The sequence below is a fragment of the Ekhidna sp. genome (assembly GCF_965228795.1).
Lineage (GTDB): Bacteria > Bacteroidota > Bacteroidia > Cytophagales > Cyclobacteriaceae > Ekhidna.
This window is the reverse complement of sequence record NZ_OZ245839.1, coordinates 2,939,204-2,996,874: the sequence shown is the minus strand read 5'-3', so window position 1 is coordinate 2,996,874 and position 57,671 is coordinate 2,939,204. Positions and strand designations below refer to the sequence as shown.

Sequence of the window (57,671 nt, the reverse complement as noted above, 5' to 3'; positions counted from 1 at the left end):
CTAGTTTCTTTTTGTTAACTAGGAAATTATCATAGATCAGAGCATAAAGAAAAAAAATGCAAGCTCCTATTAAAGCTGCATATATGCCAAACTTGATTGTCCGTTTAATGTAGGCTTCTAAATCGTTTTTTAATTCATTGAAATCCTTAGCTTCAAATAGATTGATAAGGAAAGTTTTTATCCGTTTGACTTTGTGTTGACCAGCTACTTCAATAGTTCTGTTCTCTACTTTATTAATTTGTTCATATGATGTGTCGTTGTTGTTAGAGACATTCTCTTCGACATCAATTTTATTGGAAATTAATTCAGTGAAGTTGAAGCCCCTCAGGATTTCTTCAACCATGCCAGGAAGTGCTCGATTGTGCATGCTAAATCGCATACTAACATGATCTTTATATTCAGAATTCGATTGAACTCCCTTCTGATTTGTCAATATTGCTTGTTCGTGACTTAGTATTATTTTGGTCAACTTCGCTATCTCTGCTGATTGATAATCGAGTATCTCCTTTGTTTGAGCTTTGGTCAAGTTGATGGTGTTGTTCATAACTTAGTTTTCTTTTTAATGTATTGGTATCGATTTGTTTAAAACTTCCTGTTCCGAAAGAGGCTCCATTGGATTTGTTTCTGAAATATTTGAATCGCTTTTTCTTTTTATCAAATTTCATTTCAATGCCGAACCGTAATAATTGATTTCTTATATCTGTAGCATTATCATTTTCTAAAAGCACATCAGAGATAATTTTCACGTACTGGTTTTCTTGATCCTTTGCTGGTACCAAAGAATATCTCTGCTCCAGTGAATCAGATAGTTTATTTGCATGGATCCCTGAGTATTGCTCATTAATTACTTCTCTTTTTTTTGTTAGCCCAGCCGTCATACATATCATATGATAATGCTTAACTAAACTATCATTATGTTCCCATACAGCTGCCTGCGAATCTCTATAGCCCATTTCATGACAAACCTCCTTACAAATTTTCTTAACCAATTGATCATCGATCTCATCTAATGGCGAAGGAGAGATTTTGATAAAAATGAGAGGTTTGCTAACATTCGGTTTGGATTTTTGAATCATTTGCATCTCTTGTGCTATACCTTCTGGATCCGAATGAAAAAGATGTTGCTTCCAAACTAATCTAGATTGGTTGTTTTCTTTATTACCGGCATAATCTAAGGATTTCGGTATATTGGATCCACCATATTCAACTTTTATTCGCACGATTGATAAAGAGTTTTATTGCAGATTCTAATTCTTTTTTAACCTGGTTATAATCTCTATTGTCACAAGCCTCATTGGCATTGACTAAATGTCTATACAGTAGTACCATCACACCAGTAAGAGCTGGTTTAATATGATGTTTTAAGCCAGCCTTAAGCAAATAGGTGCTTACCGAGAGTGACGCATTGCTTGCGTATTTTTTAATTAAATCTTTCTGTGAGGCTGATGCCATCACTGAAATTTTTTTATCTCTCATAGCCCAAGTCCTTTATTTTTTGTTTTATCATTTTCAGTATCGATATCTCGAGATGACTCATTATTATAATTTTCGGATGAGTCATTTCTTCGTGCTTCTTCAAGTTTTTCTTTCATACTATCAAGACTGGTCTTTTTAATTTCCTGGTTTGCTTCTCGATGAAGTTCTAGACCTTTTTGTAAAGCTTGATCTTCTTTAAGCTTGACATCAATACCTACTACTAAAGATTGGAGGTAGGGAGTAAGCTTGCCACTTTCACCTGCTTCTATTATTAAGTTCACCAAGTCGGGTCGTTTTCCGCTCTTTGCTAGAACGTATCCATCATTAATTCCCTCTAAAGACAATTTATTTTCCATGCTATCTTTATTTTGCTGTTCTCTTTATATAGTCAAGGAGACTTGGTTTTGATATCAATATGAATCGTCCACCATCCTCTTGATATGTTAGAATTTGCTTCTCTTTCCTGAGCTTGTTTATAAGACTATCACTAGTGCGCCTCAGCAATTGATTTGCTTCATCCTTTGAAATCCAAACATCATCCTGATCGCTATTGCAGATATCTTTCATTTGCTTAATGGTTGTCATAATGGTTAATTCTAAAGCCTCCGCAGTTGTGCAGAGTAAATTTTGATTATTCATAACTGAATTATTTAGTCAATAATAAATTACTCACCAGATTCTCTGGTGTTGATATTAAATCGAAAATGGTTTTGGATAAGTACCCAAAACACTTTTCAAGCAAGTGCCATATAAGCAAATGCCAATAGGTGTATTAGACCTATTAAAAATACCCTTATGGTATTTTTTGTGTGGTGTTCACTGGGCAGTGAATTCGGTCACTATTTAGTAACCTACTCGTTTTCACCACACTTTTATTGAAAAGTGTTTCGGTTTAGAAAGCCTTGAGATCAGCTTTCTGGATGCAATTATAAAAATTCTGAATTATAAATGAAATACTTTCAAAGATTTCTACTTTTGTTTAGTGTTCAGCAGTTTCATCTCGATTTCATCCATATCAGCAGTGGCATAGTATCTTAGAATTGTCTCAACATTAGTGCCTGTGATTTTAGAAACTTGGATTGGACTTAAATTTTTGGAGTTTAGGCAATAGCTAATAAATGATTTTTTAGCTAAGTGACTTGAAGCAATCTGATGGATAGGTTGGTAGTCATGTTGCTCAAGCTTTCGGTTTACTTTTAACTTTTCTAGAACCTTTTTAATTCCTTTATTGTAATTCTGCTCTGATATTTTCGGGAGCTCATAATCATATTTCTTTAAAACTTTCATGGCTTCAGGTAGGATTGGCACCTCGATCAATGAATTCGTTTTCTCTGATCTAGTTCTGATTCGATTCTTGTTGGTAATCATGTTTTTATGAAATCGCATGAGGTCTCCAACTCTTAAACCAGTAAAGCAATGGAATGTAAATAATTCTTTAATTTGATTTAAATGTTCATTTTCTAAGTCCTTTGGCTGACTAAGAAGTTTCATCTCTTTATCATTGAGAGCAATGATGTCACTATCAATGACTGATTTACTAGCTCTTTTAAATGACTTGATGGTAGGATTGACCTTAATTCCAAGTTTTGATAATTTGTTGCATAGGCTTTTTAGGTACTTGATGTTATTATCAACTGAGGATTCGGATAGAGATTCATTACTTCTCAAAAAGGATTTGAATGACAGTTCAAACTCATGGTTCAAATCAATCAATGTATGATCTCTATTTTTAAACTTGTTGAAGTTTGTGATATGTAGTCTTAAGTTCTTGTCATAGTTAGTGATGGACCTAGGTCGATGTTCTGTTTCATAAAGTGAAACATATTTATCAATCCCTTCTAATATGGTTTTCACATCTCCAAGCTTATTTGACTGACCATTATATATTTCCTTGACTTTAGAGCAAGTTTGGTCTCCCAACTCTTTAGCATCACAAAGTGCCGCAAATAGATTTTCATAAAGTCTTTTTAGCTCAGCATTTGCTTTAAGGTAGCCATGGAAAGTCTTCTTTAATGGTTGATTGATTTTTATTTTATCATGTCCTCGGTCTTTAATCCAGTTGAGCTGATTAACAGACGCCCGGATATTTGTTGAGATTAAAGTCTTCTTCCTGTTGTGATCGTATCTTAAGTAGATCAGGCAAGGTTGGTCTTTATTTGTTACTCTATTTTTTTCTATGAAAAAGTTAATTGTTGCCATATACTGTCGTCATTACTGTCGCTAATTAAGATAAATTACAATTAATTAAGGCTCAAAATTTACGAAAATATCCGTTCTAGTATAACTAAGGAGTATTTATAAGAACTAAGGAGTAATTGATGTATTCCCCTACGGACTGCATTTTAAAAGCCACTCATTTGAGTGGCTTTTTTCATTTTGTCCGTAGGGGACTTGCGCGCGACCTGGCTCCTCACTAAAATGACCCACCGGGTCATTTCTTAACGCTCGGTCCTCCTACGGACTGCAAAAAGGCTCGAGCACTTTATGGTGTGAGAGCCTTTTTTGTTTTCATTCAACCCACTTTAAAATCTATTCGCCTTAAATAGTGTTTTTAGAACCGTTTATCACAAATACGCATTGGAGAATGAACAATATTAGACGTTCTGTAGTCTTTTAATAGACTTAAATTCAGCAACCTTGAAACAACTTCATAACCTCGCACTTCTTATACTAATCATCGGAAGTGCGCAAACAGCAGTCCAAGCCCAACGACCTACCGGCCCACCATCATCTTATGGTGGTGGCTCAGCCTCAAAAGTTGGGTACGGGAAATTAGGAGGAACTGTAGTAGATGAAAGTAATGAGCCTGTCCCATACGCCACCGTACGTATGCTCAATGTGGCAGATGAGAAACTCGTGGACGGTACAATAGCGGAAGAAGATGGAAAGTGGGTGATTAAAAATGTAATCGAAGGAGAATTTAATATCGTCATTTCATTCATGGGCTATGAAACGATCACTAAAGGTCCTTTTGAAGTGACAGGAAAAGGAGAGTCATACGATTTAGGGCAGATTGTGCTTACTTCCTCTACAACAGAATTGGATCAGGTTGTGGTAGAAGGGCAAAGGGAATTGATTGAAGATCGGGTAGACAGGGTTGTGTATAATGCCAGTCAGGATAACACCACAGCTGGTGGCGATGCTTCAGACGTTTTAAGAAGAGTTCCTCTATTATCTGTGGATTTGGAAGGCAATGTTTCGTTACGTGGTAGCAGTAACATTACAGTATTAATAGACGGGAAACCATCAACCATCACTGCTGGTAATCTTGCTGATGCGCTTAAGCAAATTCCGGCAGATGAAATTGAATCAGTGGAAGTCATCACTTCGCCTTCCGCAAGGTATGATGCGGAGGGCACAGGAGGTATTATCAATATCATTACCAAGAAGAATAATCTTCAGGGTGGTACACTCTCAATTAATTCCGGAGTAGGATACCGAGGTTCAAATCTTGGGCTTAATGCAGGTTATAGAACCGGAAAGCTGGGTCTTTCTTTGGGTGGAAATGGATTTGCTGGATACAATATCATTGGATCAATAGATAATGAACAGATAGTAACGGATGAATTTGGCAATGAATTGTCTCGAACGAACCAGTTTGCAGAGACGGTTAGCTCCAGGATATCTGGTCGCTACAATTTTGGTTGGGACTATACATTCAATAAATACCATTTCATTGGGGGAGGGATAAACTACAGGATTTTTGATGCAAGAACTGACCAGGATGATAGGTTGACTGAAACAACCGATTCTAATGGAACGAGATCTTTAGTACAGGATGTATTCACGCTAACAAATTCTAACAGTGTTGATATCAACTTCAATTATATCAGGTCGTTTGAGAAAAAAGGCAAAGAGATAAGCCTGATCTCACTTTACAGTGAGGATAGACGAAATAATGATTTTACCATTGAAAATTTGTCCGGAGGTAATCCATCTGATACAAAAAATGAAAATATTAGCTTTAATAAAGAGTTCACCCTTCAACTGGATTATGTAGAACCGATAGGCGATAAAGCGAGGTTTGAGACAGGGGCAAAAAATATTTCAAGAACGGTAACGAGTGATTTTCAGCTTTTCCAGCGTCAGAATGATGAACCTTACACAGAAATCCAGGGCGCTAGCTTTAGCAATTTCTTCAGTTATAATCAGAATGTTACTGCCGGATTTGTTTCAGGGCTGATGGAGCTACCATCAGATTTTACCATTCAGGCGGGAGGGCGATATGAGTATACTACGATCACAGCAAATTTTTCTGATGGGGTAAATCTTGACATTGCAGATTATGGAACATTTGTTCCAAGCATCAACATGTCTAGAAAACTTAAAAACAACCTCACGCTAAAATTTGGTTATTCCAGAAGAATAGCCCGCCCAAGTTTACAGTTTTTAAATCCCAATATAGATGCAGCTAACCCTTTGGATATATCACAAGGTAATCCGGATTTGCTTCCTGAATTCACGGATCAGTTTGAGCTTTCTTTTAGCAGATTCAAACGAACTACTTCATTGAATATCTCAGCATTTGTAAGATCTACAAACGGGAGTATTCAGGCTGTAAGAGAAACCATCGGTCAGGATACCGTATATACAACTTATCAAAACATAGGAGAGGAGGATGCCTATGGAATCAATGCTTTTGGAAGTATAAGAAAAGGTAAACTAACACTGAATGGAGGAATAGATGCCTTTTATTCTGTATTGACTAACAACATCGATGATCCACTATTCAATGCTCAAAATGAGGGTTTTGTATTTAATACGAGGTTGTTTGGAAGTTATAAATTGACCGATCGCTGGGTTTTACAGATGTTTGGATTCTATAGAAGTTCAAGGGTTCAGCTACAAGGATTCACCAATCCTTTTTATATCTATAGCCTGAGCATAAATCGTAATTTTAAAAACGATAAGGGAAGCATAGGTATAGGTGCAAATAATTTTGCAACACCCAGAAGTTTTCTGGATTCGGAAGTCACTACTCCATTCCTTACTCAGAGAAGTACCAGGGAGCTTCAACTCCTGAATTTTAGAGTCAATTTTAGCTACCGTATAGGTAAACTCACACAACGAGCTTCTAAGAAAGTAAGAAAAGTCTCAAATGATGATCTCAAAGAGGCAAGTGGTAATGATGACGGGAATCAATAGATAGGAAAGAGAGCGATTTATAAATATGTGAATTATTCTATTGGGAGTTATCTACTAGTAGACCTATTACCTATATTCTTATTATTTTTCTGTTGTATTTAGTCACCAACAATTATTGCAAATGGCTGGATTTGCAATAATTACAGCCTACATGTAAATGAAAATATTCGCCAATATTCCTGTGGCTATATGTTTGTTAGTTGCACTGCAAACACACGCTCAGAGTGATTCTACTAAAATAGAACTGACCGGTTATATAGATACCTATTATGCTTCATATAGCAATAAACTATCTGCTGATGAACTACAACCTTATATTACTGTAGCTCCTAGGGACAATCAATTCGGGTTAAACATAGCCGAAATAGGAGCTACTTATAATACTGGCGAAGTGCGTGGTACTTTCGTTATTCAATATGGTGACATAGCAGAAGCTACCTGGTCAGATAGGTTTAAAACCATACAAGAAGCCTGGGTTGGTATAGAAGTGACCGAGGGGCTCTGGCTCGACGGTGGTTTTTTTACCACCCATATTGGAGCGGAAAGTTTTTTACCCAAAAACAACTGGCTAAGTTCTACCGACATAGGAACTTTCAATGAACCATTTTACCAAAGTGGTGCACGTCTTTCTTATGAGAAGTCTGAAAAATTTGAAGCGCAACTGCACCTTGTCAGTGGTTACAATCTTTTCCTTGATAATAACGATGCGAAATCAATTGGGATGCTTTTCAGCTATAAGGTTAACGATGCAATATCTTTATCATATACCAATCTTTTTGGAAGGGAATCGCCGGAAGGTTCCCCCAGCCAATATCGCTTTTACAATAATATTTACTTAACCTGGGATCCCACGGATAAGATATCTGCAATAGTGGGAGGAGATATGAGTACCCAGTCGAATTCTGAATTAGAAAATCCTACTGAGACGGCTTTAATGTACAATGCAGTAGCCATTGCCAGGTATCAATTTACTAAACGATATAGTGCTACGAGTAGGTTAGAGTTATTCAATGATAGAGATGGATTTATTTCGGGTGTTCTGGTAAATCAAAATGGGAATCAGCAAGGGCTTAAAGCAACTGCCTTTACAATGGGGTTTGAATACGCACCTACTAAACAATCCTACCTTAGAGCGGAAACCCGATGGACCTGGGCTGATAGAGATCTGCTAATATTTAATAAAGGAGGAAACGCATCGAATGTCCGTGCTGAATTCCTGATCAACATGGGATTCTACTTTAATAAAAGGCTTAAGTAGATTTTGTTCTTATAATTTTAGAGAATAAGTAAAACTTTCTCTTGAAGTAATCTTTACAGGTACATTATCTGTAATCGTATATTAACATTTCATCTTCATCCAGTTGCTTAAGCGATTGCTTGCTATATTGTCTGATGAATGGTTTTGTGAGTTAAGAGAGTGATTAAGCGCTTAGTATTTCAACCAGTATTTTTATTAGTTTTTCTTTTTGGTCTTTCAGCTCAGCAGACCATTTTGTTCCAGGGAGGTACAGAAAATCGGATAAACCACCATGCGCAAGTTTACCTATCTCAAGATACGATCAACGGGCAAGAGGCATGGAATAGAATTCAGTCTGACCTTCTTGGAAAATTACAAGAAAAAATAAACCCGGGGATTACCACATCAGCATTTTGGATTCACTTCCAAATAAAGAATCTTAGTGAAGAAGAGCTGTTGTATCTGGAAGTGGACTATGCACAGCTTGACTATCTACAGCTTTATCAAGTCAATAATGATTCCGCTAAGTTATTATTCGAGACAGGTGATCGATACACTTTCGATAAAAGACCTGTTCAATATAGAAACTTTGCTTTTCCTCTTCAATTATCTCAGGATTCTACCAGTCAATACCTGCTGAATATTGATAAACGGCTTTCAGCGGCTCGATTTCCATTGAATCTATATGCTAATTCATCATTCTGGGGTATGTATAATAGTGAGACTATCTTTTATGGGTTTTGCTTTGGCTTCTTAGCATTGGTCATACTGATCTCATTGATTGTTGGAATTCGTCTCAAAAGGTCAATCTTTATCTGGTATTCGCTATATGTTTTAACCTTCGGTTTGCGATGCTTTGCCAAGCTTGGGTATGGCTATCAATTCATTACATCGGATTACCCGAATCTCAATACCCACTTCTTCCCGCTTACCACTCAATTCGCGATGTTCTTTTTGATTCTATATGTTCAAAATTATTTTGATACGAAGGAAACCATGCCTCGCTTTAATAAAATAATGAATGGATGGCTGGTACTATTTGTCATTAGCACATTAATATGGGCATTGGCTCCTTCTTTTATTGTTTCTACTGGCCCTATTCTTATCTCGATACGGTATGCTGTTGTGGTAAGTATTATCATTTTTGCTTACTCAAGTGGGATTAATTATCTAAAGATAGATGCGTTTAAAGCACAAATTTTCTTAGTCGGTTATTCGCTTTTTTTTCTCGGGGTTTTAAGTCAAATCCTTATAGAATACGGGGTAATCAATAGTTCCCTGGTTCCGGGCGATCCTTTATTCGCCGGATTCTTTTTTGAGGTAGCTGTGCTTTCCTATGCCATGATCATACTGCTGGTAAAAGTCATAAACGATAAAGAAGGGTTGGTGGCATCTAACCTCAGGCTTAAGCAAATGCTTGAAAGCCTGGAGAAGCAATACAAACAAGAAGAGCCATCTTATGTAATTCTAAAAAGCAAAGCAGTTGTAGATCCACAGAGGATACGATACATACAATCTGACGATCATTACCTGGAGTTTCACTTGGATGACAAAGCCAGGCCTGAAGTGGATCGCAATAAACTCAGCGCGATTCTGGAAGTTCTTCCTCCACAGTTTGTTCAGATACATAGATCTACCATTGTCAATTTAGAGTATGTCAAAACCATATATGGTAACTATTTATTGCTGAAAGATGGTGAAGAACTTAAACTTTCCCGCACGTATAAATCTCGATTGGAGGATAGGCTGGCCAAATAATGCTGCATTTCACGACAGGCTATGTGTCACTCACGACAAAAAGTTGCTACAACCGATATAGGGGTACTTAATTAGGGGTATCAATCAACTATCCTCGAAATGAAAATAACCAAAAGAAAACTTGAAGACGAACTTACTAATCGTGAAATTCAACTCATCCGCTGGTTAAGCCAGGGCTATACCCGGAGTGAGATTGCCGATAAGATGGCAATGAGCATTCATACCTATGATGGCTACCGGAAAAATATACGAGTAAAGCTTCAGATTAAGAATCAAGCGGATTGGGCTAGAGTACTTGTTCAAGTTGCTTAATATACCCTATAGTGGGTATTGCCTCAGTTAATATCTATTCAGAACTTTATAAAGCAATTAATCCTCTTCGTAGTAATCGGTCTAGGTTCTTAAAGATTACTAAGGATGCTTACCATAGTGGTAAGCTAGGGCCACCCCGGTGTAGTTCATCGGGGTTTTTTCTTGTTACGGGAGTAATTCTCTCTATTTAACCCAAATTGCGCAATAGGGCAATTTGCCCTACGGGATGGACGAAGTAAACTTGTCTGTCTGTGACCGCAAGCGTCATCAGCTGACGAAACCCAAGGGGTTTGTCAGGGTTAATAATCATCGTCTTAAAATCATCATTTTAACTTAAGGATAAGTAATTGTTTATCAGTTGATTAAATAATAGGATGATGATGTTGGAATGATTCCTTCATAACAATTGAAGGACTAACTGACTTATTATTATATGGATTTTGGAATTACTAAGGCGATAGATATTTTAACAAACAAACTTCAGGGATGGTTAGAGTCCCTTACAGCGATGCTTCCAAACTTTGTGGTGGCAGTAATCATTCTGTTGATATTCTTTTTCTTAGCTAAAATGGCAAAGGCCGTTTTTAATAAGCTTTTTGAAAAGTTTTATGACAAATCTGCTGTTCAAAACCTCTTCAGTACCATTGTTTATATTTCGGTATTACTGATTGGTTTAATCATCTCTTTAAACATACTTCACTTAAAGCAAACCGTAACTTCCCTCTTAGCCGGTGCTGGTATTATTGGGTTGGCACTAGGTTTCGCCTTTCAGGATATCACAGCAAACTTCATATCCGGTATTATGATTGCCATTCGAAAGCCGATTCAAGTCGGAGATATTATTGAGGTGCACGACTATATGGGAGAAGTGGAAGAGATTAACCTTAGGGTGACAGTGGTAAAAACATTTCAAGGATTACATGTGATCATCCCTAATAAAGAAGTCTTCCAAAGTCCATTGATAAATTATACAAAGACCGACGAACGAAGAATCGATTTGGAAGTAGGTGTGTCTTATGGTGATGACCTTGAGAAAGCAAAGAAAGTAGCCCTTGAGGCGGTAAATGAATTGCCTTTCCTGATCAATGATAGGGAGGTAAATTTGTTCTATACCGGATTTGGCGATAGTTCAATCAATTTCGTTTTGCATTTATGGGTGAGATATCCAGAACCGAGTTTTTTGGAATCGCGCAGTATGGCCATAATGGCTGTAAAAAAAGCTTTTGATGAAAATGATATTACCATACCGTTTCCTATTCGTACCCTTGATTTTGGAATTAAAGGTGGTGAAACGCTTTCTGATATGAAAATGCATATAAATTCAAAAAATGGAGGTGTAAAGCAAACTCAGTAGGAGAAGTATGTGTTAGAAATGTAGAACCCTAAAACAGAAGAATATGGAAGAAATGAAAATATTAAACGAAGCTGAAATTGATCATAAGAATAAATATGAGGAAAGCATTAAGGCTTTTGCTGATAAGCTTGAAGAAAAAATCGAATTTCTGAAAGGAAAAGCGTCTGAAGTAGAAAGTTCAGCAAAAGAGTCCTATGATAATCGTATTGAACTTTTAAAGGAGAAAAAAGAAGCATTCAAAAAGTGAATATCATCGAATAAAGGAAACAGGGGAGGATAAGTGGAATGAAGTAAAAGGAGATGTATCTAAAAAAGTAGATGACATCAAAGAAGAAACTGAGACTGCTTATACGGGGATTCGTGACGGATTTTCCTATCTCTTCGATAAGTTCAAGAAATAATAATTTTTAAATTGAAAGAAGCCGACACAAAATGTCGGCTTTTTTGTTTTGTCTGAAATGATCTTTTGAAGCCTTTAAAACATAATATTCCTTTCTATATACTTGCGAATTCTTAATTAAATAACCCTAAAATAAAAATGAAGAAAATACTACTGTTGATGTGTTTAGTAGCCGGAATGGGCTTGGCTAAAGCACAAGATGAAGTGTCATTTAGCGACGAGGAGTTAACTCAATATGCGACAGTCATGGTGTGGGCTGAAAATGAGAAAGAACGTATGACTGAAGTTTATAATGGATGGATCAATAACGACGAAACGTTGGCAGCAGCCAGGTTTGTAGAGATCAAATCAGCGAAAGGAGATTCAGTTAAGCTTCAGGAAATTGAAGTGACTTCTGATGAGTTGATGGCATTTGAGCAAATTCAAGTAAACTATGATTCTATGACCGCTTCTTTTAAAGAGGTATACATCGGAAAAATCAAAGAGGATATTGGCGCTGGGTTGTATAATAACCTCAAAAAAGCGCTTAAATCTGATGCTGAAGTAAAGGCACAATATCAGGTTATTTATGATGGATTAATGGAAGCCTCTGCCCCTAAGGAAGATGACGAAAGCGAAGAATAAGCTTTGTTAAAACATAAAGTAATGAAAGCCTCTCCATTCAAAATGGCGAGGCTTTTTTATTTGCTATTAAGGGAGATACCTTCAGTATCAATTGTTACAAGCTTTTTCTTATACAGAATCCCTACTGATCGTTTGAAGTTCTTTTTGCTCATTTGAAGCAGCGATTGTATTTCATCCGGGTCACTCTTGTCGTGGAGTGGGAGGTAGCCATTGCTTTTCTTTAGCTCATCCAATATCTGCTGAGCTCCAATCTCGAGATTCTCAAGACCAATTTTCCTTAAACTAATATCAATTTTACCATCTGGTCTTACAGTCTTTACATACCCTTTGACCCGATCACCTTCAAGCACATCATGAAAAAGGTCATTCTCAAAAATCAAACCTTTGTGGCGATTATTAACCACGACATTTACTCCAAGGTCAGTAGCGTTGGCAATTAATAGATCAACCTCTTCGCCTTCTTCTAAATAGATTTCGTCATCAAAGTATTTAGCAACCTTAGCAGTTGCTGCGATCCGATCTGTTTTCTCATCCAGAAACAGATACACCAAAGACCACTGTCCTCGTTGTAGCTTATTTTTTTGTTCACGAAATGGAACGAGCAAATCCTTATCAATCCCCCAGTCCAAAAAAGCTCCAACATTACTGGCATCTTTTACTTTGAGGTATGCAAACTGATTGACTGTTGCATAGGGTTTTTGCGTGGTACAAATGATCCGGTCTTCAGAGTCGCGATAAACAAACACATCAAGATTGTCGCCTTCTTGGGTTCCATTTGGAATATATTTTGTCGGAAGGAGCACATCTTGCTCTCCATCAGTAAGAAACGCCCCGGGGTTGGTAATCCGATCTACTTTAAGGTTATGATATTGGCCAATATTCATTGGCACAAAGATAGGTCATGTGACTTCTTTAGGATTAGATTTTCATCTCTGGTATATCACCTTCAACCACCAACCTTCCGGCCGTCGCGTTTTTTATTTCTTCCACTGAAACACCAGGGGCTCGTTCTCTTAATTTGAAACCTTCAGGGGTAATATCAAGCACTGCCAAGTTTGTTACGATCTTGTTTACACATTTCACGCCTGTCAAAGGAAGTGTGCATTCCGATAAAAGCTTTGATTCGCCCGCTCGGTTGGTGTGCATCATCGCTACGATGATGTTTTTGGCAGACGCGACAAGGTCCATTGCGCCACCCATACCTTTTACCATCTTTCCTGGGATCTTCCAATTGGCAATATCCCCTTGATCAGTCACTTCCATTGCACCGAGCACCGTTAGCTGCACATGCTGGCCTCTAATCATTGCGAAAGAGGTGGAGGAGTCAAAAATGGAAGCTCCTGGTAGTGTAGTTACCGTTTGTTTTCCTGCGTTGATTAAGTCGGCATCTACCTGCTCTTCAGTAGGGAAGCCGCCCATGCCAAGTAATCCATTTTCTGATTGAAATTCCACACTAATTCCCTCGGGAATGTAATTGGCCACCAATGTAGGAATACCTATTCCCAGGTTTACATACCAGCCGTCTTCCAGTTCCTGTGCGATTCTCTTTGCAATTCCGTCTTTATCAAGCATAATTTCGTTAATTCGTCAATTAGTAATTAGTTAATTGGACTTGCGATTGGTTTTAAAATTAGCAGGACTAATCAACCAATTCACCAATCAACTAAGTCCTAATTGTTCGTTGTTCAATTCGTTTTTCGTATTTCTCACCCTGGAAGATTCGCTGTACGAAAATTCCCGGAGTGTGGATGAAGTTAGGGTCTAGTTCACCCGGCTCCACCAGCTCTTCCACTTCCGCAATAGTTATTTTACCGGCCATCGCCATTGGCGGATTGAAATTTCGTGCTGTGCCCTTAAAAATCAGGTTTCCCGCCCGGTCACCCTTCCACGCCTTTACTATGGCGAAATCCGCAGTTAGGGCTGATTCCAGAATATGAGGTTTTCCGTTAAACTCCCGCACTTCTTTCCCTTCGGCTACTTCCGTTCCAAATCCTGCAGGTGTGAAGAATGCAGGAATTCCGGCACCTCCGGCTCTACATCTTTCTGCGAGTGATCCTTGTGGTATTAAATCTACTTCCAATTCACCGCTTAGCATTTGTCTTTCAAACTCCGCATTCTCACCCACATAAGATGAGATCATTTTTTTAATCTGCTTTTTCTGCAATAACAGCCCGAGACCAAAATCATCAACACCAGCATTGTTGGAAATACAGGTCAGGCCTTTAATGTTTGCTTTGACTAGTGCAGCAATGGAGTTTTCAGGAATGCCACATAGTCCGAACCCTCCAAGCATCAGGGTCATGTTATCTTCAATTCCGCGGATAGCTTCTTCCGCATTAGCTACTACTTTATCAATCATGGTTTGAAGTTATTGCGAATGTGCAAATTAAAAAAGAAGCTGTCTCCAAAAGGTCTGTCATCCTGAATTAATGAAGGGTCTCTTTTGACAATTTAATGAGATTAAACTCTTAAAGAGATTCTTCCTTCGTCAGAATGACTTTTATGATCAAAGACCTTTTTAAGACAGCTTATACTAGATATTTAAATTCCTTACTCATCCTTCAAGCACTCCACAGGGTTTACCCGAGTGGCTTTGATGGTTTGATAGGAAATTGCCAGGATAGTCAGTAAAGCTGCGGCAATAACTGGCATTAGAATCAGGAATATCGAAATGGAAGTTCGATAGACGAATGTTTCCAGCCAGTCATTCATAAACCAATAGGCAATCGGTAGACCGATAAGAAATGCAATTCCAATCAGGATCATGAATCGATTGCTGATGATCATCCAAATGCTGGTGGTAGATGCACCTAATACTTTCCTGACACCTATTTCTTTGATCTTTGTTTCAATGATGAAGCCAACCATTCCGATCAATCCAAGACATCCTATAAGTACCGCAATCACCGCAAATACCTTGATCATAGTACCAAGTCGTTCTTCATTCTGATATTGTTCATCAAATAGATCATCTACAAACCGATAGTTCGCTTCTGTTTCGGGATCAAATTGTGCATAAACACCTTCGATATAGTCCAGTGTTTCACGCATGTTTTCCCCCGAAAGCTTGAGACTTATTCGTCGGTATCTGTCCATATTGATAAAGACCATTGGCACAATTGGACTGTGTAAAGATTCAAAATGAAAATTTTCCATTACACCAAGTATTCTTCCTTCAGATGGACCATAACCTAGTTTTCTACCCACGATTTCATTTGGATCATTAAAGCCCAATGCTTCAGCTGCGGCCTGGTTTATAACATAATACCCAATCGATGTTGTGTCTTGCTGCAGTACAGTCTCTGTTCCTTCACGGAAATTTTCACCGGCAAGCATTTCGATCCCATAAGTGTCCAGAAAATGTTTATCAATGGTCACCACCGGCAATCTGAAGTTAGTAGAAATGGCAGAGTCACCTTTAAAAAATCGGGATCCCCAACTATCCGCAAGTCGTCCGGTAGGTATCCGTGAAGAGTATGCAGCCTTTTCAATTTTCGGGTTTTTCAATAATTCATTTCTAAATGTCTCAGAATTGTAGTTTCCTCTCGGAAGAAACATGCTCAGCATCTGTTCTCTTTCAAAGCCCGGATCAGAGTTTCTGATAAATCCCATCTGGCTTTCAATCACACCAATTGCGAAGAGGAGTCCAATGGTTACAACGTACTGAAATGTGACTAAAAAAGAACGAAAGTTCCATTTGCTCGCATTCATTGCTTGCTCACCCTTTAGTGCTTGTACCAGGTTTATCTTTGAAAGGAAGATGGCGGGATAGATCCCCGCTAAACCACCAACCAGAATCATTAATAGAATGAGTCCTATAAAAATATCCGGTTGAGCGATCGGATTAAAAGCAAGTGATTTATCCATAAACTCGTTGAGGTAGGGGAGTGCCCAGAAAATAAGAAGAACTGCCAGTGGCAATGACACAAGCACAACCAATAATGACTCGGATAGGAATTGTTTGACTAATGAAGATTTGAAAGCTCCGATTACCTTTCTTACACCCACTTCCTTCATTCTACGTGAGTAGTGAGAGGTGGCAATGTTCATGTAATTGACGCATGCTACAAGTAGTAGTAGAATCCCAACAATGCTAAAAATATAAACCTGATCGATTGATCCATTGGTTTCATATTCACCCTCCAGGTTGGAAGTGAGGTGTATATCCAGCATCGGCTGAAAAACAAAGTCGTAAAAATCTCTTGCATAAACTCCGGATTGGAACTCACCGATGTATTTGTCCCAAAATTCTTCATTGGCACCTAGGGTCAGATTGGGAATATTAGCTCCAGGTGATGTGCGTATGTAGGTCATCCAATTATAGTTACCGCTTACATTATTAGCTGCATCTTCACCCATGATCATTTCCACGAATCGTATAGGAGCTAAGTAATCGAAATGGAAATGCTGTTGGTCAGGCATATCTTCCATTACTGCTGTTACCTTAAAAGGCGCACCTTGTCCATCTCTTTCAAGGGTTACTGTTTCGCCCAGAATATTTTGCTCTTCCCAATCTGATCCGAATATTTTTACCGCGCTTGATCTGGTTAGTACCAAAGAATACACATCCGGAAATGCTGTTTCGGCACTACCGGCGATGAATTTGAAGCTGAAAATATCAAAAGCATCATCATCGCAAAAGATGACAGGCTCCCCCAAAAATTCCTGATCTCCGTATTTGAGGTCAGGAAACGCCCATGGATAGAATCGGGTGGCATGTGTGATCTCACTATAATCTTCCTTGAGTCTGCTGGCGTGACCGGCAGAGGCAAATGCCCAATGCCTGCTAAGGTCACCTTCCATGGTGTAGTTTTTTATGGTGACTCTGTAGATATTCTCAGCATGTTCATGATGCGTATCGTAGCTAAGTTCATCCTTCACAAAGAGTGCAATTAATACGAATGCAGCTAAGCCTGTTGATAAGCCAACTACATTGATTACCGTACTGGATTTATATTTCCATAGGTTTCTTAGTCCAATTTTAAAGTAGTTTTTAAACATAGTCGTTTCCTTTTCTATTGAGTTTTGAGCTTCTATTCTTTTGGCCATTTCAGGCTTAAAAAGCCGAATGATTTGCCAGTTGTACCATCTTCTGGCACGATTTAGTCCTTTGCTTTTAATTAATAATTGATACTCCTCTTCCAGATCTCCTTGTACATCCTCGTAGTAGTCTTCTTTGAGAAACCATGCTAGAAATTTTGTAGACCAGGAAGGGGGAGAATTCCGCTGCTTATCCATGCTTTTGAGTATTCGAATGTTACATCAGGAATGGCCTTCCAAAGATTCATGCGTGTTTCTTTAGAATAGTCCAATGCAGCCTTACCTGTTTTAGTTACTTTGAAGTATCGCTTTCTTTTACCTCCGCGTATAGCAGTGGCTTCCCCGAAGCTGGATTTTAGATACCCTTTCTTTTCCATTCTTCTAAGAGCGGATTGAAGCGCACTTACACTTACCTTACGATTTAGTCTATTTTCAATTTCCTCTTTAATAGATACACCATATGCATCTTCATGTAGGATGGCTACTGTTAGTAAAACGATTTCCTCAAATTCACCTAGTTGATACTCTTTCACTTAGTTAATATTAAATTTCTAAATGTAAATTAAATGATAAAATTTCTAAACGTAAATAATATAAAAAGGTTGAAATGAGTCGTCCCATCACTTGGAGTGATGGGACGATTAATGATTGGAAGACCTGATGGGGCATAAAAAAACCGCCCCAACGAATCAGGGCGGTCTACAAATTGATCTAACTTAATTACTTAAATTAGATTGTTAGCTTAAAGTTAACAGGAACTGCAATTTTTCCAACAACTGCTTCTCCATTAGCATTTTTTGCAGGTTCAAAGTTAAGCTTTGGTAATATATCTTTAACCGCGTCTCTCAAATCAGTACACGGATATTTTTCAAATCGATGATTGATAACTTTACCTTCTTTATTGATTTTAAGTGTTACCAAAACTTGTCCCTCAATGCCTTTTTCTTTGCAAACGAGCGGATATTCGATATTGGAGACCACTTCTTTATAATTCATAGGCTTTGGACTCACGGCTTTTCCATCGCCATTATTGGCTTGCGTTGCTATTACACAAAATACCATTGCTAGAATTAATAATTGCTTTTTCATAATCTCCCTCTGTTTAAATATTTCCTAAATGTTAAATTAATAACGATGTAATGTTATCTAAAGTTTACGTAAAATCAAAATTACGGTAATCTTTTGTTAACATTAAGGTAACATTGAGAGTATTTGTCGATGAATAAGCCTTTTAATGGGTTTAAAAGATGTTTTGTGGATAACTAATTAGACAATTAACAATAGAAAACACCCTCCGGGGCTATTTTCGTAGCATGTCGCTTACCATTTATCGATCATCCGCAGGCTCGGGAAAAACATATACACTAGCTAAGGAGTATTTAAAGCTTGCCTTAAGATCAAAAGACTATTATCAGAAAATTCTAGCCGTTACCTTCACGAATCGTGCTGCAGAGGAGATGAAAGAGCGGGTACTGGAATTTCTCATTGATATTGCAAAAGGCAAACATGAACTAATACCGGTATTTCAAAAGGAGCTGGATAAATCCAACGAACAGATCATCCAGGCGGCACAGCGCGCGCTATCACATTTACTTCATCATTATGGTTACTTCAATATCACCACCATTGATACGTTTTTTCATCGGGTGATACGTTCATTCTCACGAGAAATCGGACTTCAAGGCAGTTTCGGAATAGAACTGGATACGGATAAAGTTGCTGAATTTATTACATCTAATGTCTATGAAGGTGTTGAGCACAATGAACAACTGCGAAATTGGTTGGTGGAGTTTTCCATGGAGGGGCTAGGCGAAGGTGAAGGTTATGAAACTAAAAATCAGGTAAGCAGGCTGGCAAAACAACTTTTTCAGGAAGAGTTTAAGAAGTTGCCTCAAGGTCAGTTTACAGATGACCAGATAAAAAATAAAGTCAAGGAGCTGAAGACTAACCTATCCAGGCAAAAAGCTGCTTTTGAGCAGACGTTAATAGGTATTGCTGATAGATTTGATTCAGCACTTGAAAATGCCGGATTATCTATCGATGATTTGACATATAAATATGCCGGTCCCGGAGGCTTTTTTCCTAAGCTTAGAAAAAAGGAATATGATTCATTGCTTACCAAAAGAGTAGAAAAAGCACGAGAGGACCCTTCTGCATGGACATCTAAATCAGCCAGTAATAAAGATCATATCATTCAGTCGGCAGAAACCTCGTTCATCCCTTTGATGAATGAAGTGTTGGAATTCATTGATAAAAACGAACAGGCATATTATACTGCTAATGCAGTATTAAAGCATCTGTACACATTGGGTTTAATGACAGACCTGGCGCAGCGATTGCAAGATTATAAGCGAGAGGAGGAAGTGATTATGATTTCTGACCTTCCTGACTTCCTTTCTCAAATCATTGATGATAGTGGTTCACCATTCATTTATGAAAAGGTCGGGACCTGGTATTCTCATTTTCTCATTGACGAATTTCAGGATACCTCACAGTTTCAGTGGAATAACTTCAGGCCGCTTCTTGAAGAAAGCCTGGCCAACGGAAATGAAAACATCATCGTGGGTGATGCAAAGCAATCCATCTATGGGTGGAGGGGAGGTGACCCCACATTACTGTTGGAAAAAGTCCAGGAGGACATCTCACAAACGCATATTGACCCTTCCAAAACCACCAACTGGAGGAGTGCGAAAAATATCGTTGGATTTAATAATCAATTGTTCTCGGCATTACCGAAGGTGATGGTCGATGAGATGGGAGGGATAATATCTGAGAAAGAGCGAGCCATGATTCTTAAAACCTATGAGGGTGTGGAGCAGGAAGTAGCTCCTAACAATAAGGAGATAGATGGACTTGTGCATCTTGAGTTTTTGGAGGTCGAGGATCGTAAGGAGTGGAAAAGCAACGCCATTGAACAAACGATTTTTCATATGGAACAATTGCTCACTGAAGGTCATCACTTGAATGATATGGCAATTTTGGTGCGGTCTAACAAAGAGGCCTCTGAGATCGTGAGTCATGTGCTGGATTATCGCAGAACACACGAAACTCAAATCGAAGTGATATCAGCTGAAGGAATGCTGCTATCCAATTCCGAAGTGGTACAGCTTCTGCTATCTGCATTCAATCATTTGATCCATCCGGAAGATATCAGTATTCAGACCGATCTGACATACAGGTACCGTAAGCTTATTAAGCAGCAATCATTTACCTCCCATGATGACTTTAGCAAGCTGGGGCAATCCGGGCTTCCTGCATCCTTTACTAAGTACAAGCAACACCTGTTGCACCTTCCTATTCTTGAGCTGATTGAGGTGTTGGTTCGAACGTTTGAACTGAACTCCTTGAAATCCGAATATGTGTATCTCCAGGCTTTTCAGGATGCAGTATTGGAGTTTAGTAAAAATAATCGGTCAGATCTTCGTCTATTTATGGAGTGGTGGGAAGACAATGGGAAAAAGCGTTCGGTTCAACTGACCGGAGCATTGGATGCAGTTGAGGTTATCACATCACATAAGTCTAAGGGCTTACAGTATCCTATTGTATTCGTGCCCTTCTGCAACTTCGATATGAACAGCAAGTCACGGCCGGTGTGGTATGAGTCTCCATATCAGGAGGGAGAAAATTTACCGGTAGACTATAAATCAGAATTGGAAAAAACGCGCTTTGTAGAAAACTACCAAAAGGACATTGCTAAGTGGCATTTGGAGAGTCTGAATGTGCTATATGTAGCATTTACACGTGCTGAAAATGCACTTATCGTGTTTGCAGATCCGCCACCAAGCCGAAAAGAAAAAATGTATAGCACAGCTAGTAAGCTACTTTGGAGCTACTTTGAAGACAATACCATTGAAGGATGGAATGATGCTTCTAAAACTTTTCGGATTGGTACCATTCCTATAAAACATCGAAAGTCAAAAGATGAAATGATTGCTTTGGCTAATTATAGCTCGAATAAATGGAGTAATAAGTTACAAGTTCGAAAAACAGGGAAGGCATATTATGATGATGAGGTAGAAAAAAGTAGAAATGAGGGAATTCTGCTCCATCAAATATTATCTGAAATCATTCATTACGAGGATACTGCTGATGTGCTGGACCGATACGAGCGTGGCATGCAGATAACGAAAGAAGATAGAGATATTTACGAGCGGTTGATCAATAATCTATGGCAAAATGAAATGGTAAAAGGATGGTTTGATGGTAAAGGCGAGGTAAAGACTGAGGTTGTTGTGCTTCCGAAAGATGGAGAAGTTAAGCGAATGGACCGTGTAATCATTAATGGCAATAGTGCCATTGTGGTTGATTTTAAAAGCGGTTTATCTAAAAGTGAAGACAATCGTCAGTTAAAAGAATACACTGCGCTACTTTCAGAGATGGGATATAATGTAGAAGGCTACCTGCTTTATCTAAAAAGTGGGGAAGTGATTAAGACTTCATAAAATGAAAAAACCTGCTCAAAGAGCAGGTTTTGATTTTATCATTCACAAATATTATTGAATATTCAAGGTATCCCCATCAACGATCGGTTGATCGTCAACTGTTATATGGAAGGTTGTTGATCCTGTTGTATCTGCTGCTGTAGTATCTTGAGGCAATGTGATATCGATGAATTTTCGATGAAGACGTTTGAACGGAACATTTTGATCATACAATGTTTCCGATTCTACAACTGTAGCCACCGTATCGTACTTTATAACAGTTACTCTCATATTACTTTCATACAAGGATGAGTCTGAAGATAGGAAACCATATGAAAGCGTATGGCCCCAGGTCATGTTGGAAGTCGCATCAAACGTTTTTGATACACCACTGATACTTACAGAAAGTGCACCACTGTTAAGATTGTTAACCGTTGCTTCAAACGCAAAAACATTTCTTGCCATATAAAAATAAATGTTTGAATCAATTGGTAAGACCTGGTTGATATCAGCCCTGGCAAGATAAGTATCCAGCAGTGTTGGTTTGGGACCACCACCTCCAAAGCCACTTTGACTCGATAAAGTTTCTGTTATTGTTGAACTGTCCGAAGTACTATAGTAATAGGTATCATTGTTTGTCCCAAATGAAGCATTAAGTCCACTTCCATAAGTAATGCGGTTGGTGATGGTCTCACCAGTTGATGAGGCTCTTAGTACACTATCTTGAATTACAACAATACCATATGTATCACCTTTTCGAAGCGCTTTAATATATACTCTATAGTCTCTGCCTACATATAAATCTACGCTGATATTTGTGGGTAGGTGGTCGAAAACACCAGATGCATATTCAACAGTAGTATTAGTTACATCCTGAATCTCTAATAGATAATAGGTCAGTTCATTAGATGATGTCCTTCCTCCGATGGGTTGATTATCGAATTCAATTAGGTCTTTGACATTGAAGGTGTAGGAGACTTTTTCGCCATCAGGAGTATCTTCGATTACAGGTTCTGAGCTATCCTGACATCCCATTAAAATTAAGAAGATTAGTACGATTAGGTGATTTTGTTTCATTTTATTGATTTTTTTCAAAAATAATGTTTTCTGCAATATTTGGTCTAGACCCCTTGACAACAATATCTGATTTATGTGGATAACTTACCTTCCTTGTTGATGTGATTATCGTAGAGAATTCAGAATATTACATCAAGAATCAAATAGCTATAACCTCTTGCAGCAGCATTCGAAATTTCTTGAGACAGTAGCCAATTACCTAATTACCAATCACAAAGAAAATCTGGGTGATGTCACTGTGGTGTTTCCTAATAGACGGGCCGGACTGTTCCTCAAAAAACACCTGTCACAAAAAATTGAATCTCCGGTATGGTCTCCATCTACATTGAGTTTGGAGGATTTTCTGTTTGGTTTTTCTGAAACTAAAAAAGCAGATCCGCTTACACTGATTTTTGAATTATACGAATCATTCAAAAAGCATCAGGGGAAGAATGAAGGATTCGAGTCTTTCTACTTCTGGGGTGAAATGCTCTTAAGGGATTTCGAAGAAGTGGATCATTATTTGGTCAACCCTGAGCAGTTGTTTAAATATGTCAAAGATGATCGGCAGCTTGCTGAAGACTTCTATTTTCTCGATGAAGAGCAGGAGAAGATCATTAAAAAGTTTTGGCAGGAGTTTTTACCAACCTCCACTAAAACTCAGGAACAATTTGTAGAAACATGGAAAATCCTACTTCCAGTATATGCTTCATTTAAAGAACGAATTAGGGAACAAGGTATAGGGTATACATCGCATGTTTACCGTGAGCTGGCAGAAGATAACTCATTAATCAACTATGACTCAGGAAAGCCTTTGGTTTTCGCTGGTTTTAACGCCTTGACGTATGCGGAAGAAGTACTTATTAAGCATTTCGTTTCTCAGTATAATGCTCAGATTATTTGGGATATCGATGACTACTACGTAAGTGACACAAAGCAGGAGGCGGGAGATTTTCTGAGGAAGTATGCCAAAGATAGTGTGCTGGGATCCAGTTTTCCGGAGAAGATTCCGCAGACCGTCAATCAGCAAAAGAATGTTTCAGTAACAGGTGTTTCTCTGGAGGTTGGACAAGCCAAACTTATAGGTGAAGAGATTGAACGACTCTTGCAAAGGGGTGTAAAAAAAGAGAAAATTGTGGTTGTTCTGCCTCAGGATTACATGCTGTTTCCTATTTTAAATGCACTTCCTGATCAAGTGGACAAACTGAATGTCACCATGGGCTATCCATTGAAGGATACACCATTGTTTGGATTGTTAGAAGCCGCAATAGAACTGCAGGAACATTGCAGCCTTTCTCCTGAGAATGGGCTTTCTTTTTATCATAAGCCAACCGTTGATATTCTAAGCCATCCATACCTATACAAAGAGGAAAAAAACCCATTAGACAGGCTAATAGCTGAGATAAAAAAGAAAAACCAGATAAGGGTATTTCAGCAAGAAATTCAAAAGCTCAATTCTACTATTCTTAATACCATATTCAGGCAAGTAGGAGAGAGGGAGAGCCTGACGGGTTACCTTCAGGAAATCATAGCTGTGCTTGGAGATTTGGTTGTGGAACGCTTCGGTTTAGAGCGAGAATACCTTTATCACTTTCAACAACTTTTGGCAAGGCTGAGAGAAATACTGGATAAGCAGGATGCAGTCATAGATACCAAAACGTTCAAGAGCCTATTTAGAAAAGCTACCCGATCAGTAAAAATTCCTTTTAGTGGAGAACCGGTGGAGGGATTGCAGATCATGGGGGTGCTTGAAACGAGAAATCTGGACTTTGAGTATGTTTTTATGCTCAATATGAATGAAGATATATTTCCTTCCTCTCAACGTTCCGGTTCATTTATACCGTATCGTATCCGCAAAGCATTTGATCTGCCAACATTTGAAACGCAGGACTCCATTTTTGCATATCTATTCTATCGCTTGTTTCAATTTGCCGGTCAGCTCTCATTCTATTACAATATGTATGCTGATTTTGGTATGAGTGGGGAGGTTAGTCGATTTATTCGTCAGATTGAGCTGGAAAGCGACATTGAAGTAAAGAGAAGAAAACTCAGCAATTCAATCGAAGTAAGAGAGATCAATCCAATTAGTATTGATACTTCGGATGACGTATTGGAGCGGTTGTCGATTTATACGGATGCTGTCGCTGACAGAGAGCAGAAACGGTTGTCAGCTTCAGCGTTAAATATCTACCTGGACTGCAAGCTCAAGTTCTATTTCAGGTATGTGCTCAGGCTCTTTTCAGGTGATGAGATGAGTGATGATCTTGATGCGCGACACTTTGGAAATGCATTACACCGGACATTAGAGTATTTATATCGCGATACGATTAAGGAAAAAGGCGCACGGGTAATAGATGCGAATGATTTCCTAAGACTTGAAGGCTCTATCGACGGGGCTATGGAAAAAGCATTTAGAGAAGAGTTTGGAATGAAAGACCGCAAAAGGTTTGAATTCAAAGACCGGAATGTGGTCATGGCTGACATCATTCGCAAGTTTGTAAAGCAAGTGCTCGATCAAGATAGAGCGTATGTTCCTTTTGAAATAATAAGCCTGGAAGCTGAAGATAAATATGAGCGTAAACTCACGATAAATCCGAATGGAGATAAGGCATGGAACGTGAAGCTCGGAGCTGATATAGATCGGGTGGATCGAAAAAATGATGTGGTAAGAGTATTGGATTACAAAACCGGACGTGACAACACAGAAATAGGAGCTTTCGAAAATATCTTTAATCCGGAAGTAAATGGAAGATATAAAGATGGTCGAAAAGCAGGCTATCAAACCTTTTTCTATGCATGGCTATATGCTTCTAAATATGGCAAAGAGCAAGCAATTGTGCCAGGGCTGATTAACATCAAGCAATTTTTTCAACCTGACTTTGATTATAGATTAAAAACGAATGGCAAACCAATTACAGATGCTTCACCCTATCTGGATTCTTTTGAGGAACACATGAAAGACCTACTTGAAGAGATTTTCAGCAGAACGGTGGCATTCGATCAAACAGCCGATGAAAAGAAGTGCGTTTTTTGTGACTTCAAAGGAATCTGTGGCAGATAATCGGCCTTAAAAGCGTTATAATTAAAATTTAACATTTTTTTAGATTTACTGGCATTTTTATTGTCTCATTCTTGTTGTATGAATAAGAAAGGAGACTGAAAATGAAGAAGTTAGGAATAATTTTATCAATGTTTTTTTCACTGGGTGTGATGGCGCAGAGTGTGGATAGTGAATCACTTTCACCCAAAGAATTAAGAAAGCTGGAGCGCCAGCAGAAGGCCAAAGAGCAACTTGATTCAATCAAGACTATGATTGAAGATCAAGCCTTTGCACTAGAAGCAAACATGTTGAGAAGTAGAACGGCCGCTTTCAATGTGATGCAGCAAAACAATTTTATAAAGGTAGAAGGAGATGAGGTAGTAATTCAAACGGCTAATGCTTCCAGGGTAGGCATGAATGGAATGGGTGGTGTTACGGTGAATGGTAGGCTGATGACTTATGATATATCCAGTTCAAAACGTGGGATAAACGTTACAATGATCGTTTCATCATTTGCATTGGGAAATCTTAACATCAACTTATCTGTCAATGCTTCTGGTAATGCCACTGCTTCTATAAATGGAAGTTTTGGTTTGCGAGCCACATTCCAGGGAGATTTGGTCGCACTTAATAATATCTCTCAATTTGAGGGAACTTCAATATTCTAAAAGATTCTAGTCGTAGTAGAGTAGTAGTTTGAGTGAGCCCCTGTCAAGAGTGACAGGGGTTCTTGTTTTTATCCCAAATTCAATGCCGTTTAGTTAAGACTTCCTTACCCTCAGTACCTAAAGGGATGACTTACTTGTTTAAGTCATTTCCCCTTTAGGGGTCAGGGATTTTAATCAAATTGCTGAAAAATTTTCTTAACTAAGCGGCATTGATCCCAAATTATGTAATAAGCATAATTCGGGTTAATACACTTTATCCGGACGTGTTTGATGGTTGTCTTTGTCCTGCTCTTTACGATCCTTCAGCTGTCTTTTTACTTTATCATAAACTACTTGTGATGCACTGACAAAATCACCCTCATTGTGTTGCATGAAGATCTCATGCCCTGGGATCAATATTTTTATTTTCACAAGCTTATCTGACTTTTCATCATTTATAGATTCAAGGTATACATCTACTGAAATAATCCCATCATGAAATTTTTCTAATGGTTTAAAAACTTCAGCCATGTGATTAATTAGATCCTGACTTGCATTAAAATTTACTGGTGTTACTTGTATGTCCATACTTATTAAATCGGTAGCTAGCGGATATGTTTGAAATATATCATGAATAATAAGTTTGAATCTTTAAAACCAATTCTTCTGAAAGGCGTTTAGTCAGAATAAAATATCGTTTAAATAAGGGTATCTGGTCTATTCAAATATTAAGTTCGTAGAAATATAGCATTAATAAAATATTAATAGTTTTTAAACCCTTGCAAATCATCCTTCTTAAGGTTCTCTTTGCATCACATAATTAACGCGCCACCGCCATGGAAATGTCTAAGACATCATCAATAATTACACGAATTGGAATTGTGATTTTGATTGCAATGTTCACACTTCGAGCACTTGCAGAAATCATCTTCCAGTCATAATAGCTCTATGTTTATGAGCAATTAAAGATCCTCTTCATACTTACATATTTTGTTTGTATCTAGCCTTTATTATTTAACGATAAAGGCTTTTTTATTTTATAAAGTATCAAGATGATCTTGAGTAAATAGGACGAATCGCAGATGAAAAAGTCTGTAACCAATAGTCTTGTTTTATTTCATCAATATTTCTTTGAAGTGGTTTTTTTATTTTCTAAATTAATTATGGGTTTAGTTTTCAATACTAAGTCCATTAGGTGGTTAGATTGGACCTTATGATTTCGGATCGTATAGGCCACACCAACCCAAAGGCGAGTGTCCCTCGCCTTTTGGATTTTTAAGGCAACCATTCACCATTGCTTTTTTACCGATCTCTTTTTGGTTGTAACTATCCCGTTTCTTTGAGGTATATCTAATAACCGATGCAACTTTTTTAAAGTAGCTGCATCTTAGATACAAACACCTTAATAATTACTCATGGAAATATCAGCCTCTCAATCGACTAAAATTAGAATAGCAATGCTCGTATTGTTTAGTATGTTCTTGTTAAGAGCATTTGCTCAAAAGCAGGTACAAGCATCTCAGATCATGGAAGATATACGAGAAGGGAAAAGCATTTCTTATTCAAATGCCACCATCATAGGAGAACTTGATTTTACATATATGGCCGAAAAGCTTCCCGAATTACCAAGAAAATCGAAATGGTGGAATGGCGATGGTAATACAGTAGAAGAGTCCATTGATGTGAGCATTTCTTTTGTCAACTGTGTGTTTGAAGATGATGTGCTGGCATATATCCATGAAGACCAATCAGGCTACACTTTTGTTGCTGATTTTGATAGAGAGGTGACATTCTCTAATTGTGAGTTTCAAAGGAAAGCGATGTTTAAATACTCTGATTTTGATGGAAGAGCCGACTTTTCAGGATCAAAATTTCAGCGAGAGACTACTTTCAAGTACGCAGAGTTTGATGAGATGGCAGACTTTTCAAATACGTACTTTGATGATGATGCTACCTTTAAATATGCTCAATTTGATGAGGGAGCGAGCTTTAATGCTGCCATTTTTGAGGAATCCTGGAATATCAAGTACCTGAAAGCCAGGGGTGATTTTGATATTTCCAACCTCAAGGTAAATGATGATATAGATGCCAAGTATACTAAAATCAATGGCCAGAGCTTCACAAAATATATGCTTGATTCAGACAATTAATTCTCTTCATATATACACGAATACCAACTCGTGACTCAACAAGATAAGCCTCGTCTACTGTTAGATGAGGCTTTCTTAATTCATTTTATTTCGATCCCAAATTAGGTTTTTTGTAGTGGTTTCCTTTGAGATTATTTCGGCCTCTTTGAGAGAGTAGAGTACCCCTTCAAGCATTTTATCGCTAACCCACCCATTGACTGCCCATTCCGTGGAATGAAACCATCTTTCCGCATCTTTCTGGTTTTGTTGATACCTATCTGATACGAGTTTGGCTGCATTGTCCAACTTCATGAATGCTTGATTTGACCGATGAATGATCTTTAGAGCTGTGCTTACCAGATCAGGATCTGATTGTATCACCTGATTAGTTGCAGCAATCATGAAGCAGGGCCATGGCGAAATGAATTCGCCAATTCTCTTGATGGCATGTTTTTCAAGGTAAGGTTTGGTCGTGTATTTTTCCCAATAAAATATTTCCGAACTACCATCATTCAATGAGGCTATTCCTCCATTGATATCCCTTACCTCCTTAAATTGATCCGAAGATATTTGCTCATCCTCCATCATCGCATGAACAATGGGCATCAGATGTGAGCCGGATCCCAACCGACTTATGGCAATTTTTTTATTAAAAATGGATGAATCTTCATTTGAAATGCTTGTGTGGATGCCCCACGTAAGCGAAGTGTTTACATGTCCGCTTACTATTTTGGAAGGATTCCCTTTCAATATATCTGTGACTATTCCCTCTGTAAGTAGAATGCAAAGTTCAAGATCTCCGGCCCTTAGTGCTTCTTTCATGTAGCCGGACCCTCCGGGAAAGTCTATCCATTCTACTTCTATACCAGCCTCTTGGAAGTATTTGTTTTCAATAGCCAGATGTATTGGAAGATTAAAGTGCTCAGGAACTCCTCCAATTCTAATTTTTTTCATCAAGGAAAATACGATTATGTAGTTGCACCGCCACAGCTTGATCCGGCACCAGCTGTGCACCCATAGCAGTGTTGGTTGAGAATGATTTCACGGTCAGTCAGCGAAGCTAAATCAAATTCACTAATGTGACTTGGCGCATTCACCTTAAGCTCAAGCATTTGATTAAAATCACAATCATATAAATAACCATCCCAGCTTACACTTAATGTATTTCTACACATCACGCCTTCAGCAGCAGCCGGATTGAATGCATTGACTAGCTCATGCATATAATCCTCATACTTTTCTGTTTTGACTAAATACTCTAGAAATCTGCTTACCGGAAGATTTGTAATTGCAAAAAGGTCATTAAAAGTGATGCCGTATTCGAGGAGTTTACGCTTGAACTGTGATGTCAGCGTTTCCTGATCGCCAGGTAAAAATGCACCTGCGGGATTATAGACTAAGTCCAGTTTTAAATCCGATCCTTCTTTGCCATATCCCACAGCGTTTAACATTTGTAAGGCTTTAATGGATTTGTCAAACACACCGTCACCTCGCTGAGCATCTGTTCGTTTTGCTGTGAAGTATGGGAGACTCGATACTACGTTTATTTTATGTTTCTTGAAAAATGCAGGTAAGTCATTGTACTTGGGGTTGGCTAGTATGATCGTTAGGTTGCATCGAACGATCACCTGTTTACCTATTGCTGTAAGCTCTTCCACAAACCATCGAAAATGGGGATTCATCTCGGGTGCTCCTCCGGTAAGATCTACAGTCTTAATATCCGTACCCTTGATCGCGTCAATACATTGCTGCATGGTCTCGCGAGTCATTATCTCTTTTCGATCCGGACCCGCATCCACATGACAGTGCGCACATACCTGATTGCACATTTTCCCAACATTCACCTGAAATATTTCTATGCCTGTTGGCTTTAGTGGTGAGAGCCCAATATCAGATACTTTGTCTTGAAAAGAAGGGATATTGATAGACTCAGCATCATCCAACACCTCGATTTGACCTTCAGGAGAAGATAATTTGTGATTGAGCCTTTTTAGAGATTTTAGCATTCTTACATCAGTTTGTCATTCACGTGGTTCATCATTTGTACGCCATGCACAAGTGCTGCTCCACCTTTAATTGCTGCCGTTACATGGACAGCTTCCATCATCTGCTCCTCATCTACACCTTTTTTTAATAAATCTGATGTGTATGCATCTATGCAGTAAGGACACTGAACGGCATGAGAAACCGCTAAGGCAATGAGTGATTTCTCACGAGCTGTTAGTGCTCCTTCTTTAAATACATCATTGTAGTAATCAAAGAATTTATCACCTAGTTCCTTTTGCCACTCGGTGATTTCTCCGAATTTGTTTAAATCTTCTTTATTGTAATAGGTCTCTTTCATTTTTCTGGAGTTATTCTCGTGAATTTAAAGTATTAAATTGCCTCTCCATTATATAATCAAGCGAAACGTCATACAAATTACTAATGAAGGCATATCAATTACGTAAGACAGGTAAGCCACGGATTTTAAAACTGGAAGAAATTCCAGCTCCTGTCCCTGGTGCTGGTGAAGTGAAAGTCAAAATTGAGACAATCGGAATCAATTATGCCGAAATTCTTTCTCGAAAAGGTCAATACAGCTGGGCTCCCAAAAAGCCTTATGTAATGGGGATGGAGGGCTATGGAGAAGTTGTGGAATTGGGCCAAGGAGTTACAAAACACAAAGTTGGGGATAAAGTAATTATAGGACAACAGTATGGTTCGTATGCTGAGTATACCTGTGCACCGGAGCATTTGTGTTTTCCAGCTTTTGAAAATTTCACTCCGGAGGAGAATGCAGCATATCTTGTAAATTTCATGACGGCATGGGTAGGGCTTAAAAAGCTGTGCAGGGTATCTTCCGGTGAGCGACTGCTGATTCAGGCAGCTGCAGGAGGTGTCGGCACGGCAGCAGTTCAGATCGGTAATGCTTTAGGATGTGTGACGTACGGAACAGCCAGTCAGGATGTGAAGCTTGACCTGGTGAAGAAACTCGGTGGGAAACCCATCAACTATCGCAAGACAGACTTTTATCAAGAGATAATGAATGATGGAGGAGGGGTTGATTGCGTTCTTGAAACAGTAGGAGGAGATGTTTTCAAAAAAAGCATGAAACTTCTAAATCCGTTTGGTAGACTTGTGGTCATAGGGTTCGCAAGTATGAATATAAAGTGGTGGAATCCAATATCCTGGGTTAAAACCTATTTGGATGCTCCAAAGGTGAACATGATGAAAATGGCTACTGAGAGCAAAGGAATTTATGCATCTCATATCGGCTATTTAACCGAGAACGAAGCGCTTACAGTGGATATCTGGGATGAGTTACTTGAGTTCACAAATAAGCATAATCTAAAACCTGTTGTTGGTAAAGTTTTCCAGTTTGATGAGCTACCTGAAGCCCATAAATTTATGGAATCTCGAGACAGTGTAGGTAAGCTCGTAATAAAAGTTAATTAGTCTTAATTTTTTTTCGTTTTATCTAAAATAACTCTTTGGTATTATCATTTGATAAAAAAAATATAAAAATCCTTTGTTAGATTCTGAAAAGGGTATAAATTCGAAACATAGATAGTGAGTATCTATTTTCCATAGCTGGTTCTTAATGATGAAGGGTTGCCCACAAGCGACCCTTCTTTTTTTGACTTAAAAAGTATTTATTAATTTTATCTCATGATAAATGATCGTATACACAAACTAATAAGGGTGCTTGATATGAACCCTACCTCTTTTTCAGAAAGTTTGAATGTGAGTGTAACGGTTATTTTTAATATCATTAAAGGACGAAGAAGCAAGCCTAGCTTCGATCTCATTCTCAATATTCTTAAGACCTATGATAAGCTAAACGCTGAGTGGCTCATTAAAGGAGAAGGTTCAATGTGGAATGATGATATCGTTACTTCAAATGAAATTGCCCCGACACATGTAAACCTCCAGGCTCGCATCAAAGAGCTTTTTGTTAAACTTAGGTTACACACACCAGAGTCTCATGAGGTATTAGAGCTTGAAGAATTAGTGGATTACATGATGGAAGAATCCTCTGAGCAGAAGAACAAACTTATACTGCTTCATGAAAGACAGGAGGGAATGCTTAATGTACTTAAGCAGAAGCTAAAATTGAAGGTTTAATTAATGACTTTCAGGTCCATTAACTCCTGAACAATACTCTTTCTCAATTTCACTTTTTGATACCAGTTATATCCAATGGTCATTAGCAGTAGTGCAAGTAAGGTTCCTGATATCAGTTTTGAGTAGAATAGGATAGAGGCAATTCGTTCTTGCTTAGCCACCTCATCAAAATATCTTTTAGTGATAAGATCCATGTTGTAGCTTTTATCTGTTTGTTGGATCTCCTCTTTTAATTCAAGGTATTTATTCATGCTCTCAGAATATAGGTCTGTGTATTTTTTCGATAGATCATAGTCTTTCATATCGAAATATACAGTTGCAATATCCTGATATAACTCAAAATATTTAGGTTGTTGAGTTAATGTTGGAATCATGGATTCAGCAGTGTGATAAACTTTTAAAGCCTCTTCGCTTTTATCCCACAATACTAGATTTCTACCTTGATTGTGAAGCAATTCAAATTCTGCCGTCTTATCAACTAAATTTTCTTCTTTAATAATATATTCCAAGCCACTATTGAAATATTGGTTGGAAAGTTGAAATTCCTCTTTTTTAGAAGCGACAGCACCAAGATTGTGGTAAGCAAAAGCTACAAGCTTCGGTTTGGCAACCGAGGTGCTATCTACGATAACTTTTGCATAAGTAGCTGCTGATTCAAAATCATTGTTTTTTAAATGAGCATATGCTAGTCTGTTTAGAATATCATAGTAAAGCTTGCTCTCACTGGCTTCTTCCATTTGAAGAAGTGACTCAAGTAGAAATGCAGCCCCACTGTAGTCTTCTTCATCAAGAAACACACCTGATAAATTGTATTTATTGCTAATAACCTGATGTATGTCATTTAATTTTTCAGCTATCCGAATTGACTTTTCAAAGTATTCTCTAGCTAAAGAATGTGAATTGAACTCTCTGAAAATATTGCCACTATTTTTATACAATGACGATAATGTAGCTTGAACACCTTCATAATCGGAATCTTCGGCGTACCTAATGGCCTCTAAATAGAATATAATTGACTTAGCATAATCTCCATTATTCTTATATAGGTATGCTAAGGTAAAATAGCTTTGAACGATCCCCTCATCGAAATCCTGCTCTTTGGATTCGTCAAGTAAGTCATTAGCCATAACAATAGATGAATCAAAGTCTGATTTACTGACCTTGACTATCTGTTTGACTTTTTCTTTAATCCCAACTTCGTTGGCTAAAACGACTTGACAAAAGAAAGCTAATACGAGAAATAAAATCCTCATTCCAGAATAACTGTTTCTTAGAGTGCAATATAAAAAAAAACACCACGAATCGTGGTGTTTTTAGATGAATCGTTTTGATTCAATGTTGATACATGAAATTAACTGGTTGAAGTTTAATCAAGAACCGGGTCCATCATCATCATTATCCCCGTCGCTTCCATCAGTCATTTCTGCATTGATTTCAATATCTTCTACTAATTCTTCCATAGCTGGATCTTCTGAACAAGCTGTAAACGATAGTGCTCCTACAATTAATAGTGCTGCTGTAAATAATTTTCTTTTCATAACTCTATAAGGTTTAAATGATGAAACAAATATATGGTAAAAAATTAATTTTACACATAACTAAAAGATTTTTTTTTAATTATTTTTATTGTTTGTAATGTTTTGATAATCATAACGTTATAGGAGAAATAAATTTTATTCAATCTTTTTTTATTGTTGATTTATAAACTGATATTATCTTCGTTTCAAAGAATGACTTATGAAACATTTACCCTTCCTTTTATTATTGATAGTAGCATGCTCAGGACCCCAGGAAAAGTTTTCCAGTCACGGGGAGGTTATTACCTCTGAAAGCGCGATTGCCACGTCAGACTTTATTAAAAAGGTCAGTGATGAAGAGCAATCATTTAAAGTAAGAGGGGTGGTAGAAGAAGTCTGTCAGAAGAAAGGTTGCTGGATGATGCTGAAAAATGATGAGGGAGCTAATATCCGAATTACGTTTAAAGACTATGGGTTCTTTGTTCCAAAAGATATCAATGGGCAGGAGGTAATCGTGGAAGGTGTTGCCTCCAGGGAAATCATAGATGAAGATGTGGCCCGGCATTATGCAGAGGATAGTGGCAAAGATTATGACCCGTCTATGCAGAAGTCCATTACCTTCGTTGCAAACGGCGTTTTAATTAAAGAGGATAAATCAGCTATATAAGCTTCGTTTCTTTGGTTTAATAAATAGTTGTCGGAAACTGGTTCCTGACAATGAGGCAAAGCCACCTGCCAGACCACCAATTAACCCTGTAGCAAAAACCAATAGAATTGGTTCGTTCACCTGCAATATCTCGGCAATTTGAGAACTAAAGGCTGATTTGTTAAGTACGTCCAAATTCCATGCATGTCCCATCCAGACCAGGCCTACTCCAAGAAATCCGGCTACAAAAGCGTTTAAGCCGGAAGAAGGTGAGATATAGCAAACTACAAATGCAATAACCATCGCAGACCACCACACTGAAAGTGGGGAAATAAAATAGGTGAGAGCTCCAATAATTATAAGTCGAATGATAAGTTTCATATTAAGGTCTTAATGTAATGTTGTGCACGATGTTCTCATTTGATGGGGAGATTGTTGTTTCGAATAGTAACTTGTAATAATCACCACCAGCCCACTCATCGATCATATGACCATAAAGTGGATTCCCCGGATTCCCTGTTTGACTACCTGGGTAAACGCCCCACGCATTGACTTCTCCATCACCAAGCTCTACCACCATTCGCCATGAAGGGCCATGTGTACGTGATGCTGCATTTACAATCGAACGGTTTCCTCCGATCTTGATGCCTGATTTGCTGAATGGTGTGATTCGAAGTAGGTGTCTCACCGTTGTGTTTTTGAATGTATACCATAGCAATGAATTGCCTTCTTTGTCCAAATACTCTTCTAAATAGTCAATGGTTTCTTTGAATGTTTTTCTATATAAGTCCCCAGCGGTTTCTTCTATATCTGTATACTGATTATCAATCATGAAGAAATCGGTGTTCTTCTTAAGAATTTCTATGGTTGTAAACCAGTTTGGACGATATACTGATACATCAGCACTATCTATTTCGTCCCATAATTTCGTATTCAGTTTATTCCACCAGACCTCATAGATGGTTGGAGCCTGACGATCCGGTTCGTTGAAGAAGTCCCAGTTATTAAGCTTATTGTAATACTCCCATTCCAGATCAGTAAAGGATGCAGAATCTAGGCTGTCAAGCATCATTGGCAGTGCTTCTGAAGCATTGTAGTTGAAATTATCATGTTGAAGTTCCATCATATCCTTTACTGTGATGTTGTCCATTACGCGCAAACGATCATTTATCCTTCTTCCTCGGTAGTATTCATAATTGTAGTCATACTGATAATAAGGATATAAAGTGTCAGCTGCATGCTGGTTTGCAGAACTGACAAAATCCTGTGGTGGATTCTTTACATGAAGATTATGTGATTGTGGCATGTAGGTTTTCCACTCATGATCGATGTTACTTCCATCTAAAAGGAATTTGCCCTGTTCTTCCCATTTAACAGGAAACTTCCCATTTATCCATAAGGCAATATCACCATTGACTGATGCAAAGGAATAATTCTGAGGCGGACCGCTGAAGTAGCTAAATGCCTCTACGAAATCTTCGTAGTTATTGGCTTTATTTCCCATGTAAAGCGCTTTTATTTCTTTACTTGCATCATGGGCAATCCACTTCATTGCCAGGTTAATGAGCTCACTATCCTCGCTTTTAAGGTTGCGATCGTAAACAACAGGCCCATGATGGGTATATATAATTGTATCGTAATAGCTGAACGAACCTTTCACTTCTATTTCTTCAATGACCTTCTTGGTCGGTACCCAATTGCCATTGTACAAATATTCTTCACGTTTATCATCTTTAAACTGGATGTAGTACCAATCAACCAAATCTCTTTTAGCATTGGTATTTCCCCAGGCAATGGAGTCGTTGAAACCTATGGTCACACCTGGACCTCCGGGTAGTGTTGCTCCCATAACATTGATGGTGGGAGCATTAAGGTGCATGACATACCAGATACTTGGTGCATTTAAACTTAAATCTGGCTCGTTGGTGAGTATGACTCTGCCATTGGCTGTTTTTTCACCATTTACTACGAAGCTGTTGCTTCCATTATCAGGGTTTGGTTGATCGATCGTAGGATTTACAAATTCCAGCGGAAATGTCACATCTGGTTTTTCAATTTTAATTGGATCGAAATCATACAATGTTCCTTTAGGGATCACCGTATCAACTGTATCAGGCCTTTCCGGATATAAGGTATTGAAAACTTCCCTTCCCCATTTTTTTAATGCATTCGTATGTTCCAGATCTCGTTCGCCTCTGGAGAGCATATTATTCATATTTGCGATAAGCAAAAAGCATTTTAAGGGAGTCCACTGCTCGGGTTCATAATCGAGTAGTTTATATTCAATTGGTAAGTCGCTGTAACTAATTGATTCAATGTACGCATTCACACCTGCAGTGTAAGCCTCAATCAATGCATAAACCTCCGGCTCCTCTTTTTTAAAAAGCTCTTCCGATTTTTTTGCACCATACATCAGACCAATGCGACGCATTTGCTTATCAACCTCAATCAAACTTGTGTTCCCGATTTTTGGTCCCAGTATTTCAGCAAGACGCCCGGCAGCAGAGTAGAGCTGAAACTCCATTTGCCAAAGGCGGTGGTAGGCTGTAATATATCCCTGAGTAAAGAAGAGGTCTTTTTCATTTTGAGCGAACACATGCGGAATAAGCAGCTCATCAAAGAATACATTCACACTGTCATTTAATTGTTCATCCAAAGATGCTGACTCAATATCAATGATTTCATTTTCTGCATTTTGCCAAAATCCATGAAAAGGACTAAGAAACTTACCCAATGGAGGAACAACACCTATTTTTGAATTTAAGGCAACTCCAATGGCTAATGTTATACTGAGGGAAAGAACAAATCGAAAGGTTTTCATACAATGATTGGGGCCATATTTGGCATTTCAGCTGCTGATTGATTTAATGAGATACTTTGGAAGTGAAAAATATCAAATAAATAGGGTAATGCCTATTTTTAAGTGATGGCGAGAAGGAATTTTTATTTAAGATATGTGAAGCCGGTAGGCGATTGGTGTCTTTCTTTGATTCTACTCTTAATATTGCTGCCTTTTATCACGATCATCACTATTATTTTACTGTTACATTATCGATCATCGCCACTCTTTATACAGGAACGTGTAGGTAGAAATGAAAGCGTTTTTAAGCTTATTAAGTTTAAAACCATGAGAGTAAGAGACCAAGAGGAGTCAACAACGGGGCTGAGTAAACTAATCAGATCATACTCAATAGACGAATTACCACAACTACTGAATGTACTTATAGGTAATATGTCACTGATTGGCCCCAGACCACTTCTGGTCGAGTACTTGCCTCATTACAATGAGGAAGAGCGAAAAAGACATTGGTTAAAACCCGGTATAACAGGTTGGGCGCAGGTGAATGGTCGGAATAGCATAGATTGGGGGGAACGAATGAAATTAGATGTCTACTATGTAAATCATGCATCATTTTTACTTGATTGCAGAATTTTGATGAAATCAATCGTAGAGGTATTTAAGCGAGACAGGACAGTTTATAAAGACGATAAGACAATAAAATTTAGTGATTACGCTGCTGAGAGGTGAATAATAAACGCATATACTTATCTCCTCCTAATGTAGATCAGGAGGAATTGGATCACATAACTGCTGCATTGGAAAGTGGATGGGTTGCTCCGGCAGGGCCTTTGATCGATCAGTTTGAAAGTAATCTATCGAGCATGCTTGGCCGAGAAGCACTGGCCCTTAACTCAGGAACTTCTGCTCTTCACCTGGCTTTAATATTGTCCGGGGTTAGAGATCGTGATCGTGTGCTCATCGGTAGTCACACGTTTGCAGCCTGTGCCAATGTTGTATTGTATGAGCGTGCCGTTCCGGTCTTTTTGGATAGTGAAAGAGAAACGTGGAATCTGGATCCAGCAACTCTGGAAGCCTATCTGGAAAACACCGATGAAAAACCAAAAGCTCTAATTGTAACGCATATTTATGGTATGCCGGCTCAGATTGAAAAAATCTGTGAGATAGCCAAAGACTATGATGTTAAAGTAATTGAAGATGCTGCAGAGAGTCTTGGAGCTACAGTAAATAGACGTCAAGTAGGCACATTTGGTGATTTTGGGGTGCTTTCATTTAATGGAAATAAAATAATAACTACCAGTGCAGGTGGGGCACTTATTTGTTCGAAGGAGGATAAAGTCCGAGGAATGCATCTAGCCACTCAGGCTAATTCAGATCAATTTGGATACGATCACAAAGAGGCCGGCTATAATTATCGCATGAGTAATGTTCTAGCAGCTATTGGGGTTTCACAATTAAAAAAGCTTGAATCGTACATTGCGGTTAAACGCATAATTTATAAACGATATAAAGCTGAATTGAACAATCATTTTCATTTTCCAAATGAACCGATGAATCACCAGTCCAATAGATGGTTATCTACCGCTTTGACACTGGATTCATCCAAAGACATGCAAAGTCTGTGTTCATGCCTGGATGAGAACAACATAGAAGCGAGGAGATTTTGGAAACCATTGCATATGCATGACGCATATGCTTCGGCTGAATTTGTTGGTAAGGGAGTATGTGAAAGACTATATGAGTCGGGGATATGCCTCCCCTCGGGGACGGGCATGACTGAGCAAGAGCAACTTTATGTGATTGAAAAAGTAAAAGACTGGCTTGATCAGTAAGCCGAAGGCTTTTTAATGATTGCGTTGTTTTTTCCTTTGAATAGGTTAGGGGGCAAGAAGATTTCTGCTTTAATGCCAATTAGAAGAAAACTATCCTTGTTATTTGGATTTCCTCGTTGGGCTCCCGGCTGGATTTGATCGTAAAACTCAGGGTTCACCACACCTACTTCATCTTTTCGATCAGCTAGTAATCTTGCAGTCACATTCGCGTATTCTGTCGCATAGGTTGTTGATACATCGTCGAGATAGTCTGTAAAGGCGAAATGATAAGATGCTTCAAAATTCACATTAAGAAATTCATTGACCTTAAACTTAGCACCGATCCCCAGTGGTATGGTAGTTACCCATTTTTTATACTCGGTACCTTCTGTTAGTGCTTCGCGAAGGTTGTATCGCTCCCCGCCAAGTTCAGCAGTGGGTTCAAATTTCATGTAGCCAACCCCGGAAAATAAGTACGGGTCAAAACTCCACCGTTTGTAATAGTCTCCTTGATAGGGACGTAGATAGTAAGTCAAATGAAATTGCCCGTGCAAGTTTCGAGATGAAAAGGAGAGATTTCTTTGTCTTTGGAAAGTACTATCAGAAGCATTGCTGTCGTCACCAGCTAAAGTGAAAGTCGCAAATTCAAGTCGGGCTCCAATTCTATTAAGTAGTCTGGCTTCTACTCCAACACTAAGCATAGAAATGTTAGAACTGATGCTATTCTTACTGTTCAGCTCCCCAAAATACGTTGCTGATCCTGTACCTGCTGACAATGAAAAGTATCTATCATTGAATTGCCAGGAAAGGAAATTTTGTGCCTGCAATGAAATACAGAAAAAGAAAAGGATGGATGTGAGGAAGATTCTCATTAGAGTTCAAAAATATTGCAGAAAAGTTTCCGACCACTACCGGTCGGAAAACAATTTCTACAAATAATCACCCTAATCGTTGTTTTTGCGAATCAATCACGGTTTTGTTGCTGAAAAGCGTGATCGTCTAATTCTTATGAGAAATTAATGTCGCTATAACTAATCGTTATACAATACAATATTACGAGAGGTACGACGATTGTTGTGCTGTGGTAAAATCCTAAAGTTTATTAGGTATAATGCTTATTCACACCATTTAAATAGGCTTTTGGCGCCATTTTTTCTTTTCGCTGTGCTTTTTCTTGGACTCTAGACGCTTTCTTTTAGCGGCTTTTGTGGGTTGTGTAGGCTTTCGTTTCTTCTTTTTGGTGAAAGCTTTGGCCAGTATACGATCCAGCTTTTTGAAAGCAATCTCTTTGTTTTTGAGTTGTGACCGTTTGCTGTCTGCTGTCACCATTAACTCATCTTCTTTGGTAAGTTTATTGGAATGAGCAGTACGAACCATTTGTTTTTCCAGATCTGACAGCACTTCAGATTTACCCACATTCCAGCGAAGGATCACTTTAGTCTCTACCTTATTTACGTTTTGACCACCGGGACCACCACTTCGGGCAGTCGAGATTTCTACTTCTTTACGTATTTGACTAACTGTTATACGACTCATATCACATAATAATATACAATCCTAAGATTATTTGAGGCCTAAATTTTATTTCTTTCCACTTTGTCGAAACAAATAAATTATTCCTTCCGTATATTAGTCTGCAAAATAGAAACTAATGAAGGGAACCAATCTAGGTGAATTTGAAGAACTGCTATTACTAGTGGTTTTAATCTTACAGGAAGAGGCGTACATGCTTCGAATCAAAGATGAAATCAAAACTCAGGTGAACCGCTCCATCTCAATGGGTGCTTTGCATACTACTTTGAGCAGGCTGGAACAAAAGGACTTTTTAAAGTCTGAACTTGGTGGAGCAACCAAGGAAAGAGGAGGGAGACGCAAACGCATTTACGAACTCACAGCAGAAGGGAAAGCTGCACTCAATGAGGTGAAGCAAATGCGTGCAAGCCTTTGGAGTCAGGTGCCTTCTTTTGAACTAACGTTTTCTCATGGCTAAAGCCCAGCAGCCACCGAAGTTTTCACTTAAACTCATTGATTGGTTTTGCAAGGAAGAGCTAATCGAGGAGCTGCAGGGTGATCTTTATCAATACTATGCCGAATGTGGCGGCAAATTAAAAGGACTAAAATATTGGATTCAAGTGGTTAAATACTTGCGTCCCTCCACACTAAAATCTGTCAAAACTCAAAAATCAGGACCTATGTTTGTATTCAATCCTATCCTCACATTGAGGAATCTTAATCGTCACAGATCTACCACTCTGATCAATATTTTTGGCTTCACGTTTGGACTGGTAGCTACCATTTTCCTGTATTTCTATATTCATGGAGAGCTAACTATTGATTCATTTCACAAGGATGGAGATAAGATCTATCGTGCCATTAGGCAATCTGAGGTGAACGGAACACCCTATAATATTGGTGTCACTTCAGGACCCTTTGCTGGAGCTCTTGCCAACGATTTTCCTGAGAGTATATCAGACGTAACTCGGGTGCTAACCGAGTCGGGACTGGTTTCAGCCGGTGACCGCAAATTCTACGAAGATCGAATTCTGATGGCGGATGCGAATTTCTTTGACTTTTTCTCTTACCCTCTAGCGGTGGGTGATCCGAATACCGTTCTGGATAATCCCAATTCAGTCGTGCTATCGAGCAAGATGGCCAAAAAGTACTTTGGAGATGAAAATCCGATTGGGAAGGAGATCAAGGCTGACAATATGTTTGCATTCATTGTGACTGGTGTCATGGATGAGCCACCCGCAAAAACGCACATTCCATTTGATTTTGTAGCTTCTATTGAGCTATACAATCAATTCGACTGGTTTAAAAACTGGTGGTCTAATTCATGCATGACATACGTGAAAGTTTCCTCTCCTCAAGTAGCTGAAAATGTGAAGGCACAGCTTCCGGGATTCATGGATAAATACTTTGGTGAAGACTTTCAGAAATTTGGCCGTCGTATCGATTTGACGCTTGAATCTTTAGAAGAAATATATTTCAATAATCAAACGAGGTATGATTCCGCCCTGCATGGAAACATTCAATCGATTTACATTTTGGGTGCTGTATGTATTGCTATTCTGTTTATCGCCTGCTTCAATTATGTAAATCTTTCCATTGCTCAGTCTTATATGAGAGCGAAAGAGGTAGGGGTAAGAAAAGTGCTTGGAGTGCACAAAAAGCGATTAGTCCTTCAGTTTTTGGGCGAATCGCTGATGACATTATTCTTTTCGGTCTTCCTGGCTATTACCCTATGCCAGTTCCTTAATCCGCTATTCAACCAAGCTTTTGGAATTGAGTTGGAACTCAACTGGACGGATCTTAATGTCCTCATTTTCTTTGTATCACTTTCTGGTCTTGTTTTGATTACCTCGGGACTTTACCCTGCACTCTTGCTTTCTTCTTTCAAGCCAACCGTGATTATGAGAGGCAATCTAGGCTTAGGTAAAAATGTAGGTCTGAGAAAAGGACTGGTGGTGATGCAGTTTGCCATCTCTATTTTTCTCATAGTAGCTACCGTCCTTATTTCAAGGCAAAATACCTATATGAACAACAAGGACCTGGGCTTTGATAAAGAGGCGGTGATTGTGGTGCGGCTCTATAATCAGGAGATTCGAAAAAATAAGGAGACATTCATGAAAAACCTTCGAGAGCTGCCATCTGTAAAGGCTGTTTCTAATATGTCCGGTGAACCCGGGGGCTTCCACGATGTGACCGTTTTTAAAGTGGCAGGGGTTAATGAAGACCTTCGATTTAGAACGGTATTTACTGATACGGCGTACCTGAGTGTTTTAGGTATTGACGTACTGTCAGGAAGGTCGTTTTCTTCAGACCTGTCAACTGATGCCTCGGATGCGATGCTAATCAATGAAAAAGCATTAGCTGAAACCGGGCTTTCAGCGGAGGAAATTATTGGTAAAAAGGTGAACCTACCGAGTTGGAATGATATGCATCGAACGATCATCGGGGTAGTGCCCGATTACCATTTTACTTCTTTAAAAGATGAGGTGGAGCCGGTTGGGATCATTGCTTCGGAAAATTTTGGCGGGCGAGTGGTGATCAAAGTAAACAATAGCAATTTGAAAGAAGCTATGATCGCTATTGATGAGACCTACAGGGAATTGTCACCAGGATTTCCACTTCAATATGATTTTCTGGATGATAGTCTGGAGCGATTGTATGAAGAAGAGCAGAAGCAAGCGCGTTTGTTCAGTGCCTTTTCAGGAATATCGATATTTCTGGCTTGCCTGGGTATTTTTGGTTTGGCAGCTTACTCCGCTCAACAAAGACAGAAAGAACTTGGTATCAGGAAAGTACTAGGTGCTACGGTACAACAGATCATCGGTTTGATTTCCAAAGAGTTTGTACTGTTAGTAATGGTGGCAACTGTACTGGCCATTCCAGCGGCCTGGTATTTCATCAGCAACTGGCTGAAGGACTATGCCTATCAAATTGACCTGTGGGGTCATTGGTATGTGTTTGTAGCGGGAGGAATCGTTACAGTTATTATTGCCCTGATTACGGTCTCCATTAAAACCTACAAAGCGGCTATTTCGGATCCTACTGAGAGTATAAGGAATGAGTAAACAACACCCTAACCCCCTTTATTAAGGGGGAATTTGGTATATAGCCACGTCATATTTTTAGAGTGATGTCATTCTGAATGGAGCATAGCGGAGTGAAGAATCTTCACAATCATGAGGTTGTTAGTCTTCGATGTATAGATAATATGGATAATATGGTTCGTGAGGACACGAACCATGGCTTAAGGCAATTACTTAAATTAATATTTACAGTTATAATAGATCTCTCAATGAACACCCCTATAATCCCCTCAAGGGGATATTGTGTATCGTCCTAAAATAAGTTTACAGTTAAACATAGTTAATCCTGACATATGTTGACAGTTTGATTGTAGTCCTGTTTTATGTTGACAGTTGTATTTTTCCAATAATTCTTCCAGAGAGGTTTGGGCTTACTATTTGTAGAGTGAACCTGATCTGGAGTCTTCATACCACAGCTTAGATGAGGTCTTCCTTGATTGTAGCGGTTCACTACACAGCTTAAAAGTTCTCTGGCTTGAGCCATGTTTTCCACTTCATAATGGTTAAGATATTCTTCTTTGAGTATTCCATTGATTCGTTCAGCAATGGCATTTTCTAATGGATCTCCATTTTCAGTCATGCTGATAAGTATACCTCTAGCGGATAACATGTCCACATATTCTTGACTGCAGTACTGGATTCCTCGATCTGAATGGTGGATTAAGCCTCTTAAAGGTTCAGGTTGGCTTTCGATTGCCATGTGTAATGCTCGCTGGTTATTGATGGCTTCCAGATTATCAGATAACTCATAACCTACTATTTTTCGACTGTAAGCATCGGTGATGAGGCAGATGTAATGGAAGCGATCTCTCCACTTCCAATAGGTAATATCACTGACCCATACCTGATTAACGCTTTGAATATCCAGTCCTTTAATCAAGTTAGGATACTTCCTAAACCAGTGCCTGGAGTTGGTCGTCGATACTCGACGTTTTTTTCGCTTAATCAGCAAGTGATGGCTGGAAAGTAGATCAAAAAAAGCATCTCTGCCTATGCGGATACCTAATCGATCAAAATCCGACTGGAGCATATGAAAGAGCTTCCTACCTCCCAAATGTGGGTGTAATGCCCGTTGCTCTAAAACTAACTGAAGTATCTGCTGGTGAGTGGATTCCAATGATCTGCTTCTTGCCTGGTATTGATAGTAGGATTGCCTACTCATACCAAACAGTCCACAAATACAATCCAGCCCCACTGATGGATAGACTTGTTTCATGATTTTGACTGTTTGGTGGACAACTTTTTTCTGATCTTCAATGAAAACTTCTCCTCGGCTATGTCAATCATCTTTGAATAAGCTTCTGACTTTAGCTCAGCTAACTTCAGCGCTTCTTCTAGTTCCTTAATTCTTGCAGATAAATCTTCAGGATGCTCCTGTTTCTTATTTGGTTTGGACATATAGACACGGGCTTTTAATGGCTCCTTCATCCCAAAACTACGCATCCAGTTGGTGATGGCGCTATGACCTCTAATTCCATACTTGCGCTGAGCTGCTTCCTTACTTAGTTTACCTGATAGTACTTCTTGTATTATTCGTAGTTTCTCTGAATCACTCCGATAAATACGGCTTCCTGTTTTTATTCTCATTTTACACTTAAATTGTGTAAACCTATTTCAGGACAAGACATTGGTTATGTACATCTATTTTTATACACTGTCATTCTGAACAGAGCGTAGCGAAGTGAAGAATCGATACTAAATCATTGGTGTTGTTTGTCTTCAGTGCACATGATCTGTTTCGTGAGGACACGAGCCATGCCTGAAGGGGCATAAGGAATGAATAAAACCATTCTGTCCCCCTCTGGAGGGGGTTGGGGGAGGTTATATAAAAGTGAGTATCAAAAGAGGTGACCTCCGTCACCTCCTTTTAACCCAAACGACAAGCGCCGCGACTACCCAAAGTCCGGTCCATATCACATCGTTCAATGGCCGGTTCATGGTTTCCTCTACTAATCCTACATTGGAAATTTCTGCGCTGATGTTAACCGCTCCATGGAAGATTACCGGTACCCAGATCACACGTTGCTTATTGAAAGCCACACCGAATGCAATGGAGAATAAGATGGTTACCATCGGCATCAATACAATTCCACCAATTACCGGATAATCTGGGTAATTATGTCCCAGCAGGATACCGGGAAGATGCCACCATCCCCAGATTACGCCGATCACCAGGAATCCAACTAATGAGTTGGTGTATGCCCATTCTTTTTGCAGATATCCTCTCCAACCCAATTCTTCACCAAAGGCAATAAACAGGCTATACAATAGCATGCCTACAAAATAGGAGAGGATGAAATTGGGAATGAATACGTACCATGGCTGTGCGGAGGCCCCCAATAACATCGCCATGCCTTTCAAAGCTACCTGTCCATTTTCAACTGTGATGAATCCTTCCTTTAGCTCAGCAGCTCCTGTAAGTACACTGAGAATGATTGTCAGAATCTCGATCGTAAATGGAATGAATGCAGCCAGTAATATCCATTTCCACCCTTTGAGTGGATTCCAAACCAAATTACTAAACAGGCCTTCCTTATGCATCAATCGTAGGATAATGGCTGCTAGCCCGGGCATCCACATCAGGAGCAGCGTCCAACTGGTACCGGTATCACCTTCACTGATAATGAAATAATAAGGGATAGCGGACAGGATGATAGTGAGTCCCACAAACTGCCATCCTTTTTTGCTGAGTTGTTTTAACTTAATCATTGCTCTTTTTTAGTTCGTTTCCAAATGCTTTGATGATTCCATCTTTATAGGTGATGGACTGCCCACCGTATCTTCCGAGTCCGGCTACTTTCGCTCGGCCATCATTGATGAGGTCCATCACCATTTCAATGTTCTGGCCGTCTGTTGTTTTGAAGGAGAAGACCATCAAATCATCTTTTTCAGTAATGCTGAAGTCATTGAAGAATGGAATCTCTCCCGTAAGCGAGTTGATGATCTCATAGTCTCCGGTTCTTGATTTCCATGCTTCCGGTATTTCTTGCGTTTCAAATCGAGCGGCAATCAGCTCTTTTGGACTTCCTTCTTCCAGGCTGGTCATGAGTGGGTAACCATCCACTTCCTCAAACATTACTCGCTGATCGCCCAAACGAATCGGGATGAGATGCAAGAGAATTACCTTCGGAATGAATTGGTTGTTCTCTACAGGAATCAGCTCCAATCGCAAACCCTGTAGCTTCATAAACAATTTTTTGTTTTTGCGATACACATCAATGTATGCCCCTGGTGCAGCATAGATGCCTGTGTATTGATCCAATGATTCAGGAGCTACTTTGATTCGGTCTTTCGATCCCATGGCTTCTTCCGGTTCGCTCTCAATTTTTGGTAATCCTTTGCTCTCAGCCACCTTCTCAATGATGCTATGGACTTCACGATATACACTTCTACCTCTGGCTGAATTGGTCAAAATGATGACACCCACATCCGCTTTAGGGGAAAAAGCCATCGCAGCATTGAAGTAAAGTGTTGTTCCTGTGTGGTAATAAATATCTCCCGATTGTGGACGGCTGGTCATACTCCATCCGAGCGCATATCGATCTGCAAAATCCAAGGGGGTGTTTTTGTGTTGCTGCTCCAAAATCTGCTGATACGTTTTAGGTTGCAATAAGTCAGGAGATTGACTCAGGAATGCCTGCAGGAATTTAGAAAGGTCTTCCGTTGAGGTAAACAATCCACCAGCAGGTGTGTCCCTTAGGATCACATCCGTTTGGCTTTTTCCTTTTCCATCGTAAGTCTTGCTGGCTTTTTCCAGGGCGTTGAATTCAGTGTTGACCATGCCTAGCGGCTCAAGGATGTTTGCATCAACATATTCCGGGTATTCCATACCACTAACCTCAGCTATCATATGACCAAGCAGGGTATAGCCGGGATTTGAATAGGCGCGAATCTGATTGGGGGTTCCGGCCATGTATTCCTCATTGACGTAATTGACCAGGCATTTATAATCCTCGGGCTGCTCACTGAACATACCCTTGAAGATGTCAGATGGTAGGCCGGAGTGATGGGTCATTACATTTCTAGGTGTGACTCCATCGCTGTTATCCTGCATCTGGAAAGAAGGTAAGTATTTACTCAATGGGTTGTCAATATCAAGCTTATCTCGTTCTGCCAGTTGCATGACGGCAGCAGAAGTCAACACCTTGGTTACTGAGCCAATTCCAAAGATCGTTTCATCGGTGACTGGTTTTTCATTTTCGACATCTTCAAATCCGAAGTTGTCGATCCAAAGAATTCCTTCTGAGGAGACTACAGCAACCGAGGCACCAACCACTTTACTTTTTTTCATGGTTTTGGTAATACGCTCCTTAAATTCTGAGCGAATGGCTTCCAAATCAGACTGTGCTTTTAGCATCACCTGAGATGCAATGAGTACTAAGAATAGGATTGATTTTGTCATCGTTTTTATGAGTTTACTCCAAGACTCGGTTGAATTATTGACCCTATAAAATGAGATACACCAGCCTGCATATTTTCTTGATGAGCGATGAAAAGGTATTGATAGAAGCGTTCGTGTAGTTTTTAAGGGTGTTCGTCAAGAGTGAGTAAGTGCTGATCAACCAAAGACTGTTCAGAAGTAGATACCGCTTATTTTTGGCTGGAAATGAAAGAAATCAAACCGTTTGAGTGGCTGATCCATGCGTTGGTGATTGTACTGGGGCTATTGCTCCTCAATTATCCTGCATTTGACCTGACGTTTGGTGTCTTTAACTCCGGGGATGGCTCATTGCTGTGGCCATCCGTTTTGGGTTCGGCGTTTAATCTGATTCTATTCTATGGCATTGCGTTCTACCTGATCCCGATCACATTGAAAAGAGGCACTGGGATATTTATCATCCGACTGATCGTTCTATACGCATTTGTTTCTTCGGTGGAGGTGTTGATTGATTCTGCTTTTTATCGATCTGATGGAAGCGTGATAAATAGTGACATTTGGTCAGAACTGGTTTTAATGGTGGTTTTCACTCATACGCTGGTTACAATTATGGCTTTTGCCTATCGGTTTTCGAAAGACTGGTTTGCTAATGAACGTACCAAAAGTAAGATCAATGAGCATCAGCTACGTTCTGAATTGGATGTGTTGAAAAGCCAGATCAATCCGCATTTTTTATTCAATGCACTGAACAACCTCTATTCCATGTCGCTGCAATCGGGAGATGAAAAAACCGCAGAAGGGATCAGTGTATTGTCTGAAATGATGCGCTACGTCTTTGATAAAACAGGGGAGGATAAGGTCGCGCTACAGGAAGAGGTTCAATACATCAGCGATTATATTTATCTGCAACAGCTTCGCTTCAATAAGCAGGTTAAGGTTCAATTCGATCATCCTGAGTCTATTTCTAGTTTTTACATTGCACCGATGCTGCTGATTCCGTTTGTAGAGAATGCCTTTAAATACGGTGTTTCCAATCATGCCAAAACCACGATTGAGATTCGAATCGCATTTGAGGAAGGTCACTTTGTGTTTGAAGTTAAGAATCAAAAGGCAGAGCGAACAGAAACGATCCCGTCCAGTGGAGTGGGATTGAGCAATGTGAAGAAGCGGTTGAACCTGGTTTACAATGATAAACACTCATTGAGTGTGAGCGAGAGTGATGATACGTTTAAGATTAGATTGATTATTTTGAATTCATTATGAGGTGTGTCGCCATAGATGATGAAGTACATGCACTCAAGGTCATTGAGTTGCATGCCGAGAAGGTAGAAAAACTGGAAATGGTAGCCACATTTACCGATCCGGTACAGGCAGCTGACTTCCTGGAAAAACATCGGGTAGATCTGATCTTTCTTGATATCAATATGCAGAGCCTGAACGGTTTTGAACTGTTGGAATCACTCACACGCAAACCTCAGGTCATTTTTACGACAGCCTACAGTGAATATGCTGTTAAAAGCTACTCGGTAGATGCATTAGATTACCTGATGAAGCCGATATCTTTTAGTCGATTTCTGAAGGCTGTGAATAAAGCTGACACTATTGGCAAGCGTGTGGAATCAGCACCTGCTGCTCAAACAACAAACCAGGCAAAACTGATCTCTGTCAAAAGTGGCACTACCATTCATCGGATTCATTTGGATGATATTCTATATCTGGAAGCGGACGGCAACTACACCAAGTTCGTAACTGATAAAGAATCAATTATGGTCCTTTGTACCATGAAGGAAGCTCTTACTAAAGTAAGCCACCATTTCATTCAGACGCATCGGTCTTTTGCTGTATCCACTTCCAAGGTAAACAAAGTAGAACCTCACCAACTGGCGATCGGAGATAAGATTATTCCTATTGGGGTGTCTTATCGGAAGGAAGTATTGGCGAGGTTTTAATTGAACCTGTTACTTTTTGCACGTACTTAAACCGAATGGTGCATATAACGGGCAAAAACTGATAAAGCTGGTCAATACAAAAACACCTGCCAGTATAATCAACACCAAGCCTAGTGTTCCTGTGATTACATTAGCAAAGTATAAGTAAGCAATTATCGCAGCAAGTATCACTCTGATAACTCTATCTGCTGATCCCATGTTCTTTTTCATCTTAATAAAAGTTTAGTTAGACATAAATTCTATGATCAGGACAATGCCATAGACAATACAAATGCATATAATACATACTCCAACCAGTTTTGCTAGTTTTTCCCTGTTCATGAGATCAAATGTAGAATGGCACTTGGTTTTTTGCAGTGACTTTTGTCACCGAGCTTTGATTTCAACAGAATTTTGATGTTGGATAACTTTTCCTTCTTGTTCCAATTTTTTCATGACACGGGAAATAACCTCTCTCGCTGTACCAAGTCCACTGGCAATCTCTCGATGTGAGACTTTCAGCGGATTTTGATTCGTCAATCTTGACTTCTCAATCAGATAATTATAAAGGCGTTTATCCATCTTATCGAAGATGACATGGCTGATGGTATCTAATAACTCGCTATACCGCAAATTGTATTGTTGATAGAAAAGGGTATTTATACTTGGAAATTGATGTATCCATGAGGAGACATCTTCTACAGGAAGCAACAACACTTTGGAATCTTCTTCCGTGGAGGCATAAACTCGGCTTGGATCATTCTTTAAGCTTGCCGCAAATGACATGATGCAGCTTTCGCTTGGCTTGATATAATATAGCAGAAGTTCTTTGTCACTAAATCTGGAAAACACCCTGATCAATCCACTCAGAACAATTGGAATCACTTTTACATACTGACCTTCTCGTAGTATTTGCGTGTTCTTAGGAATTTCCTGAATGGTAGAGGATTCCTCTATTTTCTTAATTAGATCAGAATTTAAAAAGGATAGGGATTTACGTATTTCATCCATCTTTCTAAGATAATAGAGGATGATCTATATCCTACTCTGGTAGGTATACAGATCAAAGTACCGTCCTTCTTTAGCAATCAGCTCATCGTGTGTTCCGCGCTCTACAATTTCCCCATCTTCGATCACCAAGATTTGATCCGCCTGTCGGATTGTGCTGAGCCTGTGGGCGATCACGAATGTGGTACGATCCTTAATGAGCATATTCAAACTCTTTTGAATGTACATCTCACTTTCTGTGTCCAGGTTGGAAGTGGCTTCATCCAAAATGATCACTTTAGGATTAGCGAGTAATGCTCTTGCAATAGAAATACGTTGCTGTTGACCACCGGAGAGTTTTACCCCTCGCTCTCCGATCATGGTTTCCAACCCATTCTCAAATCGATCCGTAAATTCATTTACATATGCTCCCTGTACAGCAGCCTGGATTTCATCTTCCGTCGCATCAGGTTTTGGAAAAATGATGTTTTCTCTGATGGTTCCTTCGAAAAGAAAATCGTCTTGTAACACAACGCCCAGGTGCTTTCTGTAGCTTTCCAGATTCACTTTACTAAGATCATGTCCGTCGATGGTGATCAGTCCTTTTTGAGGTGTTAGGAATGAAGCAGCCAGGCTAGCGGTAGTTGATTTACCAGAACCGGAGCTGCCTACAAGTGCAGTAACCGAACCTTGTGGCGCTTTGAAATTGATGTCATGAAGGACATCCTTCCCTTCTTCGTATGCGAACGAAACATCTTTAAACGCAATATCTCCATGCAGAGATTCAAGAATAACCGGTCGCTCATCCGGCAAGTTTTCCGGGTCCATTTTCATGATTTCCTCTGTTCTATCCAAACCAGCAAAGGCCTCTGTAAGCTGACTGCCGATATTACTCATTTGCACTATGGGTGCAATCATAAAGCCAAGGTAGAGTGTGAATGCTAGAAAATCTCCAATGGTAAGTTCGCCATTGATGATATAGTATCCGCCAATTCCCATAATCCCAACAGAAGCGAGACCTAAGAGAAAGGTAGCAGAGCTTGTTACAAATGCAGTGGCAGTTAAGCTTGACTTTATATTGTTGTAGAGCTTTAGAACTCCCATTTCAAAAATGGTGTTTTCCTGCTCTTCCGCATTGAATCCCTTGATCACTCGAACACCATTCAATGTTTCAGTCAAGCGACCGGTTACTTCCGCATTGATTTTACCTCTTGTTCTGAAAATCGGTCGAATCTTACCAAAAGCCTTCATCGCAACGAATGCGAAAATGGAAACAGGCACCAAGACGAACAATGTCATGGATGCACTGATATTGATGAGTAGCACAAGTGAGATGACCGCAGTGATGGTACCTCCAACGAGCTGCACCAATCCTGTGCCTACCAGGTTTCTGACCCCTTCTACATCTGACATGATCCTGGATACCAATTCACCTGACTTGGTATTATCAAAGTAGCTGATCGGGAGGGAGAGTACTTTCTTTTGAACCTTGGTTCGAAGTTGTGAAATCAGGTGCTGTGCTTCCACGCTCAATATCCGGGTAAGTAGGAAGGAGGTAATGGCTTGAACGGTGATAGCAATAACGACAACAATCAAGAGGGTCTTTAGCATTTCCAAATCTGAATTATTGATGACGTCATCTATCAGGTATTTACTGGCTCCAGGTAGGACAAGACTTGCCAGCCGGCTAAAAATGATTAAGATTAATCCAATCAATAAAGTTTTGCGTCTTGGCCAGATGATGTTTTTAAATGCCCAGGCGAAGGTGACGTTTTTGTTTTTGCTCATTTAATAAAATTGGTAGGTATATTAGAAGATTTATTACTAACCCTAATCCCACTAAAATAATTCTCTGTGAATTTTCTAACTCGATTTAAGAAGGTGAAGTCAGGGTTCATCGCTTTTCTAAAATCCCCTGATGATCATAAACTATACACCATATCTGATGCCGAAAGATTTAAAGACATTCTAATTATAGTCATTCTGCAATTGCTCATTATGATTCCATTAGCAATTGTCATTGGTGTATTGGAGTACACTGAATTATTAGAGTTACCGGATCATAAGCTTGCAGATATGATAGATAAGAGGTCAATTCATTTGGTATTCTTTGCTGCTGTAATTCTAGCTCCAATTGTAGAAGAAACACTATTTAGAGGATTCATTACTTTTCAACGCTTTTATCCATTGTTATTCATAATTGCATTGGCTGGGGCTGTGGGTAAAAATCAGTTTAAAGTACTGCTTGTTACAAGAAGACTCTGGGACAGTTTTTTCCCGTTTCTTGCTCTTTTTTCTGTATTAATATTTGGCTACATGCATGTTTGGAATTTTGAAGAACAAATGAGCTTGTGGCTCATTCCAATAGCTATTTCTCCTCAATTTATAGCCGGATTATTTTTGACTTATGCCAGAGTAAGGTATGGTTTGATTTGGAGCATGTTGGCACATGCTTCAGTTAATTTTACTGCATTGTTTCTTTATTATGCAGTTCCATTAAATTAAATCCTGAAACCAGAAGTCAACCTCACCTTTAACTGAAGGATTGGGATAGGAACGCTTCACTTTTTCTCCTAACTTGTAATTGACTGGCTGTTTGAAAATAGGACCTTCATAACAGAAGGTATGAAACTCGCCATTTTCACCACATGGGTCAATGGATGATGGGAGGTCTTTAAGAAATTCGTCATCGATTTCACGACCTAGAAAGTCTTCACCTAGCTGATCATTTACACAAATAGTTACTGCTTTGAACCCTGTGTTAATGAATTCATGGATAAGCTGAGTGGTGTTCTTTTCCCAAATAGGGAATAGACAGTCAAACCCAATCTTTCCCATTTCCTTCTCTCGATACTTCTTCAGATCCTCTAGAAAGATGTCACCGAATGCTGCATGAGTTATTCCGTGATCTTTCAGCTCAGAGAGCTTATACTCCATGCATTTTTCATACACCTCCATAGAGGGTGATTCCGGCAACTCAATGAATGAATGAGGTACTCCTATTGATTCAAGCTGTGCTTTCACTAAACCAATGGGTGTTCCATGCATAGTCACTCGCTGGAGCGACTTATTAATGGTTGTCACCAAATGGCTTACCTGAACATCGGGGCTATTTAATAAATGATGAAGAGCCAAAGCAGAGTCTTTTCCTGAGCTCCAATGAAATACTACTTTCTTCTTACCGCGCACAGTTTACACATTTATTACTCTCCGGCATCAAGAGAATTCGACCAATCGGAATGGGTTGCTTGCATTTGATACATTTCCCAAAATCAGGTTTCCCGATATTGTCTAATGCTTGATTAAGCTTGGATAGTTTGCCTTCGGCCTGACGCAAAGCAGATTCAGTAATGCTCTTATTATTAATAGCATCCATTCGGGAGATGCGTCCGATGGAGTTGTCTAGGGTGACAGGCTTTGATTGCTCTTTGTAATCAGCGATCAACTGTTCTGTCTTTCCAATTTCCTCTTCAATCTTTGCTTTTATTTCTTGCTCATTCATTGGTGCCTAGATAATCTTCTCTTACAGGAGCGAATACATCCAGTAGTTTACAATCGGTTATTGCCAGACCTGAGTGAACCACATTTGAAGGTATGACAGCAACATCTCCTGGTTTAAGCCTTTTTGTTTCACCATTAACCGTGAGTTCATATTCTCCTTCTAGCACATTTGCCACCTGCTCATGTTCATGCGAATGCTCGGGCAGGGGACTTCCTGCCTTCACATCCCAATAAGCAAACGTCATCCGTTCTGAGTGTACAAAGCGGACAGTGTATCCCGGTAGGATTTCTTTGGAGTCGATGTTATTTAAATCTTTAAATGGCATTTTTATTCATCTAAGCTTGTCCACATTCTTGAGGTGATTTCCCATTTGCCATCTTTATTTTTTTGATAAATAGTGGTCGCATGAGAGGTTGATTCTTTGGTCATTGTAAAATCGTTAAAGGTATACGTGAAGTTCAACGTTCCTTTTTCTAGTGAATATGCCATTGAGTCTGTTCCTTTCAAATTGATCAGTTCTACTGCATAAGAATGAATTGTTGTTGTTGATCCATTATCCGGGAACCAATACTTTGTTATTTGTTCTATTCCTTTCATAGGAAAAAGTCCGCTAGGTACAATGGTTGCATTCTCATTAAATAGCGTTAGGATTTTTTTCTGATCGTTTTGTAACCACCCGGAGACATAATCCTTTCGAATCTGTTCAACCGCAGCTCTATCTCTATCAGAAAATTCAACTTTTTCGGAGCAACAGAACAGAAAAATCGTGCTAATTAGCAGTAATAAATATCTCATTTCTTTTTTGATGGTTTTGGCTTTAATGTTTTTGCAAACTCATGGCTCTTTTTCATGTATTCTGACAACTCTTGCGTTCTCTTTAACAAATCATCCGGTACATGCACGTATCCCCTCATGGTCGCACCATATGATATCGCCGGGCCTGCATCGTACTTATCTATAAATTCTTGCTTGTCTTCTTCGGATAGTCGTATAGCGACATAGCCCTCCTTGGCGACAAAGGAATACATGTTTCCATTCATGGATGTGTAGGGCATGTTCTTGCCCTTTTGCTCTAGACCTACTGATGAAAGCAAATCAGTATATAGTTGAAGGGTTTCTTCAGAAGCTTCACTTTTGGCCATGACTTGTAAGTGTTGGTTCCACCTACAAGTTAATCCAATACGTCATTTTAAGTATGAGTGCATGGTTTTTTCTTCTGAGACCTATATCGGAAAACTGTTCTGTACCGTAGTTGTCAGTGTAGACAATAAAGAGGTCTGAGACAGGAGCGAAGCGCCACTGAAAGCGTGAGTTGATATTGATATTATCAATCTGGCTGTTGTATTGAATGAAGTTGGTAAAGAAGATGGACTTAGTTAGCGTCAAGTCCAATCTCGGTCCAATCAACCACAGATCGGCATCATTGAAATTTTCCGGGAGTCTGATCCGGTTGTAAACCATGTTTACTTTCACATCAAGTATAGGCTGGAATCTGTAACCTAAAAGAGCACCAAGACTTTGTCTTTCTCCATTGAAGTATTCACCCAGATATCCATTGATCTGATAGTTAAACACTTTTCTTTGATCTGAAGTAAAAGAGAAATTGAAACTGTGATAGGTATATCCGGTCAAGGCATCCAACTCTCGTCCATCTGTTTGCGTAGGATCAAATGGATCTAGCAAAAAGGTGTGATTTTGTTCAATCGAAGCACTTAATCTCCCTGTGTTAGATAGACCCGAGTTAAAGTTGATAGCAAACTTACGATCCGTCAATTGACCATCAACGGTCCAGATGTATTCCGTTTCTCCTTTCAATTCGATTGAGTTGAACAAGCCTTTGGAAAGGAAAAAGTTTCTACCGAAATCAGGATTTATGCGAAAGATCCCAGGTCGTGGAACAAATCCTACTTCTGCGTTATGATTTTTTCCTACATACACATGCGCCCAGCTCCATGTCCAGGTTTTGGATGAGTACCCTATCCAACCCGTGTGTGATCCTTGCTGAGGTTTACTGCCACTTTCATCAAAGGAATGGTGATAAAGCACTTTTCCATTCCATTTACCATTACTTGAAGCAATGTTGTAGTCTATTCCGGCCAGACGATTCCATCCACTATATGGTGTGGTGTCATTTTCAGCATAGTTTTCAAAGGTCTGCTTGTTTACGAAAATGGCTCCAATATTTGATCGTCCAAATATCTTACGCTGGATAGCACCTACTGTATAATTGATGCTGGGTAGGTCGATGGCTTCATCTTCTGCGGCCTGCATGTTAAGTACACCTATTCGCCAATTGTTATCAAGCTTTCCGCTTAAACGTGCACCTGCGTAGATTTGATTTTGAATGTTTTGTCCGGTTGACTCGTCCCGAGCAATACCAATTCGACGGGAAAAGAATGGCCGTGAATAGAAAGGATGACCAAAACTTTCAAAAAGGTCTGCATTTTCCAGGAAAAATTGTCTTCGCTCCGGGAAAAACAGTTCAAAGCGATTAAGGTCTGTTACCTGCTGGTCAAGTTCAACTTGAGAGAAATCAGGATTGAAGGTAAGATCCAAATTCAATGCAGGTCCTACCGCTATTTTAGCATCACCACCATACGAAAAATCATTCATTCGATCTGTATTGGCTGCTTCATTATCCTGTTGTGTGCTAGCAGAGACGTATGGAATCAATGAAACATTTGGTCCTGATTTTTCGAGTGGCTTGTCCCAAACCAGTTCTTTCATAAATGCTAGTGAAAGTATCAGGAAGTTTCGAGGG

Annotated in this window: 57 protein-coding genes (2 of these 57 running past the window's edge); 21 read left to right on the top strand and 36 right to left on the bottom strand. The window is 39.2% G+C overall.

The window, feature by feature from the left end; genetic code table 11:
• The 6 genes from ACQK2H_RS13420 to ACQK2H_RS13395 form a co-directional block, all read right to left on the bottom strand.
• A protein-coding gene (locus tag ACQK2H_RS13420) for a hypothetical protein (protein WP_424963927.1) crosses the window boundary here: on the bottom strand, positions 1-379 show its 5' portion. The gene continues 191 nt to the left of window position 1, outside the view; only the first 379 of its 570 coding nucleotides appear in the window; its start codon is at positions 377-379; the stop codon falls past the left edge of the window.
• A gap of 19 nt (positions 380-398) precedes the next feature.
• Positions 399-1,220, bottom strand: coding sequence for a relaxase/mobilization nuclease domain-containing protein (locus tag ACQK2H_RS13415; RefSeq protein WP_425391953.1), 822 nt, complete (start codon positions 1,218-1,220; stop codon positions 399-401).
• Entirely contained in the window at positions 1,204-1,476 is a 273-nt protein-coding gene (locus ACQK2H_RS13410) for a plasmid mobilization protein (RefSeq protein ID WP_425391952.1), read from the bottom strand. Before ACQK2H_RS13410 ends, ACQK2H_RS13415 begins: the two co-directional genes overlap by 17 nt.
• A complete protein-coding gene (locus tag ACQK2H_RS13405; protein ID WP_424963930.1) occupies positions 1,473-1,832 on the bottom strand; it encodes a hypothetical protein in 360 nt (119 codons plus the stop codon). Before ACQK2H_RS13405 ends, ACQK2H_RS13410 begins: the two co-directional genes overlap by 4 nt.
• Before the next feature lie 7 nt (positions 1,833-1,839).
• The gene (locus ACQK2H_RS13400; RefSeq protein WP_424963931.1) at positions 1,840-2,115 is read right to left on the bottom strand and encodes a hypothetical protein; all 276 of its coding nucleotides are present in this window, start codon (positions 2,113-2,115) and stop codon (positions 1,840-1,842) included.
• Positions 2,116-2,445: 330 nt separating this feature from the next.
• Positions 2,446-3,675, bottom strand: coding sequence for a tyrosine-type recombinase/integrase (locus ACQK2H_RS13395; protein ID WP_424963932.1), 1,230 nt, complete (start codon positions 3,673-3,675; stop codon positions 2,446-2,448).
• A gap of 438 nt (positions 3,676-4,113) precedes the next feature.
• On the opposite strand from ACQK2H_RS13395, the gene ACQK2H_RS13390 reads away from it, so the two are divergent.
• The 7 genes from ACQK2H_RS13390 to ACQK2H_RS13360 all read left to right on the top strand — a co-directional run bounded on the left by ACQK2H_RS13390 (position 4,114) and on the right by ACQK2H_RS13360 (position 12,306).
• Complete coding sequence (locus tag ACQK2H_RS13390; protein ID WP_425391951.1) at positions 4,114-6,621, top strand: TonB-dependent receptor domain-containing protein; 2,508 nt, start codon at positions 4,114-4,116, stop codon at positions 6,619-6,621.
• A gap of 157 nt (positions 6,622-6,778) precedes the next feature.
• Positions 6,779-7,879 carry an outer membrane beta-barrel protein gene (locus ACQK2H_RS13385; protein WP_425391950.1) on the top strand — a complete coding sequence of 367 codons (1,101 nt, stop codon included), beginning with the start codon at positions 6,779-6,781 and terminating at the stop codon, positions 7,877-7,879.
• Between the two features lie 159 nt (positions 7,880-8,038).
• Positions 8,039-9,616, top strand: a complete 1,578-nt coding sequence (locus tag ACQK2H_RS13380; RefSeq protein ID WP_425391949.1) for a 7TM diverse intracellular signaling domain-containing protein — start codon at positions 8,039-8,041, stop codon at positions 9,614-9,616.
• Positions 9,617-9,715: 99 nt separating this feature from the next.
• Positions 9,716-9,928 (top strand): response regulator transcription factor, encoded by a 213-nt coding sequence (locus ACQK2H_RS13375; protein ID WP_425391948.1) that lies wholly within the window; start codon positions 9,716-9,718, stop codon positions 9,926-9,928.
• A gap of 433 nt (positions 9,929-10,361) precedes the next feature.
• The gene (locus tag ACQK2H_RS13370; RefSeq protein WP_425391947.1) at positions 10,362-11,282 is read left to right on the top strand and encodes a mechanosensitive ion channel family protein; all 921 of its coding nucleotides are present in this window, start codon (positions 10,362-10,364) and stop codon (positions 11,280-11,282) included.
• A 52-nt stretch (positions 11,283-11,334) separates the two neighbouring features.
• Positions 11,335-11,529: a hypothetical protein gene (locus ACQK2H_RS13365; protein ID WP_425391946.1), complete on the top strand. Its 195-nt coding sequence runs from the start codon at positions 11,335-11,337 to the stop codon at positions 11,527-11,529.
• A 291-nt stretch (positions 11,530-11,820) separates the two neighbouring features.
• Positions 11,821-12,306, top strand: coding sequence for a hypothetical protein (locus ACQK2H_RS13360; RefSeq protein WP_425391945.1), 486 nt, complete (start codon positions 11,821-11,823; stop codon positions 12,304-12,306).
• Between the two features lie 56 nt (positions 12,307-12,362).
• Here ACQK2H_RS13360 and ACQK2H_RS13355 read toward each other — a convergent pair whose 3' ends face one another.
• From ACQK2H_RS13355 to ACQK2H_RS13330, 6 genes are all read right to left on the bottom strand, one after another.
• Positions 12,363-13,190, bottom strand: coding sequence for a CvfB family protein (locus tag ACQK2H_RS13355; protein ID WP_425391944.1), 828 nt, complete (start codon positions 13,188-13,190; stop codon positions 12,363-12,365).
• A gap of 34 nt (positions 13,191-13,224) precedes the next feature.
• Positions 13,225-13,881, bottom strand: a complete 657-nt coding sequence (locus ACQK2H_RS13350; RefSeq protein ID WP_425393140.1) for a 3-oxoacid CoA-transferase subunit B — start codon at positions 13,879-13,881, stop codon at positions 13,225-13,227.
• An 88-nt stretch (positions 13,882-13,969) separates the two neighbouring features.
• A complete protein-coding gene (locus ACQK2H_RS13345) occupies positions 13,970-14,665 on the bottom strand; it encodes a CoA transferase subunit A (RefSeq protein ID WP_425391943.1) in 696 nt (231 codons plus the stop codon).
• 191 nt (positions 14,666-14,856) lie between these two features.
• Positions 14,857-17,544, bottom strand: a complete 2,688-nt coding sequence (locus tag ACQK2H_RS13340) for an FtsX-like permease family protein (protein ID WP_425391942.1) — start codon at positions 17,542-17,544, stop codon at positions 14,857-14,859.
• A complete protein-coding gene (locus ACQK2H_RS13335; RefSeq protein WP_425391941.1) occupies positions 17,496-17,879 on the bottom strand; it encodes a PadR family transcriptional regulator in 384 nt (127 codons plus the stop codon). Before ACQK2H_RS13335 ends, ACQK2H_RS13340 begins: the two co-directional genes overlap by 49 nt.
• Positions 17,880-18,075: 196 nt before the next feature.
• Complete coding sequence (locus tag ACQK2H_RS13330; RefSeq protein ID WP_425391940.1) at positions 18,076-18,435, bottom strand: TonB family protein; 360 nt, start codon at positions 18,433-18,435, stop codon at positions 18,076-18,078.
• Positions 18,436-18,659: 224 nt separating this feature from the next.
• Here ACQK2H_RS13330 and ACQK2H_RS13325 point away from each other — a divergent pair, with 224 nt between their 5' ends.
• Positions 18,660-21,788, top strand: a complete 3,129-nt coding sequence (locus ACQK2H_RS13325; RefSeq protein ID WP_425391939.1) for a UvrD-helicase domain-containing protein — start codon at positions 18,660-18,662, stop codon at positions 21,786-21,788.
• Between the two features lie 51 nt (positions 21,789-21,839).
• Here ACQK2H_RS13325 and ACQK2H_RS13320 read toward each other — a convergent pair whose 3' ends face one another.
• Positions 21,840-22,844 (bottom strand): hypothetical protein, encoded by a 1,005-nt coding sequence (locus tag ACQK2H_RS13320; protein WP_425391938.1) that lies wholly within the window; start codon positions 22,842-22,844, stop codon positions 21,840-21,842.
• A 157-nt stretch (positions 22,845-23,001) separates the two neighbouring features.
• Here ACQK2H_RS13320 and ACQK2H_RS13315 point away from each other — a divergent pair, with 157 nt between their 5' ends.
• On the top strand, positions 23,002-25,884 hold the full coding sequence (locus tag ACQK2H_RS13315; RefSeq protein ID WP_425391937.1) for a PD-(D/E)XK nuclease family protein: 2,883 nt from the start codon (positions 23,002-23,004) through the stop codon (positions 25,882-25,884).
• A gap of 128 nt (positions 25,885-26,012) precedes the next feature.
• Positions 26,013-26,531, top strand: a complete 519-nt coding sequence (locus tag ACQK2H_RS13310; RefSeq protein ID WP_425391936.1) for a DUF4251 domain-containing protein — start codon at positions 26,013-26,015, stop codon at positions 26,529-26,531.
• Positions 26,532-26,774: 243 nt separating this feature from the next.
• Here the strand turns inward: ACQK2H_RS13310 and ACQK2H_RS13305 are convergent, their stop codons facing one another.
• On the bottom strand, positions 26,775-27,098 hold the full coding sequence (locus ACQK2H_RS13305; protein ID WP_425391935.1) for an HPF/RaiA family ribosome-associated protein: 324 nt from the start codon (positions 27,096-27,098) through the stop codon (positions 26,775-26,777).
• Between the two features lie 827 nt (positions 27,099-27,925).
• Here ACQK2H_RS13305 and ACQK2H_RS13300 point away from each other — a divergent pair.
• Positions 27,926-28,660 (top strand): pentapeptide repeat-containing protein, encoded by a 735-nt coding sequence (locus ACQK2H_RS13300; RefSeq protein WP_425391934.1) that lies wholly within the window; start codon positions 27,926-27,928, stop codon positions 28,658-28,660.
• A 75-nt stretch (positions 28,661-28,735) separates the two neighbouring features.
• On the opposite strand, the gene ACQK2H_RS13295 is transcribed toward ACQK2H_RS13300, so the two are convergent.
• The 3 genes from ACQK2H_RS13295 to ACQK2H_RS13285 are packed head-to-tail and all read right to left on the bottom strand — an operon-like array spanning position 28,736 to position 30,983.
• Positions 28,736-29,593, bottom strand: a complete 858-nt coding sequence (locus tag ACQK2H_RS13295; RefSeq protein WP_425391933.1) for an ABC transporter substrate-binding protein — start codon at positions 29,591-29,593, stop codon at positions 28,736-28,738.
• 14 nt (positions 29,594-29,607) lie between these two features.
• Positions 29,608-30,645 carry an arsenosugar biosynthesis radical SAM (seleno)protein ArsS gene (arsS, locus tag ACQK2H_RS13290; protein ID WP_425391932.1) on the bottom strand — a complete coding sequence of 346 codons (1,038 nt, stop codon included), beginning with the start codon at positions 30,643-30,645 and terminating at the stop codon, positions 29,608-29,610.
• A 2-nt stretch (positions 30,646-30,647) separates the two neighbouring features.
• Positions 30,648-30,983, bottom strand: a complete 336-nt coding sequence (locus ACQK2H_RS13285; RefSeq protein WP_425391931.1) for an arsenosugar biosynthesis-associated peroxidase-like protein — start codon at positions 30,981-30,983, stop codon at positions 30,648-30,650.
• Between the two features lie 83 nt (positions 30,984-31,066).
• On the opposite strand from ACQK2H_RS13285, the gene ACQK2H_RS13280 reads away from it, so the two are divergent.
• Together ACQK2H_RS13280 and ACQK2H_RS13275 are read left to right on the top strand one after the other, a co-directional pair.
• Positions 31,067-32,077 (top strand): quinone oxidoreductase family protein, encoded by a 1,011-nt coding sequence (locus ACQK2H_RS13280; protein WP_425391930.1) that lies wholly within the window; start codon positions 31,067-31,069, stop codon positions 32,075-32,077.
• Between the two features lie 213 nt (positions 32,078-32,290).
• Positions 32,291-32,746 carry a hypothetical protein gene (locus ACQK2H_RS13275; protein ID WP_425391929.1) on the top strand — a complete coding sequence of 152 codons (456 nt, stop codon included), beginning with the start codon at positions 32,291-32,293 and terminating at the stop codon, positions 32,744-32,746.
• On the opposite strand, the gene ACQK2H_RS13270 is transcribed toward ACQK2H_RS13275, so the two are convergent.
• Together ACQK2H_RS13270 and ACQK2H_RS13265 are read right to left on the bottom strand one after the other, a co-directional pair.
• Positions 32,743-33,999, bottom strand: coding sequence for a tetratricopeptide repeat protein (locus tag ACQK2H_RS13270; protein WP_425391928.1), 1,257 nt, complete (start codon positions 33,997-33,999; stop codon positions 32,743-32,745). The two genes, ACQK2H_RS13275 and ACQK2H_RS13270, sit on opposite strands and share 4 nt — an antisense overlap.
• 117 nt (positions 34,000-34,116) lie before the next feature.
• Positions 34,117-34,284 carry a hypothetical protein gene (locus ACQK2H_RS13265; protein ID WP_425391927.1) on the bottom strand — a complete coding sequence of 56 codons (168 nt, stop codon included), beginning with the start codon at positions 34,282-34,284 and terminating at the stop codon, positions 34,117-34,119.
• Positions 34,285-34,483: 199 nt separating this feature from the next.
• Between ACQK2H_RS13265 and ACQK2H_RS13260 the strand changes: the two genes are divergently transcribed.
• A complete protein-coding gene (locus ACQK2H_RS13260; RefSeq protein ID WP_425391926.1) occupies positions 34,484-34,930 on the top strand; it encodes a DUF4920 domain-containing protein in 447 nt (148 codons plus the stop codon).
• On the opposite strand, the gene ACQK2H_RS13255 is transcribed toward ACQK2H_RS13260, so the two are convergent.
• Together ACQK2H_RS13255 and ACQK2H_RS13250 are read right to left on the bottom strand one after the other, a co-directional pair.
• Positions 34,919-35,290 carry a hypothetical protein gene (locus tag ACQK2H_RS13255; RefSeq protein ID WP_425391925.1) on the bottom strand — a complete coding sequence of 124 codons (372 nt, stop codon included), beginning with the start codon at positions 35,288-35,290 and terminating at the stop codon, positions 34,919-34,921. The two genes, ACQK2H_RS13260 and ACQK2H_RS13255, sit on opposite strands and share 12 nt — an antisense overlap.
• 1 nt (position 35,291) lies before the next feature.
• Complete coding sequence (locus ACQK2H_RS13250) at positions 35,292-37,730, bottom strand: penicillin acylase family protein (protein ID WP_425391924.1); 2,439 nt, start codon at positions 37,728-37,730, stop codon at positions 35,292-35,294.
• Between the two features lie 105 nt (positions 37,731-37,835).
• Here ACQK2H_RS13250 and ACQK2H_RS13245 point away from each other — a divergent pair, with 105 nt between their 5' ends.
• Together ACQK2H_RS13245 and ACQK2H_RS13240 are read left to right on the top strand one after the other, a co-directional pair.
• Positions 37,836-38,438 (top strand): sugar transferase, encoded by a 603-nt coding sequence (locus tag ACQK2H_RS13245; protein WP_425391923.1) that lies wholly within the window; start codon positions 37,836-37,838, stop codon positions 38,436-38,438.
• A complete protein-coding gene (locus ACQK2H_RS13240) occupies positions 38,435-39,541 on the top strand; it encodes an aminotransferase class I/II-fold pyridoxal phosphate-dependent enzyme (RefSeq protein ID WP_425391922.1) in 1,107 nt (368 codons plus the stop codon). Before ACQK2H_RS13245 ends, ACQK2H_RS13240 begins: the two co-directional genes overlap by 4 nt.
• Here the strand turns inward: ACQK2H_RS13240 and ACQK2H_RS13235 are convergent.
• On the bottom strand, positions 39,535-40,392 hold the full coding sequence (locus ACQK2H_RS13235; protein ID WP_425391921.1) for a DUF6089 family protein: 858 nt from the start codon (positions 40,390-40,392) through the stop codon (positions 39,535-39,537). The two genes, ACQK2H_RS13240 and ACQK2H_RS13235, sit on opposite strands and share 7 nt — an antisense overlap.
• Before the next feature lie 256 nt (positions 40,393-40,648).
• Positions 40,649-41,056 (bottom strand): alternative ribosome rescue aminoacyl-tRNA hydrolase ArfB, encoded by a 408-nt coding sequence (gene arfB / locus ACQK2H_RS13230; protein WP_425391920.1) that lies wholly within the window; start codon positions 41,054-41,056, stop codon positions 40,649-40,651.
• A gap of 115 nt (positions 41,057-41,171) precedes the next feature.
• Here arfB and ACQK2H_RS13225 point away from each other — a divergent pair, with 115 nt between their 5' ends.
• The gene (locus ACQK2H_RS13225; RefSeq protein WP_425391919.1) at positions 41,172-41,510 is read left to right on the top strand and encodes a PadR family transcriptional regulator; all 339 of its coding nucleotides are present in this window, start codon (positions 41,172-41,174) and stop codon (positions 41,508-41,510) included.
• Positions 41,503-44,097 carry an ABC transporter permease gene (locus tag ACQK2H_RS13220; protein WP_425391918.1) on the top strand — a complete coding sequence of 865 codons (2,595 nt, stop codon included), beginning with the start codon at positions 41,503-41,505 and terminating at the stop codon, positions 44,095-44,097. The genes ACQK2H_RS13225 and ACQK2H_RS13220 overlap by 8 nt, the downstream gene beginning before the upstream one ends.
• Before the next feature lie 298 nt (positions 44,098-44,395).
• On the opposite strand, the gene ACQK2H_RS13215 is transcribed toward ACQK2H_RS13220, so the two are convergent.
• From ACQK2H_RS13215 to ACQK2H_RS13200, 4 genes are all read right to left on the bottom strand, one after another.
• The gene (locus ACQK2H_RS13215; RefSeq protein WP_425389433.1) at positions 44,396-45,331 is read right to left on the bottom strand and encodes an IS3 family transposase; all 936 of its coding nucleotides are present in this window, start codon (positions 45,329-45,331) and stop codon (positions 44,396-44,398) included.
• Positions 45,328-45,702: a hypothetical protein gene (locus ACQK2H_RS13210; RefSeq protein WP_425389432.1), complete on the bottom strand. Its 375-nt coding sequence runs from the start codon at positions 45,700-45,702 to the stop codon at positions 45,328-45,330. Before ACQK2H_RS13210 ends, ACQK2H_RS13215 begins: the two co-directional genes overlap by 4 nt.
• 270 nt (positions 45,703-45,972) lie before the next feature.
• Entirely contained in the window at positions 45,973-46,824 is an 852-nt protein-coding gene (locus tag ACQK2H_RS13205) for a CPBP family intramembrane glutamic endopeptidase (RefSeq protein ID WP_425391917.1), read from the bottom strand.
• The gene (locus tag ACQK2H_RS13200) at positions 46,817-48,517 is read right to left on the bottom strand and encodes a serine hydrolase domain-containing protein (RefSeq protein ID WP_425391916.1); all 1,701 of its coding nucleotides are present in this window, start codon (positions 48,515-48,517) and stop codon (positions 46,817-46,819) included. Before ACQK2H_RS13200 ends, ACQK2H_RS13205 begins: the two co-directional genes overlap by 8 nt.
• Positions 48,518-48,721: 204 nt before the next feature.
• Here ACQK2H_RS13200 and ACQK2H_RS13195 point away from each other — a divergent pair, with 204 nt between their 5' ends.
• Positions 48,722-49,756, top strand: coding sequence for a sensor histidine kinase (locus ACQK2H_RS13195; protein WP_425391915.1), 1,035 nt, complete (start codon positions 48,722-48,724; stop codon positions 49,754-49,756).
• Positions 49,753-50,442, top strand: a complete 690-nt coding sequence (locus ACQK2H_RS13190) for a LytR/AlgR family response regulator transcription factor (RefSeq protein WP_425391914.1) — start codon at positions 49,753-49,755, stop codon at positions 50,440-50,442. The genes ACQK2H_RS13195 and ACQK2H_RS13190 overlap by 4 nt, the downstream gene beginning before the upstream one ends.
• A 9-nt stretch (positions 50,443-50,451) precedes the next feature.
• Here ACQK2H_RS13190 and ACQK2H_RS13185 read toward each other — a convergent pair whose 3' ends face one another.
• The 3 genes from ACQK2H_RS13185 to ACQK2H_RS13175 all read right to left on the bottom strand — a co-directional run bounded on the left by ACQK2H_RS13185 (position 50,452) and on the right by ACQK2H_RS13175 (position 53,196).
• Positions 50,452-50,652, bottom strand: a complete 201-nt coding sequence (locus tag ACQK2H_RS13185; protein WP_425391913.1) for a YgaP family membrane protein — start codon at positions 50,650-50,652, stop codon at positions 50,452-50,454.
• A gap of 156 nt (positions 50,653-50,808) precedes the next feature.
• Positions 50,809-51,432 (bottom strand): Crp/Fnr family transcriptional regulator, encoded by a 624-nt coding sequence (locus tag ACQK2H_RS13180; protein WP_425391912.1) that lies wholly within the window; start codon positions 51,430-51,432, stop codon positions 50,809-50,811.
• Positions 51,433-51,456: 24 nt separating this feature from the next.
• Positions 51,457-53,196 (bottom strand): ABC transporter ATP-binding protein, encoded by a 1,740-nt coding sequence (locus ACQK2H_RS13175; protein ID WP_425391911.1) that lies wholly within the window; start codon positions 53,194-53,196, stop codon positions 51,457-51,459.
• 66 nt (positions 53,197-53,262) lie between these two features.
• Here ACQK2H_RS13175 and ACQK2H_RS13170 point away from each other — a divergent pair, with 66 nt between their 5' ends.
• Positions 53,263-53,913: a CPBP family intramembrane glutamic endopeptidase gene (locus tag ACQK2H_RS13170; RefSeq protein ID WP_425391910.1), complete on the top strand. Its 651-nt coding sequence runs from the start codon at positions 53,263-53,265 to the stop codon at positions 53,911-53,913.
• On the opposite strand, the gene ACQK2H_RS13165 is transcribed toward ACQK2H_RS13170, so the two are convergent.
• The 6 genes in view from ACQK2H_RS13165 to ACQK2H_RS13140 are tightly spaced (at most 22 nt apart) and all read right to left on the bottom strand, a layout consistent with a single transcriptional unit that may run on beyond the window.
• A complete protein-coding gene (locus ACQK2H_RS13165; RefSeq protein WP_425391909.1) occupies positions 53,905-54,597 on the bottom strand; it encodes an ATP-binding protein in 693 nt (230 codons plus the stop codon). The two genes, ACQK2H_RS13170 and ACQK2H_RS13165, sit on opposite strands and share 9 nt — an antisense overlap.
• Positions 54,587-54,910 carry a TraR/DksA family transcriptional regulator gene (locus tag ACQK2H_RS13160; protein ID WP_425391908.1) on the bottom strand — a complete coding sequence of 108 codons (324 nt, stop codon included), beginning with the start codon at positions 54,908-54,910 and terminating at the stop codon, positions 54,587-54,589. Before ACQK2H_RS13160 ends, ACQK2H_RS13165 begins: the two co-directional genes overlap by 11 nt.
• On the bottom strand, positions 54,903-55,235 hold the full coding sequence (locus ACQK2H_RS13155) for a cupin domain-containing protein (RefSeq protein WP_425391907.1): 333 nt from the start codon (positions 55,233-55,235) through the stop codon (positions 54,903-54,905). Before ACQK2H_RS13155 ends, ACQK2H_RS13160 begins: the two co-directional genes overlap by 8 nt.
• A gap of 2 nt (positions 55,236-55,237) precedes the next feature.
• Positions 55,238-55,705 (bottom strand): YybH family protein, encoded by a 468-nt coding sequence (locus tag ACQK2H_RS13150; RefSeq protein WP_425391906.1) that lies wholly within the window; start codon positions 55,703-55,705, stop codon positions 55,238-55,240.
• Positions 55,702-56,052: a hypothetical protein gene (locus ACQK2H_RS13145; RefSeq protein ID WP_425391905.1), complete on the bottom strand. Its 351-nt coding sequence runs from the start codon at positions 56,050-56,052 to the stop codon at positions 55,702-55,704. The genes ACQK2H_RS13150 and ACQK2H_RS13145 overlap by 4 nt, the downstream gene beginning before the upstream one ends.
• A 22-nt stretch (positions 56,053-56,074) precedes the next feature.
• Positions 56,075-57,671, bottom strand: partial view of a DUF5916 domain-containing protein gene (locus ACQK2H_RS13140; protein ID WP_425391904.1) — the 3' portion only. 617 nt of this gene lie beyond the right edge of the window; the window shows 1,597 of its 2,214 coding nt (coding positions 618-2,214); its start codon lies off the right edge, out of view; it ends in the stop codon at positions 56,075-56,077.

Excerpts from the sequence above, each read along its gene's own strand:
- ACQK2H_RS13410 (WP_425391952.1), bottom strand. The coding sequence starts at position 1,476 with ATGAGAGATAAAAAAATTTCAGTGATGGCATCAGCCTCACAGAAAGAT.
- ACQK2H_RS13405 (WP_424963930.1), bottom strand. The coding sequence starts at position 1,832 with ATGGAAAATAAATTGTCTTTAGAGGGAATTAATGATGGATACGTTCTA.
- ACQK2H_RS13400 (WP_424963931.1), bottom strand. The coding sequence starts at position 2,115 with ATGAATAATCAAAATTTACTCTGCACAACTGCGGAGGCTTTAGAATTA.
- ACQK2H_RS13395 (WP_424963932.1), bottom strand. The coding sequence starts at position 3,675 with ATGGCAACAATTAACTTTTTCATAGAAAAAAATAGAGTAACAAATAAA.
- ACQK2H_RS13385 (WP_425391950.1), top strand. The coding sequence starts at position 6,779 with ATGAAAATATTCGCCAATATTCCTGTGGCTATATGTTTGTTAGTTGCA.
- ACQK2H_RS13375 (WP_425391948.1), top strand. The coding sequence starts at position 9,716 with ATGAAAATAACCAAAAGAAAACTTGAAGACGAACTTACTAATCGTGAA.
- ACQK2H_RS13370 (WP_425391947.1), top strand. The coding sequence starts at position 10,362 with ATGGATTTTGGAATTACTAAGGCGATAGATATTTTAACAAACAAACTT.
- ACQK2H_RS13365 (WP_425391946.1), top strand. The coding sequence starts at position 11,335 with ATGAAAATATTAAACGAAGCTGAAATTGATCATAAGAATAAATATGAG.
- ACQK2H_RS13360 (WP_425391945.1), top strand. The coding sequence starts at position 11,821 with ATGAAGAAAATACTACTGTTGATGTGTTTAGTAGCCGGAATGGGCTTG.
- ACQK2H_RS13355 (WP_425391944.1), bottom strand. The coding sequence starts at position 13,190 with ATGAATATTGGCCAATATCATAACCTTAAAGTAGATCGGATTACCAAC.
- ACQK2H_RS13345 (WP_425391943.1), bottom strand. The coding sequence starts at position 14,665 with ATGATTGATAAAGTAGTAGCTAATGCGGAAGAAGCTATCCGCGGAATT.
- ACQK2H_RS13340 (WP_425391942.1), bottom strand. The coding sequence starts at position 17,544 with ATGGATAAGCAGCGGAATTCTCCCCCTTCCTGGTCTACAAAATTTCTA.
- ACQK2H_RS13330 (WP_425391940.1), bottom strand. The coding sequence starts at position 18,435 with ATGAAAAAGCAATTATTAATTCTAGCAATGGTATTTTGTGTAATAGCA.
- ACQK2H_RS13325 (WP_425391939.1), top strand. The coding sequence starts at position 18,660 with ATGTCGCTTACCATTTATCGATCATCCGCAGGCTCGGGAAAAACATAT.
- ACQK2H_RS13320 (WP_425391938.1), bottom strand. The coding sequence starts at position 22,844 with ATGAAACAAAATCACCTAATCGTACTAATCTTCTTAATTTTAATGGGA.
- ACQK2H_RS13310 (WP_425391936.1), top strand. The coding sequence starts at position 26,013 with ATGTTTTTTTCACTGGGTGTGATGGCGCAGAGTGTGGATAGTGAATCA.
- ACQK2H_RS13305 (WP_425391935.1), bottom strand. The coding sequence starts at position 27,098 with ATGGACATACAAGTAACACCAGTAAATTTTAATGCAAGTCAGGATCTA.
- ACQK2H_RS13300 (WP_425391934.1), top strand. The coding sequence starts at position 27,926 with ATGGAAATATCAGCCTCTCAATCGACTAAAATTAGAATAGCAATGCTC.
- ACQK2H_RS13295 (WP_425391933.1), bottom strand. The coding sequence starts at position 29,593 with ATGAAAAAAATTAGAATTGGAGGAGTTCCTGAGCACTTTAATCTTCCA.
- arsS (WP_425391932.1), bottom strand. The coding sequence starts at position 30,645 with ATGCTAAAATCTCTAAAAAGGCTCAATCACAAATTATCTTCTCCTGAA.
- ACQK2H_RS13285 (WP_425391931.1), bottom strand. The coding sequence starts at position 30,983 with ATGAAAGAGACCTATTACAATAAAGAAGATTTAAACAAATTCGGAGAA.
- ACQK2H_RS13280 (WP_425391930.1), top strand. The coding sequence starts at position 31,067 with ATGAAGGCATATCAATTACGTAAGACAGGTAAGCCACGGATTTTAAAA.
- ACQK2H_RS13275 (WP_425391929.1), top strand. The coding sequence starts at position 32,291 with ATGATAAATGATCGTATACACAAACTAATAAGGGTGCTTGATATGAAC.
- ACQK2H_RS13270 (WP_425391928.1), bottom strand. The coding sequence starts at position 33,999 with ATGAGGATTTTATTTCTCGTATTAGCTTTCTTTTGTCAAGTCGTTTTA.
- ACQK2H_RS13265 (WP_425391927.1), bottom strand. The coding sequence starts at position 34,284 with ATGAAAAGAAAATTATTTACAGCAGCACTATTAATTGTAGGAGCACTA.
- ACQK2H_RS13260 (WP_425391926.1), top strand. The coding sequence starts at position 34,484 with ATGAAACATTTACCCTTCCTTTTATTATTGATAGTAGCATGCTCAGGA.
- ACQK2H_RS13255 (WP_425391925.1), bottom strand. The coding sequence starts at position 35,290 with ATGAAACTTATCATTCGACTTATAATTATTGGAGCTCTCACCTATTTT.
- ACQK2H_RS13250 (WP_425391924.1), bottom strand. The coding sequence starts at position 37,730 with ATGAAAACCTTTCGATTTGTTCTTTCCCTCAGTATAACATTAGCCATT.
- ACQK2H_RS13245 (WP_425391923.1), top strand. The coding sequence starts at position 37,836 with ATGGCGAGAAGGAATTTTTATTTAAGATATGTGAAGCCGGTAGGCGAT.
- ACQK2H_RS13235 (WP_425391921.1), bottom strand. The coding sequence starts at position 40,392 with ATGAGAATCTTCCTCACATCCATCCTTTTCTTTTTCTGTATTTCATTG.
- arfB (WP_425391920.1), bottom strand. The coding sequence starts at position 41,056 with ATGAGTCGTATAACAGTTAGTCAAATACGTAAAGAAGTAGAAATCTCG.
- ACQK2H_RS13225 (WP_425391919.1), top strand. The coding sequence starts at position 41,172 with ATGAAGGGAACCAATCTAGGTGAATTTGAAGAACTGCTATTACTAGTG.
- ACQK2H_RS13220 (WP_425391918.1), top strand. The coding sequence starts at position 41,503 with ATGGCTAAAGCCCAGCAGCCACCGAAGTTTTCACTTAAACTCATTGAT.
- ACQK2H_RS13215 (WP_425389433.1), bottom strand. The coding sequence starts at position 45,331 with ATGAAACAAGTCTATCCATCAGTGGGGCTGGATTGTATTTGTGGACTG.
- ACQK2H_RS13210 (WP_425389432.1), bottom strand. The coding sequence starts at position 45,702 with ATGAGAATAAAAACAGGAAGCCGTATTTATCGGAGTGATTCAGAGAAA.
- ACQK2H_RS13205 (WP_425391917.1), bottom strand. The coding sequence starts at position 46,824 with ATGATTAAGTTAAAACAACTCAGCAAAAAAGGATGGCAGTTTGTGGGA.
- ACQK2H_RS13200 (WP_425391916.1), bottom strand. The coding sequence starts at position 48,517 with ATGACAAAATCAATCCTATTCTTAGTACTCATTGCATCTCAGGTGATG.
- ACQK2H_RS13195 (WP_425391915.1), top strand. The coding sequence starts at position 48,722 with ATGAAAGAAATCAAACCGTTTGAGTGGCTGATCCATGCGTTGGTGATT.
- ACQK2H_RS13190 (WP_425391914.1), top strand. The coding sequence starts at position 49,753 with ATGAGGTGTGTCGCCATAGATGATGAAGTACATGCACTCAAGGTCATT.
- ACQK2H_RS13185 (WP_425391913.1), bottom strand. The coding sequence starts at position 50,652 with ATGAAAAAGAACATGGGATCAGCAGATAGAGTTATCAGAGTGATACTT.
- ACQK2H_RS13180 (WP_425391912.1), bottom strand. The coding sequence starts at position 51,432 with ATGGATGAAATACGTAAATCCCTATCCTTTTTAAATTCTGATCTAATT.
- ACQK2H_RS13175 (WP_425391911.1), bottom strand. The coding sequence starts at position 53,196 with ATGAGCAAAAACAAAAACGTCACCTTCGCCTGGGCATTTAAAAACATC.
- ACQK2H_RS13160 (WP_425391908.1), bottom strand. The coding sequence starts at position 54,910 with ATGAATGAGCAAGAAATAAAAGCAAAGATTGAAGAGGAAATTGGAAAG.
- ACQK2H_RS13155 (WP_425391907.1), bottom strand. The coding sequence starts at position 55,235 with ATGCCATTTAAAGATTTAAATAACATCGACTCCAAAGAAATCCTACCG.
- ACQK2H_RS13150 (WP_425391906.1), bottom strand. The coding sequence starts at position 55,705 with ATGAGATATTTATTACTGCTAATTAGCACGATTTTTCTGTTCTGTTGC.
- ACQK2H_RS13145 (WP_425391905.1), bottom strand. The coding sequence starts at position 56,052 with ATGGCCAAAAGTGAAGCTTCTGAAGAAACCCTTCAACTATATACTGAT.